This window comes from bacterium, assembly GCA_021158245.1.
Lineage (GTDB): Bacteria > Zhuqueibacterota > QNDG01 > QNDG01 > QNDG01 > QNDG01.
Window position 1 is genome coordinate 1 of the sequence record JAGGVB010000065.1, and the last position, 57,671, is coordinate 57,671.

At 37.5% G+C, this 57,671-nt stretch carries 50 protein-coding genes (1 of these 50 running past the window's edge); 10 read left to right on the plus strand and 40 right to left on the minus strand.

The window, feature by feature from the left end; translation table 11 throughout:
- From pyrF to J7K93_03930, 3 genes are all read left to right on the plus strand, one after another.
- On the plus strand, window positions 1-443 hold a 443-nt coding region (pyrF, locus tag J7K93_03920), incomplete at its 5' end, for an orotidine-5'-phosphate decarboxylase (GenBank protein ID MCD6116140.1).
- Window positions 444-515: 72 nt separating this feature from the next.
- Entirely contained in the window at window positions 516-1,106 is a 591-nt protein-coding gene (pyrE, locus tag J7K93_03925) for an orotate phosphoribosyltransferase (GenBank protein ID MCD6116141.1), read from the plus strand.
- A gap of 12 nt (window positions 1,107-1,118) precedes the next feature.
- On the plus strand, window positions 1,119-2,039 hold the full coding sequence (locus tag J7K93_03930) for a sodium:calcium antiporter (GenBank protein ID MCD6116142.1): 921 nt from the start codon (window positions 1,119-1,121) through the stop codon (window positions 2,037-2,039).
- A gap of 50 nt (window positions 2,040-2,089) precedes the next feature.
- Here the strand turns inward: J7K93_03930 and J7K93_03935 are convergent, their stop codons facing one another.
- Together J7K93_03935 and J7K93_03940 are read right to left on the minus strand one after the other, a co-directional pair.
- The gene (locus J7K93_03935) at window positions 2,090-3,970 is read right to left on the minus strand and encodes a hypothetical protein (GenBank protein MCD6116143.1); all 1,881 of its coding nucleotides are present in this window, start codon (window positions 3,968-3,970) and stop codon (window positions 2,090-2,092) included.
- Between the two features lie 117 nt (window positions 3,971-4,087).
- Complete coding sequence (locus tag J7K93_03940; protein ID MCD6116144.1) at window positions 4,088-4,294, minus strand: hypothetical protein; 207 nt, start codon at window positions 4,292-4,294, stop codon at window positions 4,088-4,090.
- Window positions 4,295-4,668: 374 nt separating this feature from the next.
- Between J7K93_03940 and J7K93_03945 the strand changes: the two genes are divergently transcribed.
- The 7 genes from J7K93_03945 to typA all read left to right on the plus strand — a co-directional run bounded on the left by J7K93_03945 (window position 4,669) and on the right by typA (window position 11,942).
- The gene (locus tag J7K93_03945; GenBank protein MCD6116145.1) at window positions 4,669-4,836 is read left to right on the plus strand and encodes a YqaE/Pmp3 family membrane protein; all 168 of its coding nucleotides are present in this window, start codon (window positions 4,669-4,671) and stop codon (window positions 4,834-4,836) included.
- A gap of 59 nt (window positions 4,837-4,895) precedes the next feature.
- Window positions 4,896-5,138 (plus strand): GlsB/YeaQ/YmgE family stress response membrane protein, encoded by a 243-nt coding sequence (locus J7K93_03950; protein MCD6116146.1) that lies wholly within the window; start codon window positions 4,896-4,898, stop codon window positions 5,136-5,138.
- A 344-nt stretch (window positions 5,139-5,482) separates the two neighbouring features.
- Window positions 5,483-5,968: a WG repeat-containing protein gene (locus J7K93_03955; GenBank protein MCD6116147.1), complete on the plus strand. Its 486-nt coding sequence runs from the start codon at window positions 5,483-5,485 to the stop codon at window positions 5,966-5,968.
- Between the two features lie 119 nt (window positions 5,969-6,087).
- Window positions 6,088-7,362 carry a tetratricopeptide repeat protein gene (locus J7K93_03960; GenBank protein MCD6116148.1) on the plus strand — a complete coding sequence of 425 codons (1,275 nt, stop codon included), beginning with the start codon at window positions 6,088-6,090 and terminating at the stop codon, window positions 7,360-7,362.
- A gap of 186 nt (window positions 7,363-7,548) precedes the next feature.
- Window positions 7,549-8,568: a DUF3187 family protein gene (locus tag J7K93_03965; protein ID MCD6116149.1), complete on the plus strand. Its 1,020-nt coding sequence runs from the start codon at window positions 7,549-7,551 to the stop codon at window positions 8,566-8,568.
- Between the two features lie 161 nt (window positions 8,569-8,729).
- The gene (locus J7K93_03970; protein MCD6116150.1) at window positions 8,730-9,836 is read left to right on the plus strand and encodes a right-handed parallel beta-helix repeat-containing protein; all 1,107 of its coding nucleotides are present in this window, start codon (window positions 8,730-8,732) and stop codon (window positions 9,834-9,836) included.
- A 300-nt stretch (window positions 9,837-10,136) separates the two neighbouring features.
- Window positions 10,137-11,942, plus strand: coding sequence for a translational GTPase TypA (gene typA, locus J7K93_03975; protein MCD6116151.1), 1,806 nt, complete (start codon window positions 10,137-10,139; stop codon window positions 11,940-11,942).
- Window positions 11,943-12,060: 118 nt separating this feature from the next.
- Here the strand turns inward: typA and J7K93_03980 are convergent, their stop codons facing one another.
- The 38 genes from J7K93_03980 to J7K93_04165 form a co-directional block, all read right to left on the minus strand.
- On the minus strand, window positions 12,061-12,648 hold the full coding sequence (locus J7K93_03980) for an HAD-IB family hydrolase (GenBank protein MCD6116152.1): 588 nt from the start codon (window positions 12,646-12,648) through the stop codon (window positions 12,061-12,063).
- Between the two features lie 2 nt (window positions 12,649-12,650).
- Window positions 12,651-14,090, minus strand: coding sequence for a glycosyltransferase family 39 protein (locus tag J7K93_03985; protein MCD6116153.1), 1,440 nt, complete (start codon window positions 14,088-14,090; stop codon window positions 12,651-12,653).
- 23 nt (window positions 14,091-14,113) lie between these two features.
- On the minus strand, window positions 14,114-14,845 hold the full coding sequence (locus tag J7K93_03990) for an SDR family oxidoreductase (protein MCD6116154.1): 732 nt from the start codon (window positions 14,843-14,845) through the stop codon (window positions 14,114-14,116).
- Between the two features lies 1 nt (window position 14,846).
- Window positions 14,847-16,145, minus strand: a complete 1,299-nt coding sequence (locus tag J7K93_03995; GenBank protein MCD6116155.1) for an FAD-binding oxidoreductase — start codon at window positions 16,143-16,145, stop codon at window positions 14,847-14,849.
- A complete protein-coding gene (locus tag J7K93_04000; protein MCD6116156.1) occupies window positions 16,142-16,543 on the minus strand; it encodes a GtrA family protein in 402 nt (133 codons plus the stop codon). The genes J7K93_03995 and J7K93_04000 overlap by 4 nt, the downstream gene beginning before the upstream one ends.
- Complete coding sequence (locus tag J7K93_04005; GenBank protein ID MCD6116157.1) at window positions 16,540-17,406, minus strand: UbiA prenyltransferase family protein; 867 nt, start codon at window positions 17,404-17,406, stop codon at window positions 16,540-16,542. Before J7K93_04005 ends, J7K93_04000 begins: the two co-directional genes overlap by 4 nt.
- 326 nt (window positions 17,407-17,732) lie before the next feature.
- Complete coding sequence (locus tag J7K93_04010) at window positions 17,733-18,926, minus strand: glycosyltransferase family 4 protein (GenBank protein ID MCD6116158.1); 1,194 nt, start codon at window positions 18,924-18,926, stop codon at window positions 17,733-17,735.
- Complete coding sequence (locus J7K93_04015) at window positions 18,923-19,954, minus strand: class I SAM-dependent methyltransferase (GenBank protein MCD6116159.1); 1,032 nt, start codon at window positions 19,952-19,954, stop codon at window positions 18,923-18,925. The genes J7K93_04010 and J7K93_04015 overlap by 4 nt, the downstream gene beginning before the upstream one ends.
- 15 nt (window positions 19,955-19,969) lie before the next feature.
- Complete coding sequence (locus J7K93_04020; protein ID MCD6116160.1) at window positions 19,970-21,895, minus strand: hypothetical protein; 1,926 nt, start codon at window positions 21,893-21,895, stop codon at window positions 19,970-19,972.
- Window positions 21,896-21,910: 15 nt separating this feature from the next.
- A complete protein-coding gene (locus J7K93_04025) occupies window positions 21,911-23,026 on the minus strand; it encodes a glycosyltransferase (GenBank protein ID MCD6116161.1) in 1,116 nt (371 codons plus the stop codon).
- Between the two features lie 17 nt (window positions 23,027-23,043).
- Entirely contained in the window at window positions 23,044-24,891 is a 1,848-nt protein-coding gene (locus J7K93_04030; GenBank protein MCD6116162.1) for a hypothetical protein, read from the minus strand.
- A gap of 28 nt (window positions 24,892-24,919) precedes the next feature.
- Window positions 24,920-26,173, minus strand: coding sequence for a glycosyltransferase family 4 protein (locus J7K93_04035; protein ID MCD6116163.1), 1,254 nt, complete (start codon window positions 26,171-26,173; stop codon window positions 24,920-24,922).
- A gap of 14 nt (window positions 26,174-26,187) precedes the next feature.
- A complete protein-coding gene (locus J7K93_04040) occupies window positions 26,188-27,963 on the minus strand; it encodes a carbamoyltransferase (protein MCD6116164.1) in 1,776 nt (591 codons plus the stop codon).
- A 54-nt stretch (window positions 27,964-28,017) separates the two neighbouring features.
- The gene (locus J7K93_04045; protein ID MCD6116165.1) at window positions 28,018-29,385 is read right to left on the minus strand and encodes an O-antigen ligase family protein; all 1,368 of its coding nucleotides are present in this window, start codon (window positions 29,383-29,385) and stop codon (window positions 28,018-28,020) included.
- The gene (locus tag J7K93_04050; protein ID MCD6116166.1) at window positions 29,382-30,500 is read right to left on the minus strand and encodes a glycosyltransferase family 39 protein; all 1,119 of its coding nucleotides are present in this window, start codon (window positions 30,498-30,500) and stop codon (window positions 29,382-29,384) included. Before J7K93_04050 ends, J7K93_04045 begins: the two co-directional genes overlap by 4 nt.
- Before the next feature lie 280 nt (window positions 30,501-30,780).
- Window positions 30,781-31,002, minus strand: a complete 222-nt coding sequence (locus tag J7K93_04055) for a hypothetical protein (GenBank protein ID MCD6116167.1) — start codon at window positions 31,000-31,002, stop codon at window positions 30,781-30,783.
- A gap of 8 nt (window positions 31,003-31,010) precedes the next feature.
- Window positions 31,011-31,991 carry a flippase-like domain-containing protein gene (locus J7K93_04060; GenBank protein ID MCD6116168.1) on the minus strand — a complete coding sequence of 327 codons (981 nt, stop codon included), beginning with the start codon at window positions 31,989-31,991 and terminating at the stop codon, window positions 31,011-31,013.
- 368 nt (window positions 31,992-32,359) lie between these two features.
- A complete protein-coding gene (locus J7K93_04065) occupies window positions 32,360-33,079 on the minus strand; it encodes a glycosyltransferase family 2 protein (GenBank protein ID MCD6116169.1) in 720 nt (239 codons plus the stop codon).
- Between the two features lie 31 nt (window positions 33,080-33,110).
- Window positions 33,111-33,476 carry a DUF2304 domain-containing protein gene (locus tag J7K93_04070; GenBank protein ID MCD6116170.1) on the minus strand — a complete coding sequence of 122 codons (366 nt, stop codon included), beginning with the start codon at window positions 33,474-33,476 and terminating at the stop codon, window positions 33,111-33,113.
- A gap of 15 nt (window positions 33,477-33,491) precedes the next feature.
- Window positions 33,492-34,196 carry a glycosyltransferase family 2 protein gene (locus J7K93_04075; GenBank protein ID MCD6116171.1) on the minus strand — a complete coding sequence of 235 codons (705 nt, stop codon included), beginning with the start codon at window positions 34,194-34,196 and terminating at the stop codon, window positions 33,492-33,494.
- Between the two features lie 9 nt (window positions 34,197-34,205).
- On the minus strand, window positions 34,206-35,933 hold the full coding sequence (locus J7K93_04080) for a glycosyltransferase family 39 protein (GenBank protein MCD6116172.1): 1,728 nt from the start codon (window positions 35,931-35,933) through the stop codon (window positions 34,206-34,208).
- Window positions 35,920-37,383 carry a flippase gene (locus J7K93_04085; GenBank protein MCD6116173.1) on the minus strand — a complete coding sequence of 488 codons (1,464 nt, stop codon included), beginning with the start codon at window positions 37,381-37,383 and terminating at the stop codon, window positions 35,920-35,922. The genes J7K93_04080 and J7K93_04085 overlap by 14 nt, the downstream gene beginning before the upstream one ends.
- 89 nt (window positions 37,384-37,472) lie before the next feature.
- The gene (gene rfbH, locus J7K93_04090) at window positions 37,473-38,783 is read right to left on the minus strand and encodes a lipopolysaccharide biosynthesis protein RfbH (protein MCD6116174.1); all 1,311 of its coding nucleotides are present in this window, start codon (window positions 38,781-38,783) and stop codon (window positions 37,473-37,475) included.
- Window positions 38,784-38,838: 55 nt separating this feature from the next.
- The gene (gene rfbD, locus J7K93_04095) at window positions 38,839-39,744 is read right to left on the minus strand and encodes a dTDP-4-dehydrorhamnose reductase (protein ID MCD6116175.1); all 906 of its coding nucleotides are present in this window, start codon (window positions 39,742-39,744) and stop codon (window positions 38,839-38,841) included.
- Window positions 39,745-39,754: 10 nt separating this feature from the next.
- Window positions 39,755-40,744, minus strand: a complete 990-nt coding sequence (locus J7K93_04100) for a GDP-mannose 4,6-dehydratase (protein MCD6116176.1) — start codon at window positions 40,742-40,744, stop codon at window positions 39,755-39,757.
- Window positions 40,741-41,844 carry a DUF1972 domain-containing protein gene (locus J7K93_04105; protein MCD6116177.1) on the minus strand — a complete coding sequence of 368 codons (1,104 nt, stop codon included), beginning with the start codon at window positions 41,842-41,844 and terminating at the stop codon, window positions 40,741-40,743. Before J7K93_04105 ends, J7K93_04100 begins: the two co-directional genes overlap by 4 nt.
- 176 nt (window positions 41,845-42,020) lie before the next feature.
- Entirely contained in the window at window positions 42,021-43,721 is a 1,701-nt protein-coding gene (locus tag J7K93_04110) for a glycosyltransferase family 39 protein (protein ID MCD6116178.1), read from the minus strand.
- A 1-nt stretch (window position 43,722) separates the two neighbouring features.
- Window positions 43,723-44,649 carry a glycosyltransferase gene (locus J7K93_04115; GenBank protein MCD6116179.1) on the minus strand — a complete coding sequence of 309 codons (927 nt, stop codon included), beginning with the start codon at window positions 44,647-44,649 and terminating at the stop codon, window positions 43,723-43,725.
- Window positions 44,650-44,653: 4 nt separating this feature from the next.
- Window positions 44,654-45,784 carry a glycosyltransferase gene (locus tag J7K93_04120; protein MCD6116180.1) on the minus strand — a complete coding sequence of 377 codons (1,131 nt, stop codon included), beginning with the start codon at window positions 45,782-45,784 and terminating at the stop codon, window positions 44,654-44,656.
- Window positions 45,785-45,788: 4 nt separating this feature from the next.
- Window positions 45,789-46,736: a glycosyltransferase family 2 protein gene (locus tag J7K93_04125; GenBank protein MCD6116181.1), complete on the minus strand. Its 948-nt coding sequence runs from the start codon at window positions 46,734-46,736 to the stop codon at window positions 45,789-45,791.
- 11 nt (window positions 46,737-46,747) lie between these two features.
- On the minus strand, window positions 46,748-47,698 hold the full coding sequence (locus tag J7K93_04130; GenBank protein ID MCD6116182.1) for a glycosyltransferase: 951 nt from the start codon (window positions 47,696-47,698) through the stop codon (window positions 46,748-46,750).
- Complete coding sequence (locus J7K93_04135; GenBank protein MCD6116183.1) at window positions 47,685-48,665, minus strand: glycosyltransferase family 2 protein; 981 nt, start codon at window positions 48,663-48,665, stop codon at window positions 47,685-47,687. Before J7K93_04135 ends, J7K93_04130 begins: the two co-directional genes overlap by 14 nt.
- 2 nt (window positions 48,666-48,667) lie before the next feature.
- Window positions 48,668-50,767, minus strand: coding sequence for an NAD-dependent epimerase/dehydratase family protein (locus J7K93_04140; GenBank protein MCD6116184.1), 2,100 nt, complete (start codon window positions 50,765-50,767; stop codon window positions 48,668-48,670).
- Window positions 50,764-52,599 carry a hypothetical protein gene (locus J7K93_04145; GenBank protein MCD6116185.1) on the minus strand — a complete coding sequence of 612 codons (1,836 nt, stop codon included), beginning with the start codon at window positions 52,597-52,599 and terminating at the stop codon, window positions 50,764-50,766. Before J7K93_04145 ends, J7K93_04140 begins: the two co-directional genes overlap by 4 nt.
- A gap of 14 nt (window positions 52,600-52,613) precedes the next feature.
- Complete coding sequence (locus J7K93_04150) at window positions 52,614-54,380, minus strand: glycosyltransferase (protein MCD6116186.1); 1,767 nt, start codon at window positions 54,378-54,380, stop codon at window positions 52,614-52,616.
- A gap of 3 nt (window positions 54,381-54,383) precedes the next feature.
- Entirely contained in the window at window positions 54,384-55,367 is a 984-nt protein-coding gene (locus J7K93_04155; GenBank protein ID MCD6116187.1) for an NAD-dependent epimerase/dehydratase family protein, read from the minus strand.
- Window positions 55,368-55,379: 12 nt separating this feature from the next.
- Window positions 55,380-57,047, minus strand: a complete 1,668-nt coding sequence (locus tag J7K93_04160; protein ID MCD6116188.1) for a glycerol-3-phosphate dehydrogenase/oxidase — start codon at window positions 57,045-57,047, stop codon at window positions 55,380-55,382.
- Window positions 57,047-57,671: the 3' portion of a class I SAM-dependent methyltransferase gene (locus J7K93_04165; protein MCD6116189.1), read on the minus strand. It continues 143 nt past the right edge of the window; the window shows 625 of its 768 coding nt (coding positions 144-768); its start codon lies off the right edge, out of view — the gene reads right to left on this strand; the stop codon is at window positions 57,047-57,049. Before J7K93_04165 ends, J7K93_04160 begins: the two co-directional genes overlap by 1 nt.

The following is a 57,671-nucleotide window of genomic DNA, read 5'->3' on the forward strand; positions in this document are numbered from 1 at the left end:
TCGGGCTTGATTCAGTATCTCCTTTTATAAAGGATGCTGAAAAGGGAGTGTTTATTCTATGCCTTACATCAAATCCCAGTTCAAAAGATTTTCAGTACATTACGTACAGAGAACAGGAACTCTACAAAATTGTGGCAAAAAAGGCAGTTGAATGGAATCAAAACGGCAATATCGGGCTTGTAGTTGGTGCCACGCATCCTGATGAGCTTGCTGCGGTAAGAGCTGCTGCAGAGGACCTGCCATTCCTTATCCCCGGAATAGGAGCACAGGGAGGAGATCTTGAAGGGTCTGTTAAAGCAGGTGCAGGCAAAAGCGGAGACCTTGCTGTAATTAATTCGAGCAGGGGAATCATATACGCTTCAAAAGACGATGATTTTGCAGAAGCAGCAGGCAACGCTGCAAAAAAATTGAGAGACAGCATAAACAGGGTACGAGGATTATAAAAATAATCACACTGAAAAGCCCTATCCCGGACTGACGTTCAAATTTAAATTCATTTAAAATTAAGACAGGGAATGACAATGGATATTAAAGACCGCGATTCGATTATTGCAGTATTCAAAGAAACAAGAGCCCTTCTTGAAGGCCATTTTCTTCTTACTTCAGGCCTGCATAGTAATGTCTATTTTCAGTGTGCCAGAGTTTTCCAATACCCTGAATACAGCACTGAACTGTGCAAGGGCATCGCAAATAATTTTAAAAATCAGGAAATTGACGTTGTTGTTTCTCCTGCTGTAGGCGGGATTGTAGTGGGCCAGGAAGTTGCAAGACTTCTTAATATCCGTTCGATTTTCACAGAAAGAGTTGACGGTAAAATGACCTTGCGCAGAGGTTTTGAACTCAGCGAGGGAGAAAAAGTTCTCGTTGTTGAGGATGTAACAACAACAGGCGGGTCAGTCAAAGAAGTTATAGAAATAGTTAAAGAGAGGGGTGCAAATCCTGCGGGAGTTGGTGCTGTTGTTGACAGAAGCGGCGGTACAATAGATTTCGGAGTACCCTATTTTTCACTTGTGGCTATGGAAGTTCACAATTATGCCCCTGAAGAGTGTCCCATGTGTGAACAGGGCAGCAAACCTGTCAAGCCCGGAAGCCGCGGGCTGAAATAAATTTTCGATAAAATGGTCCTTACCCTATATATAATTCAAATTCTGGTTTCCATTATTCTTCTGTGGAAGGGTTCAGATATTCTGGTTGAGAGCTCAGTAAATATCGCGAGATATTTCGGAGTGCCTCAACTGATAATCGGACTTACAATAGTAGCACTGGGCACTTCTGCTCCGGAATTAACAGTTACAATAGGTGCAGCTTTAACCGGACAATCAAATATTTCCGTCTCCAATGTAATAGGATCCAACATCTTTAATCTGGGATTCATTCTTGGTAGTATAGCAATTGTGAAATCAGTAAAAACTTCGCCGCGCCTTATTGCAAGGGACGGCTCGGTGCTTATTGGTGCCACTATTGCAGTACTTTTCATGGTGTGGGATACCCATCTCAGCAGGTTCGAGGGATTGATTCTTCTTACAGGGCTTGTCATTTATAATATTTTTTTAATAAGAAACGGGAAGAAAAACAAAGAGGAATCAAAAGAAGAAAAACTTGCAGTAAAGGATATTGTTAACCTTGTTTCAGGTATTGCAGTTGTTGTTCTCGGAGGATATTTTTTACGCAATGGAAGCGTGGGAATAGCACGTATGGCAGGACTTTCCGAATGGGTTATAGGAGCAACAGTTGTAGCTGCAGGCACATCGGCGCCTGAATTTGTAACTTCACTTATGGCAACATTAAAAGGGCACTATGGAATTTCTGCAGGAAATTTAGTGGGAAGCTGTATTTACAATTTTATGGGTGTTTTGGGTATTGCAGTTGTTATAAGGCCCATGAATGTTGCAGCAAGTGCACGGCAGACAATGATTATGACTTTTTTAATAATTGTGACTGCTCTTGTGCTCCTTGCAACGAGGAAAAAAATGTCAAGGCTTGAAGGTGTATTTCTTTTTCTTCTCAGTGCGGTTGTGTGGATTGTTGAATTTATGTAGATTAAGCTTGTGATGAAATTGAGTATTGTATTACGGAATTCCGTTCTTAACTATTTACCCTGACTTTTCTCCATTTCACCAATTTTCTTCAGAAGATACTCTTCATCTTTTTTATCTATGACTTTTTCATCTTTTGTAATCCGGCATACAAGTATGTCTCTGCCGAATTTTTCAAGCCTGCTCAATGTAACCTCATACGGCTCCAAAAGTTCAATTATAGGTTTTAAAAGATACTGTTGGTGGAGATAAGATATACACAGAAGTGTTGCAGATTTGATAAATTCACCTGAGGAAGACAGCGTGCCTGTTGTACGTATAATTGTCAGTATAGTTTTTTTGTTCTTCTGGATTAAACTAAACATGTCAAGTATGATCTTAATATGATCTGCTATCTCATCACCTCGTGCGCCTATCCTGTAAAAATCTTCAATACTATAATACAATTCCCTTATAACGTTTTTATTAACAGGTTTCAGCTTTTCCCTTACAGCCTTGAGTTTTACAGAGTCCAGGGTACGCATGCCTGCATCAAAATCTCTAAAATCTCCGATTGCTTCTGAAATCTTTTCTCTTATTGTATTGTAAATTATTTCTGTATTCTCAATTGCAGTAAGGTGCACTCTCATGTCAATAATAAAAACTCTCGTTGATCCGAACTTTTTAGGCGGTTTAACAGAATGAATGTGAAACCCGGAGACTTCTTCAAGTTTGTTTACAGTTGTTGTTATTGTACGCCTGCCCAGATCCTGCTTTGAAGGTATTACAATAATCAGTTTAAAATCAATAAAAAGATCTGTTGCCTGGCTGACACTCTGATATACTTGAGTAATATTGGATTGTTCCGCCTCTCTTACGAGAAGGGGAATGATGGCCCTGGCGTATTGTTCGAATCCGCCTATTGATTCTATCCACTGAGCCCGATCTCTCTGCTTGTTCAAAACAAGCCGTGAAAAGGCATGATGCAGCCTGGACTGTTCCAATTCCGTTAAAGCATTTCCCGAAGAATCAACAAATTCTATACGAAACACAGAAATACCATTTTCTGTAGTAAACTCTCTGTTGTGTTTGAGTATAAAATTAGGAATTGTATACTCAATTGTTTTCAGGCAGTCTTCGAGATGAAGCAGATGAGCAGGCCCGGCAACTGTTATTCCTGTAAACGTACCTTCGGAGCTTGTTTCAAAATTGGCTATCTCCAACTGAATTGTGTCTCCGGATTCTGCAACTTTCAATGTAAACGCATAATTTGTAATTATCTGTTTTGCAATATCTTCAACTTTCCGATTTTCAATATAGTCCCTTGATCTTGCTGCAAAGTATTTAACTGCCTCTCCATTTAAACCTATGATTTTCTCTATATCATTTTTATTATAGATCTTTTCAATATAAGTTATTACCCTGGAGTAGATTTCCAGTTTACGAAATTCCTCGGATAAAAGATAGGTTTTTGCCTTGGTGCCGACAGCAGCTTGATTTATCCTGGAAATGATAATATCTTTTTGCTCCCAGAGTTTTTTCAAAGCTTTTTTATCAGATGTTTCAATCCCAATAAGCACAATTCCGATATTATCATGTTTCCCCGGAAGAGATAATCCCTTAACAAAAGAGATATTCCATCCTATTTCATGTATAACACCGGTGCATGCATCAAAAAGGCCGGGCCAGTCAACACTTAACACTCCCAAAACAGTAATATTTTTTTTGCTGTGGCTCTCCTGGATAGGCAGGTCAACAATTTCTGCAATTATTTTAAGGTTCTTCTTGTCTTCCCAATCATTGATCAATTTAAGCATAAGAGCGTATTGTTCATGTAATGGGAAAATTTCCTCACTTTTGGTTATATCTTTTATATATGAAGAATAAGTATGCGGAGAGAGGCTTATTTTATATTTCTTTAATATTTGATCAATTTGTTTCTCGGGAATTTCCATGACTGCTGCTTCCGTTACTCTTTATTTAACATCTCTAAAGATACAAAAAAAAAGCGCCCTGTTCAACCTGTATTAAATAAAATTGTAACGGGCGAATAATACTTGTAAATAAATTTTTCAGTCCAGAGTAAGAGCCTGCCTTATATCATTTTCCGGGAAATCATTTTGCTGTTCCGTATGATGCCAGTGCAGCACTTTCATAAGGGTCTGACGCATTGTGTTTTCTTTCTCAATAAGTCCGGCCTGGCTGCTGCTTGCAAGAATAGCCATCCCAATAATCCCGCAGACAAATCCCAAAAATCCTGTAATAATACATAAAATCATTTTACTTCTCAATCCTCGATTATTGTTTATTCCTCTTGCTCTATCTCTATAGATATGCAATAAACGTGCCTCATTTTAAAAATATTACAAAATAAAAGCATGCTGTAATTCCTTAAAAAACAATCATTGTTTAAAAACTATTATCTTCCCATCGCAATTTAATGTTTAATTTTTGACAGATGTGACCATTAATAAACAGAGAATATCTTGACTTAAACGGGATAAATCAATATATTTACACAGAAATCACGTATTTACCTTATTCCTTTTTTGCAATATTGCCTGTTTTTATACAAGTTTGCGTTTTTAATCGGGTTTTAATATAAATAATATATTTTTGACCCTGTTATATAAACTTAAAAAGGAGAACGAAAATGGCAAAGCAAAACAAAATTTTATTAATCATTCTGGCAATTATTCTTCCGCCTCTTGCTGTGTATCTGAAAAAAGGTGTAAAAAAAGATTTCTGGATAAACATTCTTCTTACAATCTGTTTCTATTTGCCGGGAATCATACATGCCCTCTATTTGATTACAAAATAATAACAGGCATCAAATTAATGTATCACCGTTTATTTATGCAATCATAAAGGAGGAGAGAAATGAATATTTTATGGTTTATTATTATCGGTGCAGTTGCAGGCTGGCTGGCCGGACAGATTATGAAAGGTAAAGGGTTCGGATTTCTCGGTAATCTGATTGTCGGTATTATTGGAGGATTTCTGGGCGGTTTTGTTTTTGACCAATTGGGGATTGTATTTTACGGGATTATAGGGTCTTTAATTGCCGCTGTAGTAGGTGCTGTAATACTTTTATTTATTATACGTTTATTCAGGAAAAAATAGACAGTAGTCATTTATTTTATTCCGCTCCGCAAGGACAGTTCCCTGCGGAGTTTTTATTTACTTTTTATTATACTGCTCCCCTTGACATTTTAATACTATCAAGTTATATTTATCAAGAACAGTGAAATTGGAAAATCAATCTTGAATTGTTAATTAAGGTTCATTGTTCTTAAATTTAAAAAACCAAAAGTTAAAAATACATACAAAGACTCGGAATATTGAAATATACAAACTGCATGCTTTTCATATGCGATATGATAGTATTAATAATTATTATTTTATTGAAATTAAAAACATCGGAGCACAAGATGAAAAGAATTATCCCTGGGATTATAATAACGATAATGATTGTATCCTGCAATTCAATCCGGGATGACTATTTGACCAAGATTTATTCCGGCCAATATGACGCAGTCGGAGTACCGACAGGTTACATAAATTCAAAAGGCGACACAATAATCCCGATTGGAAAATACTATTACTGTTATTCCGATACTATTCGAAATTTCGGGATAGTAATGGAAAAAGGCGGCCGAATAATCGGAATAGATAAAACAGACAATGAATTATTTGATATCTTTAAATACGATAACGGCCCGGACTACGTTTCCGACGGGCTTTTCAGAATTATGAAAAACGGAAAAATCGGATACGCTGATATGAACGGCAAAATTATAATTAAACCGCAGTTTGATTGTGCATATCCGTTTAAAAATGGATTAGCAAAGGTATCAAAAAAATGTATAACTGAAAAGAAAGGCGAATATTCAATCTGGAAGAGTAATGACTGGTTTTATATAAATAAAAAAGGCCGAGCAATAAAAAAATAATCTTAAGTTGATTCTGAAATATTTTCATATATTACATATTCCTCTAATTTTTATTGACATCAAAGTAACAATATATTATATTAACATATCAGCATTTATATAAAACCGGGGGGCAAAAATTGAAGATATTTCAGCCGTTTATTTTAATAATATTTTTTTCCGTATATTCCCTGCATGCACAGGAAGTAAACCTGACAAAATTTTTCCGTTTCTTTATAAATGCAAATTACGACAGTTCCCGTGCATTTATTGAAAAGGAACTGTTGAAAGACCCGGATAATCTGGTATTACACCTTTATCTCGGCAGAGTATTTTTGGTACAAAAAAAATATTCTCTCGCAATTTCCAGTTTTAAAAATGCACTTCAGCACAACAAATCAGATGCTGCTATTTACAATTATATAGGAAAGGCTTATGAAGAGCAGGGAATGCTGGCTGAGGCTGCACATGCGTACACTTCTTCGATAAAACTGGACTCATCTTTATACGCTCAATTAAAACTCGGCTCAATATTTTTTAAACAGAATAATTACAATGCATGCACAGCTGTTTTAACAAAACTTATTTCCCGGGATTCTACGAATTTGTATGCTTATTACCTTTTAGGTCGTTCTTTTTTAAAATCAGACAAAAATGACAGTGCAATAGTTTTTTGTTCAAAAGCTGTGCAACTTGACAGCACTTATTATCCCGGTCTTTTGAATCTTGGTATTGCCTTTTTTAATTCCAGGTTGTACAAAAATGCCGTTAAATCATTAAATAAAGCCGTAATCATAAGTCCTGAATCCCATGAGGCCAGGTATTACCTTGGATATGCATATATTAAACTGGATCAAAGAGCAGATGCGTTAACCCAGCTTGAATTTTGCGCAAATTCAAACAGCAGGTTCAAACAAAAAGCCCTGATTGCATTAATAGAATTTTACCGTAAAATAGGACTTAATAAAGAGTGTATCCGTACAGCAAAGAAATATCTGGAATTAAATACAAAAAACTACTTAACAACCGTATATTTTCATCTTGGATGTGCACTATCTGAGGAACAAAATTTTTCAGAAGCAGATTCTGCTTTTCAAAAATCATTAGCCTGCTCTAACCTGCCGCTTATTAAAGGGATTTACTTTTACAGAGGTTTGAATTCACACAAACAGCAGGAATATATCAAAGCCATAAATTACTATAAAAAGGCTGTTACATTAAACCCGGACGATCCTTACACCTATTACAATCTCGCAATTGTTTATGATGAGTTTTACAAAGATAAAAAACCTGCAATAAAATACTATCAGAAATTTCTTGACTATTGCAAAAACAAAGACGACAACTCTGTTCTGGTTCAGGCTGCAATAAACAGAATCAAATCCCTTAAACAAAAACTCTATTTTAAAAAATAGACACGGCTTTAAGAGATGATTGCAATTGTTTTCATGATTGTAGATAATTGGTCTTACAAAGACTTTACCTTGATTTTTTCTTATTACTTTTTACTATCTTATATTCGGTTGATCCCTGCACCCTTTATTACCAGTAAAAACCATTAGACCGAATAAAAAATACACACATCTGATAAGAGGTGAAATATGGGACAAAAAGATAGAAGGCATTTCAAAATATTTATTTTTATTACACTAATCCTTTATTTCCCGATAGTGTCTGTTACTTTTGCTCAGATAGAACAGACATCAGGATTTTTTTCTCTGAGGAGCCAGTCTCCCATTCAACAGTTACGTGTTGGCCTTCAGCACCATCCTCCCTGGATTGTTCCTGAAGGACAGTGGGCGCTTAATATCCAGCATACCTGGAAAAATATGTGGCTGTATAAAGAGGATCTCTACCGCATTGACGGTGAAATTCATGAAACAGTTTTCCGCGGGGCCTATGGTGTGACTCCACGCCTTGAAGTAATGGCAGAGGTAGCAGTGCGCCACATCGGAGGCGGTATATTAGATGCACTGAGCGAAGGATTTCACAATACATTCGGCTACACTCAGGCAGGAAGAGACAAATTTCCCCGCAATCAATTCGCAGTTGAAATTTACCTTCCGGATAAAGATACGACCTTTACTCTAGGTTCCTCAGCTACGGGCTGGCAAGTCGGGAATCTGATACTTTCAGGCACTTATGCTCTGATAAAAAACCGCAGTAGTAAATTTCATGCTGTAATAACCGGAAATGTTAAACTCCCTACTGCCACTACAAAACAACTTTTCGGAAGCCAGAAAATTGATCTGGGGCTTGCTCTGGGACTGGGATATTCAATTTCTCCTCTTCATCTCTATTATAATACTGGTTTTCTGTACTACGGAGATAAAGAAATTATGGGCCTTGAATTACGCCAATGGCATCTCAGCACTTTGATTGCCTTTGAATATCACCGTCCCGGAACCAGCCATTCCTGGATTTTTCAGGGACTTGTAGAGAGCGGCGTTGCCAAATACTATAATGAATTTGACAAGCGCACCTTTGAAATAGTACTGGGATACAAACACTACTTTAAATCAGGCTGGACATTCGGCGTCGGTATTTTGGAGAATATTTTTTATTATGATAACAGCCCGGACGTAGCGTTTCATTTTGAATTAACCCGATTATTTAAGTAAAACACTAATAAAGGTATAATCTACGAAATAAGAAATAATCGCTCTTAGGTCTGTCTGAAAACTAAGTTACTACATTCCCATGCCTTATTTGTATAAACAGCACTGATGATTTACACGGAAACTTTATTCTGAAATTCAACAAATAATTATGGGTTAATTTTATGAGAAAATCACACCTGTACAACAGCATTATATTCCTTCCCCTCTTGTTCCTGATTCTGCTTCTTTCATATTGTGATTTGTTCCAGGGAGATTCCGATGACAATACAGACGATGGACTAAACTGGATCACCGGGACATCATCATCTGTTGAAAAAGAGACATACTATGTCTCTGTAAGCGGAGATGACAGTTCAGACGGGAAAAGTATAGACAGACCGCTAAAGACTCTTGCTGCTGCCTTAAGAAAAATTAAACCTGGCGGAAAAATCTTAATCCTGCCCGGAACATTTTATGAAAGCCTCGGTATGCAGAATTTTGGCAGCAAAATTGATACAATTACAATTGCAGGGTTCAATGGACTGCCTGTTATAGATGGCGGAAATAAAAAGACCATGGGTATTTTTGCAACAGATTGCATAAATCTGATTTTTCAGAACCTCCTGTTCCGGAATTTTACCGATGCGGGACTGGTTGTATCTGCATGTGACGGCATTATAATAAAGGATGTTATTGTAAAGGATAACGGACATGCAGTAAAGTTGATTGATTGGGAATTTGAAGGATACGGAATTCATGTGGAAAATTCAAAACATGTGCTGATAGAAGGAGTCGAAGCGTATGGAAACGGTCCTCATCCGAAAAAGACAAAAGATATTTTACTTGGCACAGGGATAAATACATACGGAAATGAGGATATAATCATACGAAATAATTCAAGTCATCACAATACTGGCGGAGGTTTGTTGATTGAAGACAGTTATGACGTTTTGGCGGAAGGCAATATTCTATACGATAATGACTGTGATGCCAGCGCGGATGAATGGTGGGATGCAGGTTTATGGTTAGACGGCGGTAAAAACGTGACACTAAGGAACAATCTCTGCTATAATAATCTTGGCGCAGGTATTGAGGTCAGTGACGAAGACCGGCAGTCTCCCACAGGATATGTTCTGGAAAACAATATTTGCAGAAATAACTATTTTGGTATATTTGTCTGGAATTTTGGTACGTTGGACTGGCCGGATCAAGAGGTGATTAAACTGTCAGGGAATCAGTTTTCAGATAATTTACGGAAAGATGTATGGATAGTGGACTGGATGGAATAGTTAAAATACATCAATAAATGTAAACCAGTTATTCTTAATAATCAGATTGTTCTTTTATAGAACAATTTAAGAATCAACCCGCTTTATTAAGGCATTCAATTATTTCCGTTTTCTTAAAATAATTTCTCCGGAGTTTGCAAAATCTTCCTATTAAAATACAGTAGAACGATATTTGAAAATATCTGCTTTTACTCTGAATTTATTCCCGATTTTTTAATATTTTTATATCTTTTATGCAAAAAATTTCTTACCTTAACCAGCTTGAAAATTAATGAGTTTTAGAAGACAGAAAAGGATCTAATGAGAAAAAAGAATATTCGTAATATAGCGATAATTGCACATGTGGATCACGGAAAAACCACACTTGTTGACGGAATGTTAAAACAGAGCGGCATATACCGTGACAATGAGACAATTACCGAACGGGTTATGGATTCCATGGATCTTGAACGTGAGAGAGGTATCACAATTATGGCTAAAAATACTGCTGTGCGGTATGGCAGTATTAAGATTAACATTGTTGACACACCTGGCCATGCGGACTTTGGCGGAGAAGTTGAACGGAGCCTCAATCTCGTTGACGGAGCAATACTCCTTGTTGATGCCAGCGAGGGCCCTCTGCCTCAAACACGTTTTGTTGTTAAAAAAGCTCTTGATAAAAAACTGCCGATCATTCTTGTAATTAACAAAATTGACCGCTCAGACCAGCGTATTGAAGAAGTAATTAATGAAGTTTATGACTTGTTTATTGATTTGGATGCTTCTGAAGATCAGATAGATTTTCCTGTTCTATACACCAATGCCAAGGCGGGAATAGCACATTTAAAGCACGGAGATGATTCAGAAAACCTCAAGCCGCTGTTTGAAACCATTATCAGTAAAATCCCCGGTCCGGAGACGGATGATGAGGCGATTCCCCAATTTCTTGTCACAAACCTGTCTTATGATTCATATGTGGGCCAGATTGCAGTAGGCCGTCTTTTTAATGGTACTCTGGAACTGGGTAAGCAGTACAGCCATTGTACAAAAAAGGAAGTAGTGAAAGGTGTCAAATTTTCAGCTCTCTATACTTTTGAAAATCTCAAACGCAAGGACACACAAAAAGCTGAAGCCGGTGATATTATTGCTCTTGCAGGTGTTGATAATATTGAAATCGGTGATACTATCAGCGACCTGGAGAATCCAAAGCCTTTGGAGCGCATTCATATAGACGAACCTACACTCTCAATGATTTTTTATGTTAATAAAAGCCCTTTTGCCGGAACCGAAGGCCAATTCCTGACCTCACGCCATATCAGAGAAAGACTGTACAGAGAGACACTTGGAAATATGGCCATAAATGTAGAAGATACTGAACGCCATGATGCATTTGAGGTTTTCGGCAGAGGCGAACTTCAGATGGCTGTACTTATTGAGACAATGCGGCGTGAAGGATATGAATTTGCAGTATCAAAGCCCAAGGTCGTTACAAAAATAATTGACGATAAAAAATGCGAACCTGTAGAACATGTGTTTATTGATGTTCCTGAAGTTTATGTGGGTGTAATAACTGAAAAACTCGCCGTACGTAAAGGCCGTATGATTAACATGGTTAACCACGGCCACGGCCGTTATGATCTTGAGTTCCTGATCCCCGCAAGAGGGCTCATAGGCTTCCGCAGCCAATTTCTAACAGACACCAAAGGTTCCGGTATAATGAATTCAATTCTTAACGGTTACGAACCCTGGTTCGGGCCAATACCGCAACGAACAACAGGCGCTCTTGTTGCTGACAGAGTAGGCCGTGTAACTAATTACGCCAGGTTGGCAATGGTAGACAGAGGCACCCTGTTTGTAAAAACAGGAACGCAAGTCTACGAGGGAATGATTATAGGCGAACGAAACCGCACTGCAGACCTGTACGTTAATATAACAAAAGAGAAAAAACTGACCAACATGCGCAGTTCAACTTCTGAAGCCACAGTAACATTAAGGCCTCCTACTATGCTGTCCCTTGATCAGGCAATTGAATTCATTGCAGAAGATGAGCTTGTAGAAGTTACACCGCAGAATATAAGGCTTGCAAAAATGATTCGGGAAAGAAAAAAACGAGGGCCAAAAATATAAATCCTAACTTCAACGCACATTAAAAATTAATTTGAATAGCAATTTTCTTTTGACAATGTAAATAAAAATTCACAACTCAGATTCCAATAAGCAATAACTAAAAAACGAAAAATCCATGTTAAAACGCCCTAAAATATTTTTTATCTGCAATATCTAACATTTGCTTATCGCCTTTACTGTCACCATATACATAAATACTGTTATATTCGGAAAGATTATATTTTTCCTTAATTCTATTCAATTTTTCATTACCATAGCAATTTTTACCAGCAAGCTTCCCTGTTATTCTGTTTTTTTTTACTTCAAGCATAGTTGAAATAAGATCAATATCGTTCTTGCTGCACCATGCTTTTAAATAACACTCCAACGAAGCAGAAACAATCACAACTTTATGATTTTTCTGCTTATGCCACTTAATTTTTTCTATCGCCCTGCTATTTACAATTTTATCTATTTCATTTATTGAATATTGATTGGCTATGTTCTGTAAATAATCTATTTCCCAATTTTTAAAAAAATAGGCAATCAATTTTTCTTTTGCAATAAAATTCGGGATTATTTTCAGCTTATATGCTGCAAGCACAGGAGTCAATAAAATTAAACCTGAATAATAATTCTTTTTGCCAACTGAATACTTTATAAAATCAGGGAAACTATCTTTCCCCGTTACAGTACCATCAAAATCAAAAAATGCTATATCTGTCATGCCTACTTCTTTAGGTTATTCTTTTTATCGTCTTCCGGAGTATAGGAATACAATACACCGCATGCCTCATAATGGCTTATTTTATAAACCTGCCGCAGACCCTTATTTTTCAGTAACTCAGATTGTGCTATATTATCTCCATGTGCATCAAGCACCCAGAAAGAGTCAGGTAAAAAACCGCTGTTGTAATCCGACTGCAGGCTGTCAATACTATATATATGAAAATCCATACCCAACATATCTGCATAAGTACTATACCCATACCCGTTGAAAACAATATCAAACATGGGTATTTTGTTATTAATTTTATTGGCATCTACAAAAACTTCACGCCATTGCTCCTTGTTTATCTTATTATAATAGCCCATATAATATAATTGGAATATTGATAAAAAAACGATTATTGCAACTATTATTTCGCCTTGTTTTTTTGTTCCAATTAAATAAACTCCAAATGCAAGGAACACTATGATTGCTGGAACGACAATAATGGTGTTTCTTACTGTCAGGATAGGGACTGATATGACGCTCTCTAAATAGGGCAAAATATACCCGCTCCCAATCCAGATTAAAAGTATTATTGTTTTAAATTTAAAATCTGTTTTATCACGTTTATTAAACAGGGAAAAGAGACTAATTAATGAAACATAAAAATAAACTATAATTAAATAAACATTTCTAAAATAATACTTTATATAATACACAACAAAGGCAGGGGGAGGACAAATAATCCAAAAACTCTTTCTTGATAAATTTCTAAGTAAATTCTTTCTTAGTGGAAGCAAAGAAATAATAATTGCTAATAATGCAATTCCAGCAACTACAATTAAGTATTTTTGTTTTTCTTTTAATTTAACCCAATAAAGTGTATAAATAAAAAACTGCGCAATTAAAACATAAAACCCAAAATAGTGCGTATAAATCATTAAAATAGTAATTAATAAATATAATGAAATATACTTTCTCTTAAATTTTTTGATAAATTTAAAGAAATATATAAAAGATAAAACCGTTAGCAAAAACAATAAACTATAAGATCTTACTTCCTGAGAAAAATAGATTAAAAATACATTCGTTGAGGCAATAATTAATGAATATAAACCCACTTTCTTATTATAGATTTCTTTTCCCAAAAAATACATACAAATAACACCTAATGAACCAATAAAAGTGGACAAACTCCTTCCTGAAAATTCGGAAAATCCAAAAATTTTATACCAGCCATAAAGTATCAATTGATATAACGGTGGATGCACTCCAACGTTAACTAGTTCCTTCCACACACTTAATAATGTTTTATCCGGATTACTTACAGTTGCACTATACAACTCATCTAACCAGTAACTTTGAAAAGTCAGACCTTTAAATCTTAGAATAATACCAAGAAATATAAAAATAAATAGAATTATACTATTTTTTTTATCTTGTATAAATTTTGTCATTACATTAGAAATTCTAAATTCTCCTAAATGTTCATTTTCTTAAATTGGGACTCAGGAATTAACTTAATAACAAACATTATCCACTTCCAAAGCCATTTAGTATATAGAATGTTTGCACCTTTTTGCTGTGCCCGGAAAATATCCTTTGCAACATCTAAAGGTTCAGCTGTAATGGCCGCTGGCAAATCCATTCCTGCAGTCATCTTTGTGTTAACAAATCCGGGTTTTACTGTAAGTACCTGAACATTCGCTTCACAGAGCCTGTTTCGAAGCCCTGATAAATATGCAGTAAAACCTGCCTTAGCAGAACCATATGTATAATTGCTTTTCCTGCCTCTGTCACCTGCAACAGAACTTATACCGACAATGAACCCTTTTTGCCGTTTTTCAAAATCATTGGCAATAATATTAAAAAGCCCGACAATACCCGTAAAATTAGTGCCAATAATAGTACGGACTTCATCAAAATTTTCCTGGGATTTTCCCTGGTCACCAAGATATCCGACTGCAGAAATTACCCCTTCGGGCTTTTCAGGCAAGCCCTCATAAAAACCGGATAAAGCACCATATTTCAGCACATCAAATTCAATTAGCTTAACATTAACCTGCCATCGTATTTTTATATCTTTTGAAAATGGTTCCAGCTCATGCACATTTCGGGCAGCAAGATATAGATTGTATCCATTACTGGCATATGTGCGTGCAACTGCTTTTGCAATATCACTCTTAGCACCAACTATTAATATATAGCTCATATTAAATACCCACTCTTTTTGATTGTAGAGAATTAAATTTTTCATCAAGGCCGTATTTCTCCCGAACAGCCCTGAACTTATCAATGTGGGGATATCCTTTCTCAAATATTTCCCGGGTCACTCGTACATCCTTTGTAAGATAAATCCTTCCGCCATATTCAACAACTATTTTATCAAGCTCGTCCAACAGATCAAACAACCCTTTTTCAATTTTAAAATCCAGTGCAAGACTGTATCCCTCAACAGGAAATGACAGATAATTTTCATTAGCTTTTCCATACAACTTCAACACCGCCAGAAAAGATCCTTTCCCTGATTTTGCAATGGTCCCGAGAATTCTTTCAAGGCCCTCATAACTTTTAGATTTTGGTAAAATAAACTGATACTGCGTAAATCCTTTTTTCCCATAAATCCGATTCCAATTACGTATTGCATCCAATGGATAAAAAAATGTATCAACATCAACTGTTACTGGCTTTTTATGCTGCATAGCTTTTAAATAATAAAACCAGTTGAATGCTTTTACAGTATAGCGGTTAAGGGCAAATGACGGGAACATAAACGGAACATTTAGACTGAAAGGAGGTTTATAATCCAATTTGCCGTCTTTTTTAAAATCGCCTGCCATAAGAACACATCTACCGATTTTCTTCCCTTTTGCAAGGCAGTCTATCCACGCCACAGAATAGGGTACAGAATGATATTTCTCGAATGCATCAAAGGTTTCTTTTAGATTTTTAGTCTTTACTGTTATCTGATCTATATATTTTGACTGCACTTTTTTTAATACAATTTCAGCATCTATAATAATGCCTGTAAGGCCCATTCCTCCGCACGTAGCATTAAATAATTCAACATTCTGCTCTCTTGAACAAGTAACTATTTCACCTGTAGCAATCATCAAATTAAACTCTTTTACACATGAACTGAAACATCCTTCCACATGGTGATTCTTTCCATGCACATCACTGGCAATGGCTCCTCCCACTGTTATTAATTTGGTGCCCGGGGTAACTGAAAGGAACCATCCCCGGGGAAGAAACACAGAAATGATATCCGCAAGAAGGACACCTGCCTGGCACCGCAGGACACCTGTATTCTCATCAAAATCCAGCATCAAGTTAAATAATCTTGTATCAATAACATTTTTACTGAGTGCACTATCGCCATAGCTCCTTCCATTACCATAGGGCATAATTTCATCATTATTAATTACAATGTTTTTAAGGCCCTCAATATCCTCAAATGCAAATGCAGTGTTATCTATTGAGGGATAATTACCCCAGCTTCCAAGACTCATACTTTCTCTTCCTTTCCGAAAACAATCCTTTTATCCATCCAATACTTAGCCAAATATCCAACACTCAACCCAACAACAGCACCGTAGTATTTGGCAGAACTATTCTTCAATACTAAATCAAAGCCTATTTCAGTGCACCAAAAAACGCCTGTTGTAACAACACCGTTAAGGGAATACAATATAAATTTTTTTACTGTATCAAAATGACTCCTTGAAGTGTAGTAAAATATATACCGTTTATCAAGTATATATTTAATAACAAAACCGGCAATTGTACCGCACGCCATTGCAGTATACAGACTGTACGCGCCGCCATAAGCCAATAGGACTAAATGCTGGGTTAAAATATTTACACCCATGGAGATAATAGCAAAAAATATATATTTAGCTACAATCATAAATAGATAATCCAGATAAATGTTGCTATCCAGATCACCAGAGTTATCTGCATAAATCTATCTTTAAAAAGTACTTTGGTAGGCGACCCGCTGTCTTTAAAAACAAATGTAATCTGCATGTAGCGCATTATTCCAAGTACTACAAAAAGGGCCGTCAAATATAAATGATTGCTGCCAAACCGCTCTATCACTTCAGTGGAAGTAGTATATAATGTATAGGCCACAATCACTACCGAAGCCATTATAATCATGGTTGCGTTAATGAATTCAAGATTATAACCATCATTAGCCTTACGCATACTTTGGCCAGTATCATTCAAAATCAACAGATCATCGCGGCGTTTTGCCAAGGCAATAAATAAGGCCAAAAGAAAAGTTAAAACTACAATCCATTTGGATAGCATAATTCCCGTAACAGCAGAACCTACAAAAAGCCGAAGCACAAAACCGATAGCAATTATTGTTACATCCATGATTGCTATTTTCTTAATATACAGGCTGTAGGCAATATTCATAATGACATATACCCACAATATTATACAGGCATTCCATGACAGAGCAGCCATTACAACACTTCCCACACAAAAAAGCAGCACCATAAGCACAAATGCGTGTGCCGTTTTCACCGAACCTAATGCCAGGGGGCGGTATCTTTTGGTTGGGTGACGGCGGTCTTCTTCAATATCAAGATAGTCATTTAAGATATATATTGAACTTGCTGCTAGTGAAAAAGCAGCAAATGCTACTATTGAATAAATAAATGAAATCTGATGTGTTATTTTAGCAGCAAAAAACAGGGGTAAAAAGATAAACAAATTTTTAATATAGTGTTTAACTCTCAGCAGGCTTACATACTGTGACATTTTTTCTTTCATGTAATACCATTACTTGTTTATATATTATACACAACACAAACTATACCCATATTCAAGTTTGCTTCTATTATACTGGCGTCTATATAAAGTAGCTTATTGTATAAAACACAATTATAAATACAGAACAATGAAAGAATATACTGTTTTTCGTGTTCATAAGCAACCAAATAGTACTATTCTCCGTGCATATATAACGTACACCGAGTTCACATCCACAACATAGTCATGAATTCGTGAGAATTGAAAGCTGGTTTCACACAAAGAAGATTAGGATACAATCTGTGTTGCATGAATATCCGTAATATCCGTTACTCTTATCCTTTATCAATAGCAGCATAACATAACTGTTCTAACTCCTGAGCCTTGCGGTGCCATGAATACTGCTTCCCAATTTTTTTAAATGCTGCCATACCCATACGTTCAATACTATTTTTATCCGCTGCTAATTCTTTGACTGCCATGATCATTTCCCGGATACTTCCGGGTGTACATAATATGCCATCTCTGCCGTTTTCAATAACTTCAGCAATCTGACCTATACGTGATGTTATAACCGCTTTACCGCACGCCATGTATTCGAAAATCTTAACCGGAGAATAATAAAAAAAATCAAGCGCAGGATAGGGAGCAATCACAATATCCATTGATGAAATATATGCCGGTACCAGCGTATGCTCTACATAACCGGTAAGAAATATCCTGTTTTCAAGGCGCTCGGTCCTTATAAAGGTTTTCAGATCATCAAGCATAGGCCCTCCTGAACCAACCAGCAAGAATACCACATCCCGATTATCGGCAACCACCGCCTTGATAAGTTCAATCAGCTCGCTGACGCCATGCCAATAATGAAACGACCCTACGAATCCTACTACTGTTTTACCCTGCAGCGGAAACCTGCGCTGCACTGCAGCAGGTGAAATAAATGGATTAAACCTCTTAAGGTCCGCCCCATTTGTAATCACATGCAGGTGATTTTCCGGAACCCCCCGTCCTACAAAGTATTGTTTCAAAGTATTTGATACACAAAAAGATATATCTGCGCTATTGATAAAATCGATTTCAAGCTTTTCAGCAAGCCCCCGTATACGCCTATACCGGGGACCGAAATTGTCAAGCTCGTATACAACAGGGCTATCAGCTTCAGCAATAATGGGGATATTTGCTTTTTTCCCAATTAAACGAGGAGAAAAAAGATACGACTCCATCCTTGCAATTAATATATCCGGTATATCCTTCTTAATTATGCTGCATTCTTCCCTGTAAAATCTGACATTTTTTACTATCTGATTAGTTTCATGCAGATAGCGGTGCAGATGTTTTTTAATAATAGTTCTAACAGGCTGCTCATTCCCCTCTTGTGCCGGAGAAGGCTCATGTTTTAGCCGCCAATATTTCTTTACAAAATGCCCTCTTGCTTCAAGGGCATTCATCAACTCCAGGCCTTTAATATATGACCCGATTGATATTCCTTTCAAGTCGTAAAGATAATTAAAATAATCTATTTTCATTTATAATGATCTTTGTTTTTTTCAGTATCGGATATTTTTACTGCAACAGCCCGCAAATAAACGCCATTGCTGCTGTATTGAAAATCTCTGTTTGACAATACATTAAAAATACTATAGCCCGTAAACGGTTTATATATTCTTCTTATAGCTTTCTTTATAAACAAAGGAAGTAACCCTGAAATAAATTTGCGAAATATTGCGATCCTGCCCGGATAAGATAATTTCTTTTGTTCATTCCACCATTCCTCTGTTGAACGGCCCGCTCTTCCCATAAATTTTATTTCAAAGCCTGCATTCTTCAGAGATAGAGTAAAAGCTTTTTCAGTAAAGTGAGAGAGATGGGGTATTGCTGCATTTCTTTGTTCAAGGTGTTTATTAACATCTTCCACAGGCACTTCACAGACAAATATGGAATTATCATACATTAAATCTTTGATGTGTGTTAACACTCCGTGAATATCCTCTGAATTATAATGCTCAAGAACATGGGACATCAAAATACAATCAAATTTTCTATTATCAAGATCAGGAATGGGTTCACTACTAAAAAATCCATCATATAGGTGTACTCCAAGAGATTGGAGAAAACCACGGGAATGTTCATCAGGTTCTACTACGAACAGAGAAATTCCAGGGCAAATATTTTTTACAGCATAAGATGAAAATCCATTACCCCCGCCGATATCAAGGAAAGAATCTCCTTCTCTAAATTCTCTGAACATTTTTGCAAGAAGTATCTGCGACAGAGATCGTGTTTCAATTAAAAATTTATCAAAAACAATTGATCTGGACTTTATTCCATACTTTTCTCCTGAATTCCGGTATAAACTTTTATAATACAGGTTTAAATCATTCTGCTCTATTGACGGAATAACAAAGCCAAAACCACAATTTTCACAAAAAATAAGCTCTCTGGAATCAAAAATATCCCTGCTTACTTCAGAAAATCTTTCCTCAATATTAAGGTACGAAACACGTATGCTCGTATCTACCTTTGAAGAACATACAGGACAGGTTATCTCTTTCATATCACTTTCTTATATTTATTCTAATCTGATTACTTTTACTCCTGTGGGAGCTTCAGGCGGAGTTATATCTGAATCCCCAAGAGGCCCTCTGTAAACAAACTTTATTGCATCCGAAATAACCACACCGCTCGTATTGTTTGTTATTTTAACATATGCCTCCTTGCCTCTTGCAAAAGGCAAAATACCAAGGCTGTTCCACCTGCCGAAATTGGTTGTCTGATCAATATAAATAGTTGTATCAATTCCTGTACTCGCAGTATGAATAATTGCAGGCACATGGTTTGCAAGCTGCTGACTTGAAGGGTCCGTGCCCATATAACCGTGCCACTCATAAATTTCATACCTTCCTGCAAGCCCTATTGCAGGAGTATATGTTGCAACTTCTTCACCGCTTCCCGGAGCACTCCATGCAAATCCGTTTTTCTGATATGGGCCATAATCTCTGTTATCATAAACCGCATAAAATTTTTTCCCATTAGTTGACATAACCCACCCTCCTGTATAACTGACAGGATCAGATCCCGGTGATGTCTGATTGTCGGGATTATTATCAACAATTATGGGCGTTACAAAAACTTTTTTACTTCTGAAAAGCATAGTACCGTCACCAAATACTTCCAGTTCAGGCCAACCTGCTTTTGCTGCATCTCCCCAAAGGACCAGAGGATTACTGTCAGTGATCTCCTCTCCGTTATTAAAAACAGGATCCTGGCCTCCCTTGATTCTGTAATATCTGGATCCGGCAATAGGATCAAGAGCAGATAGATCAGATGCTGTAATTGTCTGCTGTACACCTGACGAATTTACAACAGAAACGCCGTTATCAAAAAATCTTATCCACACACCGTCAGCATAAGGAGTTGCCGCAACAGGCTTACCTTCAATTTTCAACATATCACTCCTCGGATAACCAAGCTGGCCTTTTGCTTCAAACTCATCATAAAAATAAATATTTCCGTGGTGGCCTATCTGATTGCCCTCATCAACATAAAAATATGCTGATGTCAAAAGACAGCTTGCAAAACCATATCTTACAGCTCTATAATTATTTTTATACGGAGTTACAGGAAAATTCCTGTTATAAAAAGAATGAGAAGAATTGAAAAGCATTATTTTCGGCTCTTTGGTATTTGTTTTAGTATCATTATAATTCGTTCTCCACCACTTCCACGGGCCGTTATAAATTGGCCAGTCTTCAAAACATGCACCATTAATATTCGACCAAAGATCCCAGCCTTTTCCTCCTATCTGAACAACTACATACTTTACTCCCGGAATTTGATACTCTCTTTTATGGAAATCTTTTAACCCCATTTCCCATAAAGTCTGAACCGAATCAGCTCCCCACTCCTGAGTGTCTACAATACCATTACCGTTCAAATCACCTTTTGTTCTTACATTATACCCGGGGCCGATCCACCACCAATCATGGAAAACACCATCATAAACTGAAAAATCAATATCATTCGGCAAAAATCTTAGAATATAATCAACATAAGTCTGAAGGCCATTCCCGTCACCAAGATCAACTTTCGGACAAAGTGGAGTAATATTCATAATATGTGCATTATCCCATAGTTCACATCTGTTACCATCCACATCATGCCAATACCACTCTTCAGGCAAATCTCCGAGAGTATGCCCTCTGTTAAAATCAATAATGCAGTCGCTTGTTGCCAGTAAAATCACATTTGGATTTGCCGCTTTGTAATCATGGGCTCTGCTGTTGCCCGGAGGATATGCTATAATATCAAAATCTTTTAATATATCCACGCAAGCCTCAGTCTGTCCGCTGAAAGTAAAAATGCCAAGTCTGGGATATGGCGGGTTTAAATCCTGTGTAAAAGCAGTGCTATTGGAAAACAATACCGCTCCAACAGTAATAAATACAATTATATTTGATAGAATGATATGATTCTTATAATTCTTCTGGCGGTACATAACAGATCACCTCCATTATAATATATTTTTATATAGGCTGACAAATTGGCCGACTTCTCTTTGCCATGAAAAGTATTCTTCTGCTCTTATTCTTCCACTTTCCCCATATTTTTTCATCATCTTTTTATTATTACATAACTTAAGAATAGCTTCCGCAAGAACATCCGAATTCTCTGGACAGACAAGTAACCCCGTCTCATTCTGTAAGACTGCTTCAGGAGTACCGTCTACAGCAGTAGCAATAACAGGAAGCCCTGCGGCCATTGCTTCAAGTACTGCATTAGGCAGCCCCTCATAAAGAGAAGGCAGCACAAAAACATCAAAAGAGTTCAAAAGTCTGTCAACATCCGTACGGAAGCCAAGAAGATGAAAATGTTTTTCAATACCCAGATCTTTAATCATAATTTCTATCTCTTCTCTCAAAGGACCGTCACCAACAAGCACAAAATGTGCTGACTTGTTTCTCTTAATTACGCTATGTGCAGCTTTAATCAGATATCTGTGCCCCTTCTGCTTTGTAAACCTTGCAACAGTTCCAAAAACAATATCTTCTCTTCTAAACCCCAAACTCTTTCGCAATTCAAAATCAGCACAAGGGTAGAATCTGCTTAAATCCACTCCATAATGAATTGTCATTGTTTTTCGTTTAGGAACTTTATACTCATTCTGTACCTTCTTTTCAATAGCTTTTGATACTGCTACTGATTTTGTGTAAAGTATAGAAGCAATCCTGTAAGCTATTAAATGCCTTAGCTCATAATGTTCAGTAACTGCTTCCCACGAGATTATTTTTTTCACACCTGCAATTCTTGCTGCTACCGCTCCTATTACATCAGCATAGAAAAGTGTTGTATGAACGATATCCGCTTTTTCTTCATGTATAAGCTGTGCTACTTTTTTGATAAGAGAAAAATCAAAAGACCGCTTTTTGTTAAATACAACTATCTTAACACCAAGATTACTAAATTTTTCATAAAGAGGGCCGCTCTGGCCGACACTGCACACTACCGGCTCAAATTCGTCTTTATGCCAAAGATTCAGGCCTTTTACAAGATCAAGTACCTTGAGCTCTCCTCCCCCTATGGCAAACCCATTAACAATAAAAAGAATTTTTATCCTATCCAAAAACATGCCTTTATTTTAACCTCCTATTCCTGTTTTTGATTTGCAGTAACACCAGTAGGAATCCTCGGAGGTGTATTGTCAGCAGGAGCATTACTTAAAGTTTTAGTCCAATTGTCAAAATCATACTCAATCTGTTTCCCGTGTTTTCTAACAATCATCTTATCTCCTGACCAGCGCACCAAATATTTACCATTATTATCAATTGCTTCAAGGCGTTTAAAAGGAAAAGTGAATACAAATCCAAAATCACCAATGCCGCCCTTTTTCACAATAGAAACAAAGGTATCAGTACCCGGAAGCCTATTATAGCCAATCCAGTCACCCTTGCTTGTAATATACTTACCTGTTCCAAGATCAGCATTCGCAAATATTGCCGCTTCAAAATCATCAAGGCTGGCATAATCCACACCTTCTATGGCTACTTCTAACGCACTGGTATTAACATCAGTACGAATCCTAATGGCAACCATTGTCCTTCCCTCTTTTAAAAATCTCCAATTACCAATAGTTTGATCTACATCAAAAGCATTGCTGCGCAGGGCAACATGAAAAAAGGTGGCCTTAATAAACATTGCATTTTTGTACTGGAACCCCTGTTCTCCTGTTGTAAGATAGTTCATGTAATAAACTGGATGTGAGACATCCTCCCCTACGTCTTTTGTATTTATCCACAATCTGAAAGGTATTCCAGGCCTGCCGTAGCTTCCCGGTTCATCATCGGATTTAATACATAGCTGCCAATTCGATGTTGCACCGCCGCCCAGGGAATAAAATTTTGTAACATAATCCCATTTACCCGTATTTACGGCCCTTGTAATACTCCTGTTATATTCCATATTTATATGATAATAATTATCCGGTTCATCACTTAAATCACCAATATCAAAGATAATATCAGGTAACCTGTAATCAGAAAAATAAATACTCCTTGAAGGTTCATGTGAAGGCCTTGGCCCCCCCCAGAATATATCCCAGTAAAATCGGCCCCACCCTTTTCTGTAAACTTCCTCATATGATCGTCCAAGCTCACCACCCCACTGCTGACCACCATAATCCATTACTGAATCAATAAGATAGAAATCAATAAATATCTCAGCTTTACGCTTCATAACAGGGTCTTCCGAAAACTTTTGAAGAGCACTTATGCTGTGAATAATACACCAGGAATAAACAGGGCTGTCAAATTCATTATTACCAGATTTTACCCATTTATCAAGAAGATAATTAATATAAGCTTCACTTAACTCAAATTCATTGTATCTCTCGCCTATAGAATAAAGTTTTCCATTCCACATAAAAGGAATAACATTTTGACTGGGTGGAGGATCAGTTGAATAGTTGATATAAATATTTTTATGATATTGGCTGTATAGATATCTTGCAACCCAATCTGCAATTTGACTATTTGGAGCACCTGGTGCAACATTGTTTGATCTGTACACTCCATCATATAAATTTTGTATAAATTGCTTATCACTCGGATAGATAACATCACCATAATCGTAGAGAATCCATAAAAGCATTACAGAAGATTGCCATTCTCCATAATGCCAGGCATGCGCATATGGGGCATAACCTTCAGATGTCCACAATGACCCCCAGCTTATGATTATATTATGTACAATATCAAGTGCTGGTTTTGAAACACCATCAATATCTGTAACATAGTAGGTATTGCCGTCCAGTGTACCATTCTTCATTTTTTCCAGCCACGCCCATATTCTTTCATGAAAACTACGGCACTGTTCACCCATTGTATCAAGATATTCCTGCTTTTTCTGATCAAAAACTGTCTGAGCAGGTAATGAACCTGTAATGATGAATAGAAGGAACAAAATAATTATCAGCAAAAATTTCCTTTTCTTAAACATAAGCCTTCACCTCCTGATGTAAATTTTCTCAGCTTGAATGTATTTCAACACCAGCTGCTTGATAAAAAGATATCATTTTGTTGTAATGCATATCAGGATCAAATATCTTTTCCGCCTTTACACGTGCTGCTTTACCCAAAGCAGCAAGATGTGTTTTATCACCTATCATACGGCCAAGCAGCTCCATCAGCTCATCAACATTCCCTTGTTCGAATATATATCCATCCTCGCCGTTTTTAATTAACTCTGGAATCCCACCCATATTTGAGCCTATTACAGGTTTACCCATTGCCAAAGACTCATACATTACAAGAGGGGAATTATCATACCACTCTGAAGGAACTACGACAAACTGAGCACCGGAGACTATTTTCTTGAGTTCATCACCGTAAACCGGGCCTGTAAATTCAACCCACTTATTAAGTCCCAACTCTTCGGACAGCTTCTTTAAATTTTTCTCTTCAGGGCCTGTACCTATTATTTTCAGCTTCTGCTTTTTCACTTTTGAAAATGCTTTTAAAAGAACCGGTACTCCCTTTTCAGCAGAAAGTCTCCCGTAATATACAAAATAATCATCACTGTCATATCGGACAGGGTAGGAGTTCAAATCAATTGTATAAAAAAGATGATGTATTTTATCCTTCTCAATACCTCCCTGCACAAGTTTCTGCCCCATAAACATAGATGGCACATGATACAAATCTATGTTTTTTGTGTACAGCCCCAGCCATTTATGAACATACATCTCAAAAGCAAGCATAAAAGATGCTGCATATGATCCCTTATGACATTTTTCAATTATTGCGTGATAGTAGTTTCCATCAAGGCATTTCTCACAAATTTCATTTTTCCCCATATTATACAGTCTGTAACTCGGGCACACAGGTTTGTACGTATGTACAGTCTGAATCACTGGTATTCCCCTTGATTTCAGAACAGGAAGAATTGAAGGTGATATCTGATGATCTATCATGTGAAGATGAGCCACATCAGGTTTTACTTTATCAAGGAGTCTCTCCATCCGTTTTTTTGCCTGAATGGAATATGTAATTCGGACCATTGACCTGATTCCTGTTACAACTTTTTGGAATTTTGATTCAGGATTAAAATCAATATTATCTACAAAATATTTTTCCCATGAAGTTTCATAATTTTGAGGATGTTTCATCGAAAAAGGAATCACTTCATGGCCTTTGGACTCAAAAATCTTTGCAAGTTCAAAAAAGTACCTTTCAGCACCGCCCTTGATAAAATAATACTTGTCAATCATTAAAATCTTCAACAACCTGCTCCCTGCTATTCTCTTTTAGATCCTTTTTCTTCCACCAGAAAACCTCCGATGGCAAGATACTCAAGATGCCCCATGTTAAAGGCTCGTACAGCATCATCAGGAGAACATACTATGGGTTCTTCATGCATATTAAAACTTGTATTAATGATTGTTGGTATACCAGTACGTTTTTCATAAGCCTTTAATATCATATAATAGCTTTCATTAACTTCTCTTCTTATAAGCTGCGGACGTGCTGTTTTATCAACATGAACAGTTGCAGGGCATGTATTTTCCATCTTGTCTGTACAATCAAAAGTAATAGTCATATATTCAGCAGGAAAATAATTTTCTTTAAGATTCCTGTACTGCTTTTCTGCTTCCTCATAAATTGTTACCGGTGCAAACGGCATAAATTCTGTACGTTTGAGCTTATGATTCAGCCAGTCATTAACAGTAGGATCTGTAGACTGATAAAGAATGGATCGATTCCCCAATGCCCTTGGCCCGTACTCCATTCTTCCGTTAAAACGCGCAACAACTTTGCCCTGTGCCAGCAGTTCACCTATCTTGTCTTCGATATTATCATAGAACTTGTATGGATTTTTTGAGTTCTGCAGACTCTTTTCAATATCCTCCCTGGAATATTCAGGGCCGAGATATACGTCTTCAATTTTTCTATTCTCTATTTCATTCCATTCTCCGGGATTCTGCTCATAATATGACCACAATGCAGCACCTGCACTCAATCCGCCATCGCCCATAGACGGGAAAATAAAAACAGAAGAAACTCCATCCAGCTCTGCTACTCTTTGATTAACCTTTACATTGGCAAAAACGCCTCCTGCCATACGAACATCAATTTCATTACGATCTTTGAGTTCCTGATCCACATAAAATTTAACAAATTCTGCAACTGACTTTTCAGTAATATCCTGAATACCCGCAGCGATATCTTCCCGCGAATAATTTTCTAACAGACCATCCATTGCTTTAACTAATTTTGGATAGTTACTCCTCTGCGGATAGGCATGTTGTAAAACTTTTTTAGAAAGCTCATAATTGAATTCATGGCCTTCCATTCTAAAAAATTTTCTGTAAATATCCTCTGTATTATGCGGATTTCCATAAGCAGCCAGCCCTGTTATTTTACCCTCATGCCGGTTAGGCTTAAATCCGAGCATCCAGGTAATAAGGTTATAAAACAAACCGATACTGTGAAAACTTGGCACTTTTGCACGCTGCTCCAATTTTCCGTCCCTACCCCGGAAAATTGTTCCGGCAAGTCCGTCCCCCTGTCCATCAAGTGTAACAACAAGAGCATCTGATTTCCCGCCTGTATAAAAGGCTGATGCAGCATGAGCTGTATGGTGATTTACCAAATCAATCGGCTTATCATCCAACCCGTATTTTTTTAATAACTTCTTTAGCTTTATAATCCTCCTTTGATTATAAAAATAGGGATAGAACAAAAAATACTTGTCCCACCTTATTGATTTACTAAACAAAGAATGAATAATCCATCTCGGTTCTTTCTCTTTTAAAAATAAATCCTTAAGAACATATTTCAAAAGATCGGCCGGACGCTCAATTGCAATTGCAATTCTATCAATATTAGTACTGTCAGATCCAGTCATTTCTAAGACTTTCTCTATGCTTCTCCACGGAGGTCCGTCTGATGTATTCCCATTGTGAAACTTAATCCGCGAAAGCCTCTCTTCTTCTATAGCTGCAATAATTCTGCCATCTTCTACAACTGCGCTGCTGCAATTGTGATCATCAAAAATACCGAGAATTCTCAACTCATAACTCCTTTTCTTCCAATTACTATAGCCAAAATATCTATAAATTTTATTTTATTGCTTATTCAATATCTTTTTCTTCTTCAGGTGTTCTATTTTCATCCTTTTTTCTGCTCTAACCTGAAGCTTTTCAGCCGATAGAATAATTCCTGTTGATAAGCCAAGCTGATACAATATTTGATATGCATGTATATCAGGACTGAATGTAAAAACTATTATTATTGCTAAAATACCCCCCAAAACACCAAGAACCGTATTTATTATAAAACTTGAATATAGCTTACGTGTCAAAATCCTAATCCCTACAACAAATATGCTGATTAAATACCATATAATAAGGATTGCTCCTATAAGACCCATTTCTGCTGCAATTAAAAGATATGAGTTATGAACCATAAATGCAAAAACCTTTGCATAATCATTAGCTTTTTCTGTATTTGTCATGTAATCCCATGAAACAAGTTCATAATGCCCCAAACCAACTCCTAACACCGGATGTGCTTTAATTATTCGTCCCGCAATTCGAAACTGCGGAAATCGAACTTCATAAGAAGCGTCCCTTTGCGCACCGAACTGACTGATAATTTTATCACCATAACGAATTGTAAAAGCCATAAAAAATATCAGGATTACAGGGAAAGCCCATTTAATTTGACTTTTAAACCTCTTGTTAAAAAGACTAATGACAAATAATAGCCCCAACGTAATACTAAAAGCAATCCACGGAGCCCTTCCGTATGTAGTAAAAAATGCAATGGTTCCCAGGATAAATGCACTGCCTGCAATAAAATAAATTTTTCTTTTCTCCGGTTTGTAATAGAGAAAAAGCCTGAAGGCCACCGGCAGAGTCATAGCAAGATAATTAGCATAAAAGCTAGTCACGAAAAAGGTGCCCATGGTTCTCCATTTGATTCTGGCAAACGAGCGTTCTCCAAGATACCAAATTCCTATTGCGCCAAACCTCCATTGATATATCCCTATTAAACTCTCAACAATAATCCCGATAATCATCGCATAAACTATTATTTTAAAATCTTTTAATGAGTGTACATTATTTACAACTGCAATAATAACAAGATACAGCCTCAAATATTTTGATAACTCCGCGAGTACCCACCCATGTTGAAGAGCAAAAAACGATGATACAATTCCTGCAATCAGGAATAAAATCAAGGGTAAAGTCACTGGCATTACTGAATATTTGAATTTATATTTTGAAACTATTCCTGTAAGAAGAAGACTGATTACCGGTAAATCCGCAAGCATGAGTCCTGTATAATGATAGAATATCCACCCTGAAGAAAATATGTACAGAAACCCTACGAGAAATAGAAAATATTTTCCTCTGTCTCTGACAAATAACGGCACTATACCAAAAAATACAGTTGAAATAAAAACAAATACTAACTTTGCAGAACTCATACTTTTATATGCTCTCTTTTAAATCGTATTACTTTATAAACTCCAAACGCCGACAGAACAGCTAAAAACGGATAAAGGGGCATCCTATATCTTGGCACTGCAACAGTCAAAGAATGAATAACACCTGAGTATAAAAATAATGTGAAAATAATAATATATTGACGCCACTCTTTTCTGGAAATCACAACTCCTATGGCAGTAAAAAACAACATCAGATAGTAACTTGCAGTAAGTGTAAAAAATATCATGAAATTTGTAGATCTTGGCCTCCCATTTGGAATATTTCTATATGCCTTAAAATAATACAAAAAAAACTTTTTAGCTGATAAAGAAAAATAGGTCCATGGATGCTGAATAATTGTCTGCATAGCCTTACTGAATAGGACATTATCTCTTTGAACAAGATTATCAACACTGCCTGCTTCTTTCACAATCCTTTCCATAGTTTCAGAATAACGAAATTCTCCATTATAGGGCAGATAACTGCCAACCCACAATCCCGAACGAGCCCCTCTTGCAATAGGTATAAATTCATGGAACTGTATATAATTTCTTATTATCCATGGGGAAACAACTGCATAGCATACTACTGCCATAACAATTGTTCCTTTCAGATTGGTACGCATAGATTTAAAAACATAGAATGTAATAACTATAAAAACAGGAAACATGATTAATATATGACGTGTAAGTAAGCCTAATCCAAGTAAAAGTCCGCTCCAAACCCACAGCCATAAACTAAATTTTTGTTTATACCCCTTTATCATAAAATAAAAAGCAGTTGTACTAAAAACCATATAAAGAGTTTCTGTATAGAGATAAGAAGGAATGACAATAAGTTCCGGAAAAACTGCCGCAATTCCAGCGCCTATCAATCCTGTCTTTTCATTGAAAAGTAATTTCCCTATCTTAAAGACAATTATTATTGTTGAAGCACTTAAAAAGGCTTGTATCAGTTTAACAATTAATATGTTTTTCCCAAAAACGGCAAAAATACCTGCAAGAAAAGTAGGATAAAGCGGTGGTGCAAAAGCAGACGGTCTCCGTATGTACTCACAAAAACCTCTTCCCTGTAAAATATGAACAGCCGTTTTTTGATATCTTTGTGAATCCATTAATGCCCCCTCACCTATATCAGGAAACATTATTATAAACATAACCCTTAATACCAAGCCTGTAATAACTATCGCTAATAAAAGATGCTTTGTATCCCTAAAATATTTTATACCATTTTTAAGAATATGAATCATTATGTTTTTTAAACCTGCCATTTCTTTATGCCCTTTCTAATAAAATACAATTACAAAAGTTTGTAATTAATTAATTCTTGTCAATGTCTTTAAACTATAAGCCAAAATTGTAGTTCAAAATTATTTATATTATAACTCCAGAATATCACTTAAATATCTCTTCAACTGCCTTTTTACCCTCCCCCTCTATGAACAATCCGGTATACTCAAAATCATTCTTTACAAAAGCCGGATGGAATGCATCACTAAAACTATAAGACCCCTTGCAAAAAGGCACATATACATCAGGAGGTTGCATAAAATATTCAAAAAATGAAATTACCCCTGATTCAGGAACACCTACAATTAAATAATTCGGCAAAGCCATTAACCTCTCTATGAAATGATTTCATGTTTATTTGTCTTCAAAATTTCATAAACCAGAAATACTCCTCCGAGAAGGCTCATTAACACAGTAAGAAATGACTGCATCAATCCCAAAGACAAAGCCTCTGTTCTCATGAAACCAAATTTTGTCAAAAATACTACAAAACTAATTTCTCTTATACCCACACCGTTAAAAGATATTGGAACCATAAGAATTATCCTTAACAACGGCATAAAACTTATAATATACAAAAAAGGCAGATTCAACTCAAGGCTTCTGCTTAAAATCCATAAAGAAAAAAAACCCATTATATGGCCGGTAAAATTTAGAAGCATGAGAAAAAGAAAAAATTTAAAATCCTGGCCAATAACAATGTGTTTATTTATGAGCCTGAGTAATATTTTCTTGATAAATGTACTACTATTATTATCCTTGTATACAAATTCTGATCTGCAATACAGTGCAACAAATAAAATGTAACTCAGACAAAGAACCAGAACTAAAATACCTGCAAAAATTACTCTGCTGCCTAAACCAAGCAGGTCTCCAAACAGTACAAGAGATATTCCTGCTAATATAAACAAAGTGAGAACCATTAGATAACGCGTAATTAATATTGAAAAAGTTGTATTAAATTTACTTTTCGTTATGCTGTTCAATTTTACACCGCGATAAATATCTCCGCCTATAAAAGTTAATAAATTATTAACAAACAGCGCTTGAAAAGAAAAAAATACTACTTCTCGAAAAGAAACCCTCATGTTTAATTTCTTAACTACAAAAAACCAAACTGCAAAATATATCGGCTGTGCGGCAACAAGTACAATAAAGCTTATTATCAACCTTGACAGATCAATATCTGAAATCAGCTTAATTACTCTGCTAAAATCAGTTTTATGTATTAAATATACAAATATAACAATAGTTATAATAATCTGCAACAGTCGTGTTACAATTTTAACAATTTTATTATTCATTCTTAAAGCCATAATTAATTGTTCCTGCCTTTCAAAGATACGACAAAATATTGCTGCAATACAACTCGATTGTCTCATTTAAAACATCTATTATCCTGTTTTTAAAATAAGAAGATTCAATTAGACAGGAAGACAGTCACATTCCACTACAGTCATCAATAATACGATTCTACTGAACAAATTTCTTTTTCAATCTTACCTTATTATAAAAAGCAAAAACTTTAAAACATTATTTTATCTTTCAGCAAAGCCACCTCCTGAAATATTAAAAAACAATAACCCCAAATCAATGACTACAATAGGCGATATCAGGAGGAAATACTGCCCGAATAATTTTTAATCAATGCCAGATACCTGTTACGCTCAAGGGCCTGCATCTTTCATGGACTTTTATCCTGACGTTCAAAATCGTACTTGTGCCATACAAAAATATCTGCACATAGAACAACTCTCATTCTCATTAGATGTGTACGCCAGGATAAATCCACATCCTCCATGTATGCAAAATAATCTTCGTCAAACCCGCCTGCTTTTAGATAGAACTCCTTTTTAATCAGCAAACATGCACCGCTTGCAGCGACAATATCTCTGTCTTCATTATTTTTTTCCGAATCGATTTCTTTGAAATGTGTCATATAGCCGAAGCCGAGATAGTTTATCTCATTGCCAAGAGTATTTATCAGTTTATCTTTCTTCTTGTTAAAAAGGTATAGTTTGGGCTGAACCAGAGCAATGGAACTGCTGCTGAATCCCGTATGTACCATTTTTTGTATTAAAAAAACATCATCAATTGCCATATCCGAATTCATCACAATAACAGCGTCACATTTTTGCAAATTAAACTTTTTATACATCTCTTTATTGAATGCTGCAGAGAACCCAAGATTCTTTTTGTTCGTAACTGTTTCCACTTCAGGGAATTGCTTTTTGACAAAATCCGAAGAGCCGTCTGACGACGAATTATCAATAAATGTTACTGAAAAATTACCATATTGTTGTTTTAGAATATCAGTAAAAAGAACATTAAGACATCCAATGTCATTGTATCCCAAAACAAGCACGGCAACTCTCGGAAGGAATTCTCTTCTCTTCCCGGTCATTCAAAATACTCTCTGTATTCTTCTTTCCTCATTAAGAAAGGCTGTCCATTCTGTCATTTAAACTTTTTATTTCTGTACCAAGAATAGCAACTTTCTGAGCAAGTGTATTATTCTCCTTTGTCAGCTTTGATATCACAACTGAGAAATGGAGCGCAATTACCATCCCGCAAAAAATTGCCAGCACAAACAGAGCAGACGGGGGATAATAAATCCCGATCAAATGTGATATCTTTTCAAGGAGCCCTCTCCAGGCTGCCATTATAAAAAGCAAGACAGCCGAAGCGATCCATAGAAGAGAATACTGCTCAAGTAATCTGTTTTTACGAATAAGCTGAAATATTACAAGGAGTAGTATAACTCCCATCAGCATAGTAAGTATTTGAATACGAATCTGCATTAAATTCTCCGCATTTTAAATTTGCCTTTTTTTAAAAAGATCAACGAATATTGCAAGAAAAACCTTTATCATATAATAAGCCGCTTTAAATGACGATATTGAAGATTTGCCATGCTCTCTCTCCCTCATCTCAACCGGTACTTCAACCAGGCCGAAACCGTTTTTTTTAAGGATTATTACAGATTCAGGTTCAGGATAATCACTTGGATAATTTTCCGAAAGGAATTCAAGGGCTTTACGGTTGTAAGCTCTGAATCCGGAAGTATTGTCTGTAATTTTCTGTCCGATCGCAAGAGAATTTACAAACTTGAACATGCCTATGCCGATCTGCCTTGCAGCTGAACTTTTAAAACCTCTCTGGTTTAAAAATCTGGATCCTATTGCTACATCCGCTTCGGAACCCTCCAGCGCATCCAATAACTTATGTATTTCCGATGCAATATGCTGGCCGTCCCCGTCCACCTGAACTGCAATGTCATAACCGAATTCAACTGCATACTTAAATCCGGTCTGCACAGCTCCTCCTATACCAAGATTAAACGGCAGAGTTATCACTTCTGCTCCGCTTTTTCTTGCAGAGTCGGAAGTTCTGTCCGTAGACCCGTCATCAACAACAACAATATCTATTGGTACGGAAATATCTTGTATCTCCCGAATAACATTTGAAATTGCTCCCTGCTCATTAAACGCAGGAACAATTGCGAGATATTTTTTGTGCATCGAGTTCACTTATTCTGCCTCTTTAATGCTCTTTTTGTACAATATCTTATACACAACTGCACGAACACCGTCCGGGTCTGTCCTGTCATAGACCAGCCGAATATCTTCCGGCATCATATCCGGACTCAGAAATGGATATGCATTTTTAAACCATACCACATATCTGGAACTGAACACAACGTACTCACACTGTTTGTATCGTGCATAATCTAAAATTTTTGATACGGAATCATAAGAAAATGAGGCTCCTTTTTTCATATCATACTGCCCTGCATAAAAATCTGCCGCTTTGTTTATACTTAAAAGAATCGGCGGATGATCAGTATGATTTTTGAGCCAGATCCCGGCTTCCTTAATTTCAACAGGCTCTCCCCATAATCCCGGCATATACTTTTTTATGGCAAAAATCCTGCCTGACTCAAGAATAAAACAGAAAAGAATTAAAATACTGATAACAGTCGTTTTACTAATAACAGCCTTCTTTTTGCTAATAATTGAATCTTTTTCAGATACATCTTCTATTGCATCTTCCGTCCAGTTAATTAAATAAATTACACCTCTTGATATCCATATAAAAAATATGGGAAAGAGGGGTATAAGATACCTGGGATTAACATGGAAAAGAGGTATAACAACAAACCAGAAAAACACTATATTTAAAGACAGGTAAAAAATAAGGTGCCACTTTTTCCTGGAATAAAATTGAGCAAGGAATCCTGCAGTTGCAAAAATCAGCAATATCACTGTAACTACCCTTGGAACGGCCTCCTTTAAAACTTTATTTAAATTTTTTGCGTACTTTTCAGCATATTCTCTGATACTTATTGATACAAATCTATTCCGCCCTTCCTGAAATTTGGTTAAATCCTGAATATTACCATAAAGATATGCCATATCAGCAGGAAGGTGCTTATTGTCAGAAGTAACGTGGTAAAAAGGATCTTTAATATTCTTCGGATTGAATTCAACAGCTGCTTCAAGCTGCTGATTAACCATGCCTTTTGTGCTGAAAGTCCACACGCCTGTTACTTTTTTTAGATAGATTAGATACGGCGAAGATATAATTAAAAAGCCAAACACTGTTATAGAAATCCACACTACAAAGGTAGTTTTTTTATCCTTCGTTAACCGGAATAATGCTGACAGGAACAAAAATCCAAAAGCCACTATTAAAAAGCCGACACCTTCCGGCCTGACAAGATAACTCAAAGCCCATAATACCCCTGCAAAGAAAAAGAAAATTCTCTTTTTTTGCAAAAATGCATTATAAAAAAGCAATACTCCTGCAAGCCCGAGAAGAGTATAAAGCGGTTCCGTACCAACATCTGTTGACTCGTATGCGATAGGCGGATAGAAAAGTATGAACAGCGCGCTGATTCTTGCAGTATTTCTGTCAAAAATCTTTTTTGTAAGAGTATAAATAATTATAGAAACCCCTGCACTTGCAAGAATATTTACAGCCCGGCCTGCTGATTCAAGACTTTTTAGAACAAGGCTGAAAATTGCTGTAACAGCAGGGTACAGAGGAGGCCAGTAAGGATGAAGAAGCCCGTGGATACCATTCTGTAAAAAACTTCCTGCAAGACGCAGGTTGTGTGCTTCATCAAAGCTCACTGCAAATTGGCGGGTTACAATAAGAAAAATACGTGCTATTATGCCGACAACAACTGCAGCGGCAAGAAACCAATCCCATTTCGGATAATTTGCAGCTTGTTCTGACTTTTTACTTTGTCTCATTATTTTTTCCTGCTTTTATTTTTTTAACATGGAGAAGCTCATTAAAATCAATACCTTTTATTATTAAAAGAACTATAAAGTAGATGGTTACAGCGAAGACAAATCTGAGAACAAACGCAATATGCACAAACGATATAAACAGTGCCATAAAAGATGTGGAAACCATTCCCTTCCAGAAAAAATTCTTTTGATTAAGCCGGCAAACAGACTTATGTGTTATTACAAGTGTTACTGCAAGTACAGACCCGTATGATACAAATGTTGCGATGCTTGCTCCTATTTGTGCATACTTTGGTATTAGAATAAAATTAATGACAAGGTTTAACAAGAGACCGCCAATTTGTACTTTCAGTACATCCTTCTGTCTGTTACTTGCTATTAATAATCCGCCTGTAAAAATATTAAAAAAATTAAATCCCGCAGCAAAAATCACAATTCTGAGAACTATAACTGATGGTACAAAATCAGGCCCAAAAAGAGACATTATATCAGGTGCTAAAAACAGCGTGCCAACAACTACCGGGAAAGCAATATAGAATAAATATTTAAACCCAATCGTATAAATTTTTTCCACATACGCTTTATCTGAAATATAACTTCTCGACAATCTGGGAAAAGTGCTTGTAAACAGAACAGTAGGTATAACTTCGAGAAAAAGCAGTATCTTGTATGGTGCTGCATACCAGCCCGCTACACCGTCGCCTTTCATTGCAGAAAGCAGAAGAACATCAATGCGGGCATGAGCTTGTGCAAGAAACATAAAAAATCCTAAAATAACAGCTGCCTTGAATATCCCCTTCATAAAAAAAATGTTTACCGGCGCTCTTTTAATTTTAAATCTTGTTCTTACTAATATAAGATTTATTCCAAGGCTTATTACACCGGACAAAACAAATACAGATCCAAAAGCAACAATGCCCATACCATTAACAAGCACATAAATCCCGGCTGAAGTTACAATTATTTTCTCAATTATTACCACGAACATTTCATACTGCATCTTCTCAAATCCGCGGTACACTCCCGAACAAAGCTGATTAAAAGAGTACAAAATACCGTAAATACCAAATAAAAAAATGAGGATTGTTTTATCCCGTGGAAAAGAAAAAAAGCTCAGGTATGATCCCAGGAAAAGCGCACTTGCAGCAATAAGAATAATTTTCAGTACTGCCGAGTTCGTAAAATACTTTCCTGCTTCCTGCCTGTTCCTTGCTACTTCTCTCGTAAATAAAGTTACTATTCCAAAATCATCAAAAAGAAATACAAAATAGTACAGAACCGTTGCAAATGCGTATTTGCCGAACCCCTCATCACCAAGATATCTTCCTGCCATGATATTCAGTGCGAGTGCAAGAATAAGGTTAAAAGCCTGGCTTGCAGCAATAAAATAGGTATTTGTTTTAACACCGCTTACAGAAGAGGAATTTATTTTTTTTTTGTCTAAACTCAAAATCAAACCCTGTATATATTTACAAAAGTATACACTGCCGCATCACTTGATATTTATAAAATCAAGAAAATTATGCTATCCGAAATGCATCACAATTTCTTCATAAACTCTCTTACACTCGCTGTCACAAAATTCATTTTCTCAGAAGTAATACCCGGATAAATACCCATAAAAAAGCTGTCGCGTAAAATTTTATCAGCATTTGATAAATTTCCGATCGTTCTAAAATACAGGCCCAGATAGGCCGGATGACGTATAATATTTCCTGCAAAAAAGAGGCGCGTTTCAATATTCCTCTGTTCAAGAAATGAAAGGAAATCCCTGCGTGTAAAAACAGCATTATTCCGAATTGTAAGCGGGAATGCAAACCATGCAGGTTCTGCTTTCGGTAAAGATTCAGGAAGAATAAAGAACTCTTCATAATCTTTAAAGGTGTCATAAAGCTGTTTAAAATTTGCATTCCTTTTTGCAATAAATTCAGGAACTCTCTTCAGCTGCACTCTTCCCATTGCAGCTTGGAACTCCATCGGTTTTAAGTTATATCCTATATTTGTATAAACATAGCGGATATCATATCCTTCAGGAAGAATACCGCTTTTTGTTTTAAAAGGGCATGGTTTATCCGGATTTTTTACAACCTCGCAAATAGGACATGCACACGCCCTCCCCCAATCACGAATTGACCTGCAGATTAAATTTAACCCGTTATCATTAACTGCAATCGCGCCGCCTTCTCCCATAGTCATATGATGTGCGACATAAAATGAAAATGTTGCCATGTCTCCGAAAGTACCAACCAGCTTACCGTCATATTTTGACCCAAGCGCATCACAAGTATCTTCAATGACTATTAAATCATGTTGCTTTGCTAATGCCATTATTTCTGACATAGGATTAGGGTTGCCAAGCTGATGCAGAATGACAATGGCTTTTGTTTTAGGAGAAATTGCACGCTCAATCTGTTCAATGTCAGGATTGTAAGTACCAAGGTCAACATCAACCAGAACCGGAGTAAATCCGTTTTGAACAATAGGATTAAAAGTAGTAGGGAAAGTAACTGCCTGTGTAATTATCTCATCACCAGGTTCAATTTTTCTCCTGAATTCATTGGATTTAAGAGCAGACAAAGCAATAAGATTTGCAGACGATCCGGAATTTGTTACCAGCGTATTTCCTGTACCAAGAAAGGATGCAAATTCCTGTTCAAATTTGCGCGCCTGGTTGCCAACACCGAACCAGCCGTCAAGTATTGAACCAACCATTGCTTTGATTTCATCTGCTCCGTATACGGGCCCGGCATATTGCACTTTGTTTTTTACAGGAGTAAAGCTCTTCATTCTCTCTTTTTCTTCAATAAAATCAGTTAAGAGCCCATTAATCTGATCTCTTATATCATCAATTTTCATTTAATCCTCCGTAAACAATTTACAGCTTTCCTTATCTGAAACACTATAATTATTTGTGATAATTTATCATTTGTTGTTTTATTTTTTCAAGGCCTTTTCTTGCAGATGAAAAACAAAAGCCCGTATCCCTCTCTAATTTCTCCGTTAAAAGCCCCCCTTTTAACGGACGTTCAGCCTGCTGTTTTAAATCAGAAGTTATTACTTTATTTATTAACGACCTGTCCAGATCAAACACACTTGCAATTTCCAGGGCAAATTCATAACGGCTAATCCATGTACTGCCCACAGTGTTGTACACTCCATGCAGGTCTGCCGTACATAAAAGAAGGCATGCCTCGGCAAGATCATCAGCAAGAGTCGGGTTGCCAAATTGATCAGCAACCACATTAATGCTGTTATTTGCTGAAAGCTGTTCCACCACCCATGTCACAAAATTTTTTCTGGCCCCTGAAGAAAAACCATAAAGTACAGTTGTTCGTGCTATTATTAGATTATCAATTATTGAAGCTGCTTTTATCTCACTTTCCAACTTGGTTTTTCCGTAATAACTTACCGGATTTGTTATGTCGTTTTCCGTATAAGGCCCTGATTTGCCATCAAAAACATAATCGGAAGAAAGATGAATCATCTTACTTTCAGATTGTACACACAATGATGCAATATTCTTTGTCCCTTTAACATTTACTTCATATGCTTTTTCACGCTCTTTCTCACAATTATCCACATTAGTATACGCAGCTGTATGAATCACATAATCAGGATAAGCTGCTCCAAGTGCTTCACACTGTTTTTTATCTGTAATATCTGCCTGAATATACTTGACACCCGGAACATCAACACGATACGCTGGCTGCATATCTGTGGCGACGACTTGAAATCTGCCTGCAGCTAATTCTGTAATCTTGGCACCAAGCAGACCGTTTGCCCCTGTAACAAGTAATATTTTCCCGGACATTAAAACATCTCTACCAATAGTGTTCTCTAAATTTTCTATAGAAATTTATTGTTTTCTCCATACCTTTTTTAAACGGGGTTTTAGGTCTCCAACCCAGTTCATCATGTATTTTATTGAAATCAGCTACGTAATCTCCTGTTTCTATGAGCTTTCTGTCCTCAGGCCATTCAACAAATTCAAGCTTGCCTGATCCTGCAATTTCAATAACGGTTTTCACCATTTGTCTGAAAGATATAGGATCGCCGCTGCCGAGATTGTATATCTGTCCGTCACTTCTGTCAATTTCACCTGCCATCAAGAAAGCACGGGAAACATCATCTATAAAATTAAAATCTCTAAGCTGTGACCCATCTCCGTAAATAGTAATTGTCTCATCATCAAGTGCAAGTCTCACTACCCAATTTTGAATACCGTACTTGCCATGTTTCATTTGATGCCTGGGTCCGTACGTATTTGATATTCTGAGAGATACTGTTCTTATTCCATGTACTTTATGGTATATTATATGATATTTTTCACCGGCATTTTTATTAACACCGTATATATCCGTAGGTGAAAGCTGTGCATCTTCTGTTACAGGAGTTGTACTTACTGCACCGTATTGGCCGCGGGTACCTGCATAAACAATTTTTACATCAGGGTTAACTTGCCTGCAGGCTTCAAGAAAAATCAGATTTCCCCTGCAGTTTATATCAACATCAAGCAGAGGATCCGTCATGCTGTCAACATGGCTCGTCTGGCCTCCTATATGAAAGATTACATCTTTATTCCGGACAAGAGCCCTCATTGCGCCCTCGTCTCGTATATCAGCAAAATTAATATTTACCTTATCTTCAATACCGTTGATATTAAAGAGATTGCCTCCGTATAACGGCAGCATTGAATCAATAAGAGTTACATCTGCCCCAAGGTAAACAAGCTCATGAGCAAGATTGCTTCCCAGGAACCCAAGGCCTCCTGTAATTGCGATATTTTTACCTTTGTACCAATTATACACTATGTTCTCCTCCCGGTTATCCTTTTAAACAATGTTTCGTATTGAGAGGTTACTGCATCCCATGAATACTTTTCTTTAACACGCTTTACAACAGCAGACCGCAAATGATCTGCCTCTTCCGGATGATCTATATAGTATTGCATTTTCTGCGTCAGAGTCTCAACGGAAGACACATTAAAATATACTCCTGTCTCGCCAAGTACTTCTCTGTGCTGCACTACATCATTAGCCAGAATAAAACTGCCTCTCCCCATTGCTTCGACAAGTGCAGGTTGAGTGCCGCCTGCTTCTGTTGCCTGAATATAGGCGAAAGCATGTGACTGAAATTCTCTGTAGCCTTTCCCAAAAACATATCCTGTAAAAATGATCCTTTTATCCTTTGTACTCTTTAATCTTTTAATATATTCTGTACTGTAAGGTGCATCACCAACAATAATCAACTTATAATCCGTATTTACTTTTTCAAATGCTTCTACAACAACATGAGCATTATTTTCAGGCTCTAATCTGCTCACATAGAGCAGATATTTACCGGGCATTACTCCAAAACGGTCCAGTGCTTCAGTGCTTGATTCCCTTCCAATATGAGCGCCATAAGGAATCAACAAGCTGGATTTATTAAATTTTCTTTTATAATAACTGCACACCTCTTTTGCATCTGTCACAATAAAATCAGGTACAAATGTTGATAAAAATTCAGATATTCTATATACTGCTCTTCCGAATTTACCCCATTTTTCACGTTTCCACTCCAATCCGTCAACATTTAAAACAACCGGAGTGCTTTTTAGCCTGAACGGTAACGTAAATAACACATTAGCACTATTACAATATAAAACAACATCATACTTTTTTAAAAAAGCATGTATGGTTGACAATATCGTATTAAAAGGTGTATCAAAATATTTATGCCTGACACCCTGAGTTACAATAACTCTTACTCCTTTGTAAAACTTTTGATTTTTTGATATATAGTGTGACCGTCCGTAAACAGTAACATCATGTCCTCTTTTTACGAGATGTGTTGAAAGTTCTTCTGCAAAAGTCTCAAATCCTCCGTAATTCGCCGGAATACCTCGTGTACCCAGAATTGCTATACGCATTCTTCTTTACTCCTGCCCTCTTTCTTATGCCAGCTTTAAGTCAATTATTGTATTTTTTCCAGTATTTATTTCTTTTCCTGATACTTTATACAGCAGGGCCCGGAAATCTTGCAAGCCGGACATTTATTCCATATCCGGTAATTAACAAGACTCTCCGCCAGATTAAAAGAAACGACTTATCTCTTTTCAGTATTTCCGCCTTTGTCTGCTGCCTCTCCCCACGAGTAGATTAAAAGGCTGTAATTTTTTGTTTCAATCGGTTTTTCAAAATGATTTTTAACATATTCCCGGATTTCACCGCTTGTATAGGCATCTGTATTAAAAAGATATTTTTCAAGAACAATCCAGCCACTTTTATGAGTACTAATAATTTTTTTCAAATCTTCAAGATTTTCAATACATGGAACTCCTTCGTATATATCCACCCATCTGCCGTTCTTGTTTGCGTCTTTGAATCTCATTGATTGCCGAAGCAACCCGAAATTCAAAGTATAATCAGTAGCAGGGCAGTAAAACGAGCTTATTTGCGGAAGATTTGAAATAACAATATCTCCTTTCTGCATATTTTCACGCAGATACTTTCCAGCCGCCTTCCATTCACCGGGAGTTACTGCCATATTTGTTTTTCCGTCTTCTATCTTAGGAATATTGAGGCTGATTCTCATCCACGGTGAAACAAGAAAAACAACTGCCACTGAGAGAGAAATCAAATATCTAAGATAGGGTGCTAACTTCTTAACCCTCATTTTTATTTCATTTTTCACGGAATTCTCAGACTCAACAGAGGCTGTTTTCACAAACCATACAAGAGAATATGCTGCAAGAAATATGAAGAAGGGATAAACATTAAAGAGATACATAGGGACTCTGTGAGTAAAAACAAATGACAGCATGAACAATTGGAATGTAAACAGTATGAAAGAAAATATGCCTCTCTTATTACCCTTGAATATTACAAGTACTGCACCTGCAAAAAATAACGCACCCATTGGAAATCTGTAAACTGACATAATGAAATCAAAAAGAAGCAGTCTGTACTTTGCGCCCACATCTCCTTTTACCCATTCAGGTGTATATGCCAGATAATACTTCAGGTTTGCCCTTATCCATGGTATAAAGATAACTGCAGCTGCAGTTAAAATTATAGCAGCGGCAGATATTAACATATATTTATTAAAAAATCTTTCTCTTCCATTTAAAAAAATAAATTTGATAACGGCCATAACCAAAACGTACACAAAAAGCCCTAAAATAAAAATTGCAAATATTCTGTGAACTTTATAAAATGTATACGCACCGAGCAGCAATGTTGCTGCTATCCAGATAAGGGAAAAATCCCATTTTTTCTCAATGGAGGGCAGTATCAGAAATCTCTTTTTGCCTTTTTCAGGCTCAAACCCGAGAATAAAAGAGTACGCAACGGCCAATGTTAAAAATTGCAGCATAGTATACATCTTTGCTGTTCTTGACCACCCTACTGCAAAATGCGAAAATGCAAGAAGCAGAGCAGCTACAAGAGCCGTCTTTCGATCAAACATCCTTGCACCGATAACATAGATTAACCACACACCGAGTATTCCGAAAATTGCGGAAGGAAGCCTTGTTGCAACTTCTCCCGGTCCGATTATTTTTGAAAATAACGCTGCGCAATAAGTGTAAACAGGTGCCCGGCCGTATAAAAACCCTGAAGGCATATTCAAGCCTTCGCCGGCATTAAAAGATTGTGCTGCATAATACACATTGATTTCATCAACCCAAAAGCTCTGCCTTCCCAAATGAGATAATCTTAAAAATGATGCAGCAGCCAAAATTACAGCAAGAATAATCCAGTATCTGAACTTGTCTTTATTTATTTTTTCGCCTGATTGATAATCCATGTCATAATCTCCCCTTTTCTGTTGAAAGGCCGGACCTGTAAGGCCCGCGGATAAATCCCCAGGTATACGCTATTAATCCTAAAAATATCAAGGGATAGTGAAAAATAAAGCTTAAAAACAGTTTATAATCTGACTGAACTAACCGTTTGCTTATTATCAAAGTTCTGTAAACAGGAATAAACACAATTAAAGGAGGATATTTAAGAAGAAAATATCCATGCCGTTTTGTCCTTCTTCGCGTCTCATTTGCACCTTCTCCCAAAGCAACCTGATTTTTAATAAAATGATTAAACCCTGTTCTGTTTCTGTGAGTTATTGATGCATCCGGTAAAAAATAAATATTGTATCCGGATGTCACAATATTATCACAAAGTATTGTATCTTCACCCTTCATAAAATCCGGGAAAAATCCGACACTCTCAAGTAAATCTTTACTTACACATAAATTACATGAAGGCAGAGCTCCCACGTCTCCCATTTTTGCCATTGGATTCATCTCATTAAATTCAAGCAGATATTCCGCAGTACCCACATAACTGTCAGGAGTGCCATTTGCAACACCCCCTCCTGCTGCTTTGTATCCTGCCTGCAGTTTTTTCCAAAGTAATTTCAGCCAGTCAGGGCTTGCTATGCAGTCACTATCAATAAAGAACACAAAACTGCCGCGAGCCAAACGCGCGCCCTCTGATCTGGCAAGGCCAGGCAGAGTCCTTCTGTTGAGATGCAGAACTTTTACCTCTGTGAAACACTCTTTCACATCCTGTGTAATATCTTCAGGTGAACTGTCAACTACTATAACTTCATAGGGCATATCTATTGTCTGATTCATAACAGATTCAAGACAAAGAAATAGATCCCTTCCTGATTTATAAGAGGGAATAACAATGGAAATTTCCGGTGCTACACTATTATTATTTTTTATCTGCATTTCTCTATTTTCCTGCCAATGTTTCAATTGCATCTATCATTCCGTTCCAATCTCTGTTTTTTCTATCCAAAGCATAATTTTTAAGAAATTCAGAATCTTTTTTTATTTTGCCTGCCATGAACTCTCTCATTGATTCTGCAAGAGCATCAACATTATCGGGTTCAATTACAACGCCATGTGTTTCAGATATAACATTCTCGGCAAGGCCGCCAACATCAGTTACTATTACAGGTCTTCCCATTGTAAATGCAAGCTGAGGTACTCCGCTCTGAGTTGCATCTCTGTAAGGAAGAACAACAACATCAGCAGCTGAAAAAAACAGTTCGAATTCATCCTCGGATACGTATCTGTCAACAATAGTTATTTGTTTATTCAGGCCCTTATCTTTGATGAGAGTATTGTAAAAATCTCTTTTACCCCAAAACTCTCCGGCAATTAAAAGATGTGCGGATTCATTATCAATCAGGGAAAGAGCATCTATTAATAAATCCAACCCTTTGTAATAACGCACAAATCCAAAAAAGAGAAAAACAATCTTATCAGAAGGAATACCAAGAGATTGCCTTGCCTCGTAATTATTAATCCCTTTGATTACCGGCTCAGGATGAGGTGCAATCGGGAGGGCCTCAACATCTTTTCCCGGACAGATTTCCATTAATTTCTTTTTATCCGATTCGCTGTGCACTGTAAATCCCTGAGAGGATCTCAGAGCCCATTTCGTAATTGTTTCCCATATAACCCCGTTCTCATGAGGGAGAACATTATGGCATACATAAACAGTTTTTACTCCTATACGCTTTCTTACAATATTTGATATAAATTTCCAGCAAAACGCAAAAAACGGGACCCACCATATAAAAACAATAATATCCGGTTTATATGATACTATACTCTCGGCAGTATATGCCCACGTCGCAGGATTTAATGAATCTATTATATAACTACACTCTTTAAATTTCCTGATTTTACCTGGTTCTCTGTCTGTGCTGCCCGGAAATAAAAATGACGGATACTGCCTTTTAAAAGAAATAAAATAAACCTCGTGCCTCTTTTTAAGAAATTTCCACAAGAGAGTTGTGTGCTGAGCAATGCCGCCTCTAAAAGGGAATGTCGGGCCTATAAGAACAATCCGCATTTTTTTATTTATCCCCTTTAATATCACTCTTTTTCAAACGATACAAAACTTCCTCTATCAGTCTTCTATTGGCTGAAATAATGTCAGCAAGTAATCCTATCATACCTACCTGAAATCCCACAATCATAAAAACCGCAGAAAGAATCAATGACTGTATATGGCCCTCACCCTGATGAGTAAGGAAAAAATAAAGGAATCTCATAGATACAAGAAAACCTACACCAAAAATAAATCCGCCAATATATAAAAAAGTCTTTAAAGGCTCATAAAGAGCATAAATTCTGGCAATTGTTGCACCTGACTGATTTATATATGCAAAAATACTTTTAAAAAGTCTTGAAGGCCTTGTTGGTTTATTTGTCCTTATTGATACATGGGCTATCGGGATACCCTTTTTACCAGCCTGAATTATTGTGTCAAGTGTATATGTAAATTGTGATATCACATTCATCCTTAATGCTGCTTCCCTGCTGAATGCTCTGAACCCGCTTGTTACATCAGGAACAGTTGTATTTGAAATATGCCGAACAACCCAGCTTCCCAGTTTTTGAAGCAGCTTTTTGATAAATGAAAAGTGCTCTACCTGCATTACTTCCCTGTCTCCGACCACCATATCAGCACTTCCTGCAAGTATCGGGTCAATTAATTTTTGAATATCCTCAGCTCTGTATTGGTTGTCTCCATCAGTGTTTACAATAATATCTGCTCCGAATCTGAGAGAAGAATCAAGGCCTGCCGAAAAGCTGACTGCAAGCCCTCTGTTGCTTGTAAGACGTACAATATGATCTACTCCCAGCTCTCTTGCCTTTTCCACAGTCCTGTCTGTACTTCCGTCATCAATTACCAGAAGTTCAACAATATCAATGCCATCAAATTTTCGGGGAATTGCCTTTATTGTTGCAGGCAAAGTCCTCTCTTCATTATAACAGGGTATCTGAATTATAAGCTTCACAACCCCCCCCGCTAGTTAATTATTTCTTCTATATTATATTCAGTAACATCGCCTGCGTGAGTAAAAATAATCATCTCACCAAGCAGGCCTATTGATATCATCTGAATACCGATTACAAGTAAAAGAGCACCGAGAATTAAAAGCGGCCTTCCTGCAATAGGCCCCATGCCAAGAATTCTGTAAATGAACAGATAAACTTCAATTGCAAGACCTGCTGCACTGAAAAATGAACCCACAAACCCCAGAAAATGAATTGGTTTTTTCGAATAACGGGTAAGAAAAATTACCGTTATTATATCAAGCATACGCTGGACATACTCCCTTGGATAACGGGAATTACGGAAACTCCCGGGCAGCTGAGCTATTTTCTCTTCAGAAACCTTATACCCCTGCCCTGCAGCAAGAACAGGAATAAAATTGTACAAATCTCCGTAAAATGATATTTTATTAAGCACTTCTCTTTTTGTAACAAGAATACCGCTGTTGATATCGTGCAGCCGCCTCTTTAAAAACCAGCTTGCAAGAAGATTAAAAACTTTTGAGACACTTCTGTTAAGAACGGAATCTCTGCGGGGTGAACGCCATCCTGCAACAAGATCACTTTCCCCGTCAAGCTTTTCAAGAAATGCCGGAATGCCGTAAGGATCAATATTGACTCTTCCCGAAATATAAACGATAATATCTCCCATAGAGTACTTAAGGCCGGCATCAAGGCATGCAGCTTCACCGAAAGTAGAACGCATACGAACAATATGAATTTTATCATCATTTTTCATCAGCATGTGCAGCTTTTCAAAAGTGCTGTCATTAGACGCATCATCTATAAAAATATACTCTATCGATTTGCTGACACTCTTCACAGCATCTGCCAAAGAAGTGTAAAAATCTTCAATATTTTTCTCTGCATTAAAAATTGAAACTATTACCGATACCTCTGCATGGGAACTGTCACTCTTTCTCATACCAGTCCTCGTATTTATCAGTTAAAAGTGGAGAGAGAGTAAGGCCTCTCCTATCCCCTGTTTTCACAATGAGGCTTGCAACAAGCCCTAAAAAGAAAAACTGCAGTCCTGTTACAAAAAACAGGAATACAAGAGTAATAACAATATTAAGCTCAGCAGCATCAAGAGTTTTTCCTGCAAAAAGAAACAGAAACCATAAAAGTGCAAGGATCCCAAGAGCAATAACTCCCGCACCTAATTTGCCGAAAAATCTTAAAGGAGCACGAAGATATTTAAGAAAAAGATTAAGAGAAGACAAATCCATAAGTACACGGAATGTCCTCGTAAGATTGTACTTTGATTTTCCGAACTTTCTGGCATGATGGTTTACAGGTATTTCCGCAATCCTTGCTCCTTCAATTTTTGTCAGTGCCGGAAGGAATCTGTGCATCTCCCCATAAAGCCTTATCCCCTGTATTGCTTCCCTTCTGTATGCCTTAAGTGCACATCCCGTATCATGAAGATCAACATGGGTAACAGAGCAGATAAGCCTGTTTGCAATAAAAGAAGGTACTTTTCTTATAAATAGCTTATCCTGTCTGTTTTTACGCCACCCGCTCACAACATCATAGCCCTCTTCCAATTTTGAAAGAAGTTTCGGTATATCTGCCGGATCATTCTGCAGGTCTCCATCCATAGTTACAAGAACATCCCCTGTAGATATTGAGAATCCTGCTGCCATTGCAGCAGACTGGCCAAAATTCTTACGTAAAAAAATAGCTCTGAAATCCGGATCTGCAGCGGCAATCTCCTTAAGTTTATCTCGTGTTCCGTCTGTACTGCCGTCATCAATAAAAATTATCTCTGTCAGCAAATCAAGATTGTCCACAGCTTTCTTAATTGCGGAATAAAGCAAAGGTACATTCTGTTCTTCATTAAAAACAGGTACTACAACTGAAAGGCCTGTAATGTTATTTGTTAAATTCATATTTATAGATCAACCTGCTTCCACACCGAATCCATTATTTCCATAGAGAGACGGCCGTTATCAAGACTGACAGGCATTTCCGTGCCGTCTAAAATTGACTTATAGAAAAGATTAATTAATATCTCATTACCTTTAAACAGCGTGTGCTTGCCGGTAAACACCTTTATCTCGTTGCTCAATCCTTTAAAATACATTTTCCTGCCGTTGCGTTTAAGCACCATGTTTCTGCTTAAAACCTTGGGAGCCATAGGCACATCTTTGTTTAAGAGAGTGGTGTTGTACATAAAATCAACAGTCAGGCTGCCTTTGGTTCCGTAGAGCCTTAAGAAACATAAACGCGGTGTTGCATTAAAAGACAGAACAATGGATGCAAGAACTTTACCGGATTTCATTGATATTCTGAGTTCATCACTCTTCATAAAAGGTACAACTTTGTGATATGCGGAAGAGACATTAATATCAGAAACATCATCAACAATATCAAGTAAAACACTTAAGGGATGAGAAATAAAATTTTGGAAAAGGGAGCCCGGAAGATCGTAAACCCAGTGGTTTCTCGCCTGCCACCTTAGATAGGGGCTGCCTGTATTTGAACTGTAGGATGTCCCGAACCAGCTCTCAACCTGCACAATATTGCCTATTGCTCCGCTGTTCAGTATCTCCCTTGCTTCAATCATTGCAGGATCATAAAGAAGAGAATGTTCAACACACAGTTTAACATTGTTCTCTTTTGAAGTGCGGATCATCTCCCCGGCCTCCTCTGCATTAACAGCCATTGGTTTTTCCACAAGTACATGACACCCTTTTTTCATTGCTGCGATTGATACCGGGGCATGAGTCTGTGCTGAAGATACGACATGAACAACATCAAGATTCTCTTTGTCAAGCATTTCCAAATAATCGGAATAGATATTTTCAACACCGAATTTTTCCGAAAGTCTCTTTGCAGCATCAACATTTGTATCACAAAGCGCAGTAACATTTGCATTTGGAATCTTTTTAAGGATTGACAGATGTGTTTTTGAAAATGAACCGCATCCGACAATTCCGACATTTAGTTTTTTCTTCGAATTTATTACAATCCGCTTTTCAGGTACAAGGTGATGACATACAGGTTTCTGCTGATCTTTATGCCACTCCATAACCTCTTTAACAGCTTCTCTGACATTAGGAACCGGCACCCAATCCAGATCTTCTTTTGCACGTGTATTTGGATATTTAAGGGAAAGTGTAAATAATTTAAGATATTGAGGGCTAAGGCGTGAAGGGGCCGCCTTACCCATTATACCGAACATTTTTCTAAGCATAAACGCTAGAACCTTTACAATTGGAAACAGTATTCTGATTATTTTAAATTTCGGATTCAAAATACTCTTCAGTATCTTAAGATACTCTATTTTGCTGACAGATTTGTCTTCAGTAAGATTATAAGCTTTACCTGCACATTTTTCACAAGTAAGTGATTTGGCCACTGCATCTGCAACAGTACGAACATGCGTTAGGGTCAATTCCGATTTTCCGCTGCCTACAATTATATATCCGTTTGCTCCTGCTGCTATACCAAGACGTGCGGGATAGAGAAGGCCTCCGGGCCCGTAAAGCGCCGCAGGCCGAAGTACAACTGTTTCCAGTCCTTCTTTTTCATGAAACTCTTTTATAAGGTTCTCAGCCTCAATTTTTGAACGTGAATAATGATTTGTATATTCCTGTTCAAAAGGAGAATCCTCAGGAAATGATGATCCGTTCTTGACGTTTGAATGGTCGTATACAACAACAGAGCTGATAAATATAAATCTCTTAACTTTGTGTTTTACCGCTTCTTTTAAAATCCGCTCGGTTGAAAGCACATTCTCTTCGTAAAAATTCTCCCACGGGCCTCCCTTTGATGTTGCAGCGTGTACAATTGCATCTGCACCCTTAATCGAATCAAGCCAGGAAGTTTCGCGGATATTCCCAATAACATAATTTAAGTTGTACTCATCAAGATGACTGATATTACTTGTCGGCCTTATGAGTGCTGTAATCTCATGCCCCTGCTCTTTTAAAGCTTTGACAAGGTGCTGGCCAAGAAAACCTGAAACTCCTGTCATAAATATTTTCATTTATCCGCTCCGATCTTATTCCAGTTTTTATTTACATTTTCTAACCACAATTCCAGAATAACGAGGGCCCACAGCCTGTGTGAATGATTGAACTGTTTTAACTCATGTTCCCTTATCATCTTTTCAACAGCTTTGTAATACACTATACCCCGCCTGCTGATTCTTGCTTCAGATAAAATGTCTCTTATAAAACCATTTACTGTTTTATTATCTCTCATCCAGTTTTTAAGAGGTACACTGTGCCCCAATTTATCTTTTCTGTGTGTAATCTCAAAAGGCAGAAGAGGTTCAACTGCAACTCTTTCAATATACTTGGTGTCTGAAAATCCTTTTATCTTAAGTTTGGAATCTATTTTCGAGCAAAGGCTCACTATTTCAGGGTCAAGCATCGGCGTTCTCGGAACCAGGCCGAATCCCCTTACCACATCCATACGCCTCAGATAAAATTGTACAACTGTCTGATAATCGCTGTACAAAGATCTGCCGAGAGAATCTTCAGCTTTCGCCCTGCTGTTAATACTGAGTACATCTTTAAACACATCATCAGGATCTGCGGAATTAAAAATATCTCCTGCTACGATATCTGAAAGAGAACCGGGCTGATAATAGACACGCCATCTGTGAGTGCCAAGTTCTTTTGGGAAAAAATAACTTTCTGAGAAACGTTTGAGCTTGACTTTAAGGTCTTTCTTTTTTTCCGAATCGTGAAGCCGCCTGCCCATACTGAAAAACGGGTTGAGAATAAAATCCGGAATAACTGAAAAAATCTCTGCAGTCTTATCCGCAATGTACACAGGATGCCCTGCAAAAAGCTCGTCCCCTCCGTCTCCGGTAAAAATGTCTTTAACTTTTGAACCTGCCTCTGAGGCGAGAAGATATGTAGCAATGTTTATCCCCACGTCGCTGAACGGTTCATCCATAAGCGTTGTCATGGAAGCAGCCTTAAGCACACTCTCAGGCGTGTATTCAATCACTCTGTGTTCTGTTTTAAAAGCATCGGCAACTATCCTGGCAAATGGAGACTCATCAAAAGATTCTCCTCTGCACCTGAATGAAAATGTTGATACACGGCCAGCCCCGTTTTTATCAAGGAGGGACACAACACTCGACGAATCGAGCCCGCCTGAAAGGAAAGCGCCTGTCTTATCCGGCTCTTTTAAACGGAGTTTTACAGCTTTTGCAAGTTCTTCGCGAATCATCACAGCTGCATCTTTTTCCGATTTGATTTCATTCGTAAAACTGATATCCCAGTACTGCTTCTCTTTTATCCCTTTATCGCTCCATGTAAGATAGTGCGCAGGCCGGATTTTTTTTATTCCATTGAAGAAAGTTTCCGTTCCGGGATTATAGCAAAAAACAAGATATCTTAAAAGTGTGGAATAATTGATCTCCCCTGTTCTGTCAAGAACAACTGCAAGAGCTTTAAGGGAAGTGGAAAAAACAAGGCCGTCATCTTTCTCGGCAAAAAACAGTGTGCCTGCCCCGATTCTGTCTCGTACAAGTACTAATTTATTTTCTTTTCTGTTCCAGGCTGCTGCTGTAAAATCGCCGTTTATACCTGCCCACATCGCATCCTGCTGATTTTCATATAATTCGTATAGCTTTCCCGCATCAAGTTTATCATCCCTTCCATTAACAGAGTATATTTCTCCGTCAATAAATACAGGGCTGTTTTTATCGCCTGAAAGAGCAGAATCCTTATCAGAAAAAAATATAAAAAGGTTATCCTTTTCAAATAAGATGCCTTTATGCAACAAATCCCCGCTTGCAAGTTGTTGGAAACGAGGTTTAATATCCCTTACTGCTGATTTGCCTGCCGCGCCTATGAGCATTACTTTTATGTCCCTTAATTAATAAATCTTTTTACAAGCACCCAGTAAATTTTTAGAACTGCATTCATAATACCAGTACCCATCTTGATGATTTTTGACTGGCTCCCTTCTCCTATGAGATCTATTGAAGCACCTGTTAACACATCTTTATCCCTCACTCTTTTAATCTTCATCACCTCACGTCTTTTGCGAAGAACAAGAGGGAGTGACCATAGTGCTGCAAATCCTCCTTTAATTACAGGCCAGCCCTGCCCCTTGAGAAGCATACCGAAAAAAACCGCTCCCTGGTAAAGAAAAATTGCAGGCAGAGTAAAAAACAGAGTACGCAGATTGTAAGTTTTCAGTACAAACCACCAGCGGTTTCTTACCTGATAAAAGACCCACGGCATTCCTTTTTTCTCTTTCAAATGGAAGACCCTGGCTCCTGCAACATTTAGACAGGGATAACCTGCTATCGTCATTCTGAAAGAAAAATCTCCGTCTGCCCATCCGTAAAAAAAGTCTTCGTCAAAATACCCTATCTCTTCAGCCTTTGCCTTGTCAACAAGCATTGCGCCTGCAGGTACTGCAGCAACAGGCCGGGGGACATCAAACATAAATCTGTTCATAACAGCCCCGCCTGCAAAATGAATATGTGCTCCGTTGTACTGAATTTTTTCCGGGCTGTTAAAAAACCGAATTTGAGCGCTTGCTACTCCTGCATCAGGATTTGAATCAAGGGCCATGTTCAGTTTTGACAGGGCATCAGGTGCAAGTACAATATCATTGTCCACAAGAAGTACCCGCGGAGCCGCGGCCTCTTTTAAAATCAGATTTCTTGACGGATTAGGCCCTCTGTTTTCCATTGATATGATTTTGACATCGGGGAATTTCGATTTAAGGACATCAAGGCTGTTATCTGTTGACGAATTATCTACTGCTATTATTTCCGAAATACCATGACAATCCTGCTTATAAATTGCATCCAGCGTCTTTCCCAGTACTTTCTCACCGTTGTAATTTATAATTCCTATTGTCACAGGTACCGGAGGAGTACCCTCCTCAGGCGGTTCCCGCTTTTTAAGTACTTTTGCAGGGCTTCCGACAGCAACTGCATAATCAGGTAGGTCTTTATTTACAACAGAACCAGCTCCTACAATAACGTTCCTGCCGATATTCACGCCGTCAAAAACAGATACATGCGCACCAAGCCACCCCCCCGGGCCTATGGTTATTCCTTCGGAAGAACGGCTCTGATGCAGTACAGGTATTGAGGGATTATCAAAGTGATGAGTTCCGCCTACAAGATAAGTATATGCTGCAAACAGATTGCTGGCGCCTACCCTTACCCTGCTTGCAGAAAAAATGTGGCAATTCGCGCTTATGTTAACTTCGTCCTCAAGTATTATATCACCATTCTTGCAATTGAGGATTGTATTTCTTCCTATAAAAACGCCATTACCTATGTAGATTCCATGGTTGCCTGTTCCTTTTGCATCAAGAACGCAATTATCATCTATAACAACATTGCTTCCTATAAAAATCTTTTCCGGATGGCGTAAAACAACATTCTGCCCGAAAGTAACATTTCTGCCTGCGGAGCCCAGCAGTTTCGGATAAAGGGATTTACGCAAAACAAGGCCCAAAGCTCCCGGCATCCAACTTGCAATACCTATTATTGTTTCATATTTAAGGAGCTTAAATATTCCCTTTGTCCCGAGCACAAGATCCTGGTACTTTGCCAGATTCCCCTTGCTGCTGAACAGCTCTTTTTGAATTTCTATGGTTTGATTCTGATCCATGTATCAGATAAGCCCCTCTTTTTTATACCACTCTGCAGTTTTTTTCAGACCGTCATAAATTGATACATTAGGATTGTATCCCAACACCTTCTTTGCTTTTGATATGTCAAATGCTCTGTCCTTAATAAAAAAATCAACTCTTCTTCTGTAAACCGGAGGAGAGATTCTCAGGGGAGTACAAACAAATTCACACAACGCGCCTGCAAGCCACAAAGGCCAAACCGGGTAGTGAAGCTTCCTGATGTTAACATTTAATACTTTTGCAATTGTCTCAACAAATTCATTCAGGGTTGTATATCTTTCTCCTGCAATTGTAAATATCTCTCCCTCTACTCCGGGGGTTTCCCCCACAAGAATTATTCCGTCAACAAGATCATCAATATAAGTAAGATGATAGAGCACATTACCGGATCCGAACATTCTGAATTTTCTGTTGCCTATGAATTTAAAAAGTTTCAGAAACCTTGTGTCACCAGGGCCATAAATACCCACAGGCCTGAAAACAACACCGGGAAGCCCCCTGTTTTTAAAAAAATCCAAAGCAAGAAGTTCCCCCTCCATTTTGGATTCCTGATAGTAATCACCCGGATTGTACCTGGTATTTTCAGATGCAGGAGGATTCTCTATCTCACCCTGCACACCTACAGTGCTGCAGTGTACAAATCTCTTTATTCCGGTTTCGGCTGAAGCTTCAAGAAGATTTTTTGTGCCTTCTACATTCACTTCCCAGAAACGTTTTCTCGGAATATTCTGCTCTCTGTAAACAGCTGCTATGTGATAGACAATATCTATTCCATTAAGAGCAGGAACAAGGCTTTTCTTATCAGTTAAATCTCCAACAGCTAATTCCATTCCAAGAGATTCAAGCCCGGCACCTTTTTCTTTTGACCGGACAAGACACCTTACCTGATAACCTTTTTTATTAAGTGCACGTGCAAGATGGCCGCCTGTAAACCCCGTTGCTCCTGTAACAAAAACTTTTATCATTCAAATATCTCCTTAAGACCATTGAGTATAAATTTTATCAACTTCGTCAATCTCATTCTGCTTACGGTTTTCCGGCCAGTTGAGCTCTTTTGCCATTATGTCTGCACAGCGGTTCAATGCTTCTTTTCCGGGGTGTCCCATTGACCCGAGATCAGTCCGGCGCAGAATAACATCGGAAAGTTTCTGTGCGGCTTCTTCCCTGACAGCAAAAATAATTTCTGCCTCAAGTACTTCTTTTGAACCGGGCACAAGGCCGCCTTTTGTCTGTTCGTGTATTTCAAATATTGATTTGTATTCAGTACCGTAGCTTAGTCCAAGGTGTTTACTTACTTCACCGGGAATATTATCAGGAGTATTTCTGACAACTTCTTTTTCAAAATTGTCAAAAGAAGAGATGTCTCCACCATACAATTTTGTGGTTTTGGAAACAGACTTTAACGCTTTTTTGCCCAATTTTCCGGTTACAAGATTAACCATCTTTTCAGCTACGTCCCTTGCTGTTGTATATTTAACGCCAACCACACTCAGCAGGCCGTCAATCCTGTCTCTTTTTTTATGATCGGTAATTCTGTAATGCTTTGTTAACAGCACTTCTCCCGTATTCCTGCTTATTCCATCCATAGGCAAAAATCCCTTTTGGACGAATGTAACATCTTCCGGTTTAATGTCTGCTGCAGGAACAGCGCTGTTTACCTCTTTTAAAAAGCTCTCAACTTCCTCTCTGTTTACTGAAAGAGAAGCGTGCTCTTTTTTGTACGGCCTGTGGAAAGTACCGATTATTGTTCTTCCTCTCCATGGTGTTGCAAAAAGCACTCTCCTTCCTGATTTTGTCCCTCTGCCAGGAACATCATACCTGTAATGTCCGTAAATTCCGGCCGCAATTTCCGGGAAGAGATTACGGGACAACACAAGATTCATAGCTGTTGAAAGTTTAAACATGGAAGAAGATTGTTTTTCTTCCGGCAATATGGAGTTAATCCATGCTCCGCTGGAATTAACAACAACCTTTCCTCTTATTTCAAGTTCTTCGTTATCTACCAAATCTATAGCCTTTACTCCGACAGCTTTGCTGTTTTTAATAATAAGGCTCTCTGCCTTAACATAATTTGCAGTAACTGCTCCTTTGAAAGATGCTGATTTTACAAATGCAAGAAGAAGCCTCTCGGAACTGTACATCTGCGCATCTGTCCATACTGCGCCGCCTGTAACATTACTGCTGTCAATTCCGGGCAGAATATATAGACAGCTCTTTCTGTTAACAACCCTGCAGTTCGGTATTGTCCGCAGCGGATCAACTCCTCTGTTTCTGTCAAAACTTAAAATATCGTTTAACAGCATACCGCAGAACATAACCTCAGGACCCTTAATTAGGTGGCCGTAACATGGCAGTATACTTGGCAACGGCTGTACAAGGTGAGGAGCAATTGTAAGCATTATTCTGCGTTCACGTACAGATTCACGAACCCTTTTTACATCAAGCTGCTGAAGATAACGCAGCCCGCCGTGAACTATTTTAAGACTATTGGAAGATGTACCGCTTCCGAAGTCCCCCCTTTCCACAAGAGCTACAGACAGCCCTCTCAATGATGCATCCCATGCAATTGCAGCACCGTAAATTCCTGCCCCGACAACTATAAGATCAAATTCTTTTTCTGTAAGTGCTTTGACATTCCTTTTCATTATTTTTCTCCGAAGCCCATTAAATGCCACCCCCATTTTTTCACAATGGGTTTTGGTATAATTTTAAATGCTCCTACAAACAGTGTATTAAACAGTACTCCTTTTAATCCTCCGTGCAGCCTGGAGCGCACAGGAAAACGCTCGGGAACGATCTTCACATTAATAAACGGAGATAATATCTCTCTGAATTCATCAATCGTATATTTTTCAAGAACAGGCGCATCCTCATGTTCCAAAGAGACTTTAAAAACCCTGGACATAAAATTAAGCCACCCTTTTCTGTTGTAAACCATGGCAATAAACTGACCTCCGGGTTTTAAAACTCTATAAGCTTCTTCCGCCATTTTAACTGCATTTTCCGTATACTGAAGGACACCGTGAGCATAAACAACATCAAAAGTGTTGTCAGCAAAACTCATGGCTTCCCCGTCCATAATTTTAAAGTCACCACTTAATCCGAGATGGGAAAAATATTTCCCTGCAAGATCAATTGCTGTTTGTGAAAGATCAATCCCTGTAACAAGAGCACCGCCTGCAGCAAACTCGGCAAGGTCAATTCCAACACCGCAGCCGATCTCAAGTATTTTTTTGCCTTTGAATCCTTTAAAATCAACAATCTTCGGC

Coding starts and splice junctions, on each gene's coding strand:
- J7K93_04130 (MCD6116182.1), bottom strand. CDS start 47,698: ATGAGAAAGAGTGACAGTTCCCATGCAGAGGTATCGGTAATAGTTTCA.
- typA (MCD6116151.1), top strand. CDS start 10,137: ATGAGAAAAAAGAATATTCGTAATATAGCGATAATTGCACATGTGGAT.
- J7K93_04075 (MCD6116171.1), bottom strand. CDS start 34,196: ATGCACAAAAAATATCTCGCAATTGTTCCTGCGTTTAATGAGCAGGGA.
- J7K93_03945 (MCD6116145.1), top strand. CDS start 4,669: ATGGCAAAGCAAAACAAAATTTTATTAATCATTCTGGCAATTATTCTT.
- J7K93_04150 (MCD6116186.1), bottom strand. CDS start 54,380: ATGGATCAGAATCAAACCATAGAAATTCAAAAAGAGCTGTTCAGCAGC.
- J7K93_04105 (MCD6116177.1), bottom strand. CDS start 41,844: ATGCGTATAGCAATTCTGGGTACACGAGGTATTCCGGCGAATTACGGA.
- pyrE (MCD6116141.1), top strand. CDS start 516: ATGACAATGGATATTAAAGACCGCGATTCGATTATTGCAGTATTCAAA.
- J7K93_04080 (MCD6116172.1), bottom strand. CDS start 35,933: ATGAGACAAAGTAAAAAGTCAGAACAAGCTGCAAATTATCCGAAATGG.
- J7K93_03955 (MCD6116147.1), top strand. CDS start 5,483: ATGATTGTATCCTGCAATTCAATCCGGGATGACTATTTGACCAAGATT.
- J7K93_03950 (MCD6116146.1), top strand. CDS start 4,896: ATGAATATTTTATGGTTTATTATTATCGGTGCAGTTGCAGGCTGGCTG.
- J7K93_04135 (MCD6116183.1), bottom strand. CDS start 48,665: ATGAATTTAACAAATAACATTACAGGCCTTTCAGTTGTAGTACCTGTT.
- J7K93_04045 (MCD6116165.1), bottom strand. CDS start 29,385: ATGAGTTCTGCAAAGTTAGTATTTGTTTTTATTTCAACTGTATTTTTT.
- J7K93_03935 (MCD6116143.1), bottom strand. CDS start 3,970: ATGGAAATTCCCGAGAAACAAATTGATCAAATATTAAAGAAATATAAA.
- J7K93_04020 (MCD6116160.1), bottom strand. CDS start 21,895: ATGTACCGCCAGAAGAATTATAAGAATCATATCATTCTATCAAATATA.
- J7K93_04000 (MCD6116156.1), bottom strand. CDS start 16,543: ATGATTGTAGCTAAATATATATTTTTTGCTATTATCTCCATGGGTGTA.
- J7K93_04060 (MCD6116168.1), bottom strand. CDS start 31,991: ATGGCTTTAAGAATGAATAATAAAATTGTTAAAATTGTAACACGACTG.
- J7K93_04005 (MCD6116157.1), bottom strand. CDS start 17,406: ATGTCACAGTATGTAAGCCTGCTGAGAGTTAAACACTATATTAAAAAT.
- J7K93_03985 (MCD6116153.1), bottom strand. CDS start 14,090: ATGACAAAATTTATACAAGATAAAAAAAATAGTATAATTCTATTTATT.
- J7K93_04010 (MCD6116158.1), bottom strand. CDS start 18,926: ATGAAAATAGATTATTTTAATTATCTTTACGACTTGAAAGGAATATCA.
- J7K93_04160 (MCD6116188.1), bottom strand. CDS start 57,047: ATGAAAAGGAATGTCAAAGCACTTACAGAAAAAGAATTTGATCTTATA.
- J7K93_04050 (MCD6116166.1), bottom strand. CDS start 30,500: ATGGATTCACAAAGATATCAAAAAACGGCTGTTCATATTTTACAGGGA.
- J7K93_03995 (MCD6116155.1), bottom strand. CDS start 16,145: ATGAGTCTTGGAAGCTGGGGTAATTATCCCTCAATAGATAACACTGCA.
- J7K93_04030 (MCD6116162.1), bottom strand. CDS start 24,891: ATGTTTAAGAAAAGGAAATTTTTGCTGATAATTATTTTGTTCCTTCTA.
- J7K93_03930 (MCD6116142.1), top strand. CDS start 1,119: ATGGTCCTTACCCTATATATAATTCAAATTCTGGTTTCCATTATTCTT.
- J7K93_04070 (MCD6116170.1), bottom strand. CDS start 33,476: ATGCAGATTCGTATTCAAATACTTACTATGCTGATGGGAGTTATACTA.
- J7K93_04110 (MCD6116178.1), bottom strand. CDS start 43,721: ATGGATTATCAATCAGGCGAAAAAATAAATAAAGACAAGTTCAGATAC.
- J7K93_04145 (MCD6116185.1), bottom strand. CDS start 52,599: ATGCTCATAGGCGCGGCAGGCAAATCAGCAGTAAGGGATATTAAACCT.
- J7K93_03990 (MCD6116154.1), bottom strand. CDS start 14,845: ATGAGCTATATATTAATAGTTGGTGCTAAGAGTGATATTGCAAAAGCA.
- J7K93_03965 (MCD6116149.1), top strand. CDS start 7,549: ATGGGACAAAAAGATAGAAGGCATTTCAAAATATTTATTTTTATTACA.
- rfbD (MCD6116175.1), bottom strand. CDS start 39,744: ATGTCCGGGAAAATATTACTTGTTACAGGGGCAAACGGTCTGCTTGGT.
- J7K93_04025 (MCD6116161.1), bottom strand. CDS start 23,026: ATGTTTTTGGATAGGATAAAAATTCTTTTTATTGTTAATGGGTTTGCC.
- J7K93_03980 (MCD6116152.1), bottom strand. CDS start 12,648: ATGACAGATATAGCATTTTTTGATTTTGATGGTACTGTAACGGGGAAA.
- J7K93_04120 (MCD6116180.1), bottom strand. CDS start 45,784: ATGCGGATTGTTCTTATAGGCCCGACATTCCCTTTTAGAGGCGGCATT.
- J7K93_04015 (MCD6116159.1), bottom strand. CDS start 19,954: ATGAAAGAGATAACCTGTCCTGTATGTTCTTCAAAGGTAGATACGAGC.
- J7K93_04055 (MCD6116167.1), bottom strand. CDS start 31,002: ATGGCTTTGCCGAATTATTTAATTGTAGGTGTTCCTGAATCAGGGGTA.
- J7K93_03940 (MCD6116144.1), bottom strand. CDS start 4,294: ATGATTTTATGTATTATTACAGGATTTTTGGGATTTGTCTGCGGGATT.
- J7K93_04155 (MCD6116187.1), bottom strand. CDS start 55,367: ATGATAAAAGTTTTTGTTACAGGAGCAACGGGGTTTACAGGCGGCCAT.
- J7K93_04065 (MCD6116169.1), bottom strand. CDS start 33,079: ATGACCGGGAAGAGAAGAGAATTCCTTCCGAGAGTTGCCGTGCTTGTT.
- J7K93_04140 (MCD6116184.1), bottom strand. CDS start 50,767: ATGAAAATATTTATGACAGGAGTTTCAGGTTTTCTTGGCCAGCACCTT.
- J7K93_03970 (MCD6116150.1), top strand. CDS start 8,730: ATGAGAAAATCACACCTGTACAACAGCATTATATTCCTTCCCCTCTTG.
- J7K93_04115 (MCD6116179.1), bottom strand. CDS start 44,649: ATGCAGATAAAAAATAATAATAGTGTAGCACCGGAAATTTCCATTGTT.